Source organism: Rouxiella sp. Mn2063, assembly GCF_049319665.1.
Classification (GTDB): domain Bacteria; phylum Pseudomonadota; class Gammaproteobacteria; order Enterobacterales; family Enterobacteriaceae; genus JBMOUD01.
This window is the reverse complement of sequence record NZ_JBMOUD010000014.1, coordinates 57,672-115,342: the sequence shown is the minus strand read 5'-3', so window position 1 is coordinate 115,342 and position 57,671 is coordinate 57,672. Positions and strand designations below refer to the sequence as shown.

At 48.8% G+C, this 57,671-nt stretch carries 51 protein-coding genes and 2 pseudogenes (2 of these 53 cut by a window edge); 6 read left to right on the top strand and 47 right to left on the bottom strand.

Features of this window, described 5'->3' with window-relative positions; all coding sequences use genetic code 11:
- A protein-coding gene (locus ACL9RG_RS18240; RefSeq protein ID WP_422794052.1) for an amidohydrolase family protein crosses the window boundary here: on the bottom strand, positions 1–688 show its 5' portion. Its footprint begins 662 nt before the window's first position; the window shows 688 of its 1,350 coding nt (coding positions 1–688); its start codon is at positions 686–688; its stop codon lies off the left edge, out of view.
- Between the two features lie 175 nt (positions 689–863).
- On the opposite strand from ACL9RG_RS18240, the gene ACL9RG_RS18235 reads away from it, so the two are divergent.
- The 4 genes from ACL9RG_RS18235 (at position 864) to ACL9RG_RS18220 (ending at position 2,882) form a co-directional block, all read left to right on the top strand.
- On the top strand, positions 864–1,061 hold the full coding sequence (locus ACL9RG_RS18235; protein ID WP_422794051.1) for a helix-turn-helix domain-containing protein: 198 nt from the start codon (positions 864–866) through the stop codon (positions 1,059–1,061).
- A gap of 85 nt (positions 1,062–1,146) precedes the next feature.
- Complete coding sequence (locus ACL9RG_RS18230; RefSeq protein ID WP_422794050.1) at positions 1,147–1,728, top strand: TetR/AcrR family transcriptional regulator; 582 nt, start codon at positions 1,147–1,149, stop codon at positions 1,726–1,728.
- Between the two features lie 198 nt (positions 1,729–1,926).
- A complete protein-coding gene (locus ACL9RG_RS18225) occupies positions 1,927–2,520 on the top strand; it encodes a malonic semialdehyde reductase (protein WP_422794049.1) in 594 nt (197 codons plus the stop codon).
- A gap of 224 nt (positions 2,521–2,744) precedes the next feature.
- Positions 2,745–2,882, top strand: coding sequence for a hypothetical protein (locus tag ACL9RG_RS18220; RefSeq protein WP_422794048.1), 138 nt, complete (start codon positions 2,745–2,747; stop codon positions 2,880–2,882).
- A gap of 139 nt (positions 2,883–3,021) precedes the next feature.
- Here the strand turns inward: ACL9RG_RS18220 and ACL9RG_RS18215 are convergent, their stop codons facing one another.
- Complete coding sequence (locus tag ACL9RG_RS18215) at positions 3,022–3,732, bottom strand: hypothetical protein (RefSeq protein WP_422794047.1); 711 nt, start codon at positions 3,730–3,732, stop codon at positions 3,022–3,024.
- A gap of 753 nt (positions 3,733–4,485) precedes the next feature.
- Between ACL9RG_RS18215 and ACL9RG_RS18210 the strand changes: the two genes are divergently transcribed.
- Positions 4,486–4,779, top strand: coding sequence for a hypothetical protein (locus tag ACL9RG_RS18210; protein WP_422794046.1), 294 nt, complete (start codon positions 4,486–4,488; stop codon positions 4,777–4,779).
- A 17-nt stretch (positions 4,780–4,796) separates the two neighbouring features.
- Here ACL9RG_RS18210 and ACL9RG_RS18205 read toward each other — a convergent pair whose 3' ends face one another.
- The gene (locus tag ACL9RG_RS18205; RefSeq protein ID WP_422794045.1) at positions 4,797–5,960 is read right to left on the bottom strand and encodes a colicin-like pore-forming protein; all 1,164 of its coding nucleotides are present in this window, start codon (positions 5,958–5,960) and stop codon (positions 4,797–4,799) included.
- A gap of 277 nt (positions 5,961–6,237) precedes the next feature.
- Entirely contained in the window at positions 6,238–6,687 is a 450-nt protein-coding gene (aac(6'), locus tag ACL9RG_RS18200) for an aminoglycoside 6'-N-acetyltransferase (protein WP_422794044.1), read from the bottom strand.
- Between the two features lie 222 nt (positions 6,688–6,909).
- Between aac(6') and ACL9RG_RS18195 the strand changes: the two genes are divergently transcribed.
- Complete coding sequence (locus ACL9RG_RS18195) at positions 6,910–8,130, top strand: ISL3 family transposase (RefSeq protein WP_422794043.1); 1,221 nt, start codon at positions 6,910–6,912, stop codon at positions 8,128–8,130.
- A gap of 591 nt (positions 8,131–8,721) precedes the next feature.
- On the opposite strand, the pseudogene ACL9RG_RS18190 reads toward ACL9RG_RS18195, so the two are convergent.
- From ACL9RG_RS18190 to frsA, 43 genes and pseudogenes are all read right to left on the bottom strand, one after another.
- A pseudogene (locus ACL9RG_RS18190) lies at positions 8,722–8,838 on the bottom strand (RHS repeat-associated core domain-containing protein); the annotation flags it as partial.
- 194 nt (positions 8,839–9,032) lie between these two features.
- Complete coding sequence (locus tag ACL9RG_RS18185) at positions 9,033–9,296, bottom strand: hypothetical protein (protein WP_422794042.1); 264 nt, start codon at positions 9,294–9,296, stop codon at positions 9,033–9,035.
- Positions 9,297–10,241: 945 nt separating this feature from the next.
- Positions 10,242–10,334: pseudogene (locus tag ACL9RG_RS18180) on the bottom strand (RHS repeat protein); the annotation flags it as partial.
- Between the two features lie 279 nt (positions 10,335–10,613).
- On the bottom strand, positions 10,614–10,988 hold the full coding sequence (locus ACL9RG_RS18175) for a hypothetical protein (protein WP_422794041.1): 375 nt from the start codon (positions 10,986–10,988) through the stop codon (positions 10,614–10,616).
- Positions 10,988–15,424 (bottom strand): RHS repeat-associated core domain-containing protein, encoded by a 4,437-nt coding sequence (locus ACL9RG_RS18170; RefSeq protein WP_422794040.1) that lies wholly within the window; start codon positions 15,422–15,424, stop codon positions 10,988–10,990. The genes ACL9RG_RS18175 and ACL9RG_RS18170 overlap by 1 nt, the downstream gene beginning before the upstream one ends.
- Positions 15,425–15,427: 3 nt before the next feature.
- Entirely contained in the window at positions 15,428–15,868 is a 441-nt protein-coding gene (locus tag ACL9RG_RS18165) for a DcrB-related protein (RefSeq protein WP_422794039.1), read from the bottom strand.
- A gap of 146 nt (positions 15,869–16,014) precedes the next feature.
- Positions 16,015–16,746: a hypothetical protein gene (locus ACL9RG_RS18160; RefSeq protein WP_422794038.1), complete on the bottom strand. Its 732-nt coding sequence runs from the start codon at positions 16,744–16,746 to the stop codon at positions 16,015–16,017.
- A 65-nt stretch (positions 16,747–16,811) separates the two neighbouring features.
- Entirely contained in the window at positions 16,812–17,903 is a 1,092-nt protein-coding gene (gene tri1, locus ACL9RG_RS18155) for an ADP-ribosylarginine hydrolase Tri1 (protein WP_422794037.1), read from the bottom strand.
- A 31-nt stretch (positions 17,904–17,934) separates the two neighbouring features.
- Positions 17,935–18,471 carry a hypothetical protein gene (locus ACL9RG_RS18150; protein WP_422794036.1) on the bottom strand — a complete coding sequence of 179 codons (537 nt, stop codon included), beginning with the start codon at positions 18,469–18,471 and terminating at the stop codon, positions 17,935–17,937.
- Positions 18,472–18,481: 10 nt separating this feature from the next.
- Positions 18,482–19,306 (bottom strand): hypothetical protein, encoded by an 825-nt coding sequence (locus tag ACL9RG_RS18145; RefSeq protein ID WP_422794035.1) that lies wholly within the window; start codon positions 19,304–19,306, stop codon positions 18,482–18,484.
- A gap of 134 nt (positions 19,307–19,440) precedes the next feature.
- Entirely contained in the window at positions 19,441–20,244 is an 804-nt protein-coding gene (locus ACL9RG_RS18140; protein ID WP_422794034.1) for a hypothetical protein, read from the bottom strand.
- A 5-nt stretch (positions 20,245–20,249) separates the two neighbouring features.
- Complete coding sequence (locus ACL9RG_RS18135; protein WP_422794033.1) at positions 20,250–20,819, bottom strand: hypothetical protein; 570 nt, start codon at positions 20,817–20,819, stop codon at positions 20,250–20,252.
- A gap of 11 nt (positions 20,820–20,830) precedes the next feature.
- Positions 20,831–21,604: a hypothetical protein gene (locus ACL9RG_RS18130; protein WP_422794032.1), complete on the bottom strand. Its 774-nt coding sequence runs from the start codon at positions 21,602–21,604 to the stop codon at positions 20,831–20,833.
- A gap of 91 nt (positions 21,605–21,695) precedes the next feature.
- On the bottom strand, positions 21,696–22,049 hold the full coding sequence (locus tag ACL9RG_RS18125) for a hypothetical protein (RefSeq protein WP_422794031.1): 354 nt from the start codon (positions 22,047–22,049) through the stop codon (positions 21,696–21,698).
- A 67-nt stretch (positions 22,050–22,116) separates the two neighbouring features.
- On the bottom strand, positions 22,117–24,042 hold the full coding sequence (locus ACL9RG_RS18120; protein ID WP_422794030.1) for a type VI secretion system Vgr family protein: 1,926 nt from the start codon (positions 24,040–24,042) through the stop codon (positions 22,117–22,119).
- A gap of 160 nt (positions 24,043–24,202) precedes the next feature.
- The gene (locus tag ACL9RG_RS18115; RefSeq protein ID WP_422794029.1) at positions 24,203–25,594 is read right to left on the bottom strand and encodes a serine/threonine protein kinase; all 1,392 of its coding nucleotides are present in this window, start codon (positions 25,592–25,594) and stop codon (positions 24,203–24,205) included.
- 26 nt (positions 25,595–25,620) lie between these two features.
- Positions 25,621–28,233, bottom strand: a complete 2,613-nt coding sequence (gene tssH, locus ACL9RG_RS18110; RefSeq protein WP_422794028.1) for a type VI secretion system ATPase TssH — start codon at positions 28,231–28,233, stop codon at positions 25,621–25,623.
- A 69-nt stretch (positions 28,234–28,302) separates the two neighbouring features.
- A complete protein-coding gene (gene tssG / locus ACL9RG_RS18105) occupies positions 28,303–29,388 on the bottom strand; it encodes a type VI secretion system baseplate subunit TssG (RefSeq protein ID WP_422794027.1) in 1,086 nt (361 codons plus the stop codon).
- Entirely contained in the window at positions 29,385–31,256 is a 1,872-nt protein-coding gene (gene tssF / locus ACL9RG_RS18100) for a type VI secretion system baseplate subunit TssF (protein WP_422794026.1), read from the bottom strand. Before tssF ends, tssG begins: the two co-directional genes overlap by 4 nt.
- A 2-nt stretch (positions 31,257–31,258) precedes the next feature.
- A complete protein-coding gene (tssE, locus tag ACL9RG_RS18095; RefSeq protein ID WP_422794025.1) occupies positions 31,259–31,825 on the bottom strand; it encodes a type VI secretion system baseplate subunit TssE in 567 nt (188 codons plus the stop codon).
- Positions 31,818–32,633 (bottom strand): type VI secretion system accessory protein TagJ, encoded by an 816-nt coding sequence (locus ACL9RG_RS18090; RefSeq protein WP_422794074.1) that lies wholly within the window; start codon positions 32,631–32,633, stop codon positions 31,818–31,820. Before ACL9RG_RS18090 ends, tssE begins: the two co-directional genes overlap by 8 nt.
- A 43-nt stretch (positions 32,634–32,676) precedes the next feature.
- Positions 32,677–33,717, bottom strand: a complete 1,041-nt coding sequence (locus ACL9RG_RS18085) for a hypothetical protein (protein ID WP_422794024.1) — start codon at positions 33,715–33,717, stop codon at positions 32,677–32,679.
- A 21-nt stretch (positions 33,718–33,738) separates the two neighbouring features.
- A complete protein-coding gene (locus ACL9RG_RS18080) occupies positions 33,739–34,533 on the bottom strand; it encodes a PP2C family protein-serine/threonine phosphatase (protein WP_422794023.1) in 795 nt (264 codons plus the stop codon).
- Positions 34,530–36,476, bottom strand: coding sequence for a type VI secretion system-associated FHA domain protein TagH (tagH, locus tag ACL9RG_RS18075; protein ID WP_422794022.1), 1,947 nt, complete (start codon positions 36,474–36,476; stop codon positions 34,530–34,532). Before tagH ends, ACL9RG_RS18080 begins: the two co-directional genes overlap by 4 nt.
- A gap of 179 nt (positions 36,477–36,655) precedes the next feature.
- A complete protein-coding gene (locus ACL9RG_RS18070; RefSeq protein ID WP_422794021.1) occupies positions 36,656–37,051 on the bottom strand; it encodes a lysozyme inhibitor LprI family protein in 396 nt (131 codons plus the stop codon).
- Positions 37,052–37,076: 25 nt separating this feature from the next.
- Positions 37,077–37,871 (bottom strand): lysozyme inhibitor LprI family protein, encoded by a 795-nt coding sequence (locus ACL9RG_RS18065; RefSeq protein ID WP_422794020.1) that lies wholly within the window; start codon positions 37,869–37,871, stop codon positions 37,077–37,079.
- A 64-nt stretch (positions 37,872–37,935) separates the two neighbouring features.
- Positions 37,936–38,352: a lysozyme inhibitor LprI family protein gene (locus ACL9RG_RS18060; protein ID WP_422794019.1), complete on the bottom strand. Its 417-nt coding sequence runs from the start codon at positions 38,350–38,352 to the stop codon at positions 37,936–37,938.
- A gap of 59 nt (positions 38,353–38,411) precedes the next feature.
- Positions 38,412–38,969, bottom strand: a complete 558-nt coding sequence (locus ACL9RG_RS18055) for a hypothetical protein (protein ID WP_422794018.1) — start codon at positions 38,967–38,969, stop codon at positions 38,412–38,414.
- Between the two features lie 61 nt (positions 38,970–39,030).
- A complete protein-coding gene (locus tag ACL9RG_RS18050) occupies positions 39,031–39,513 on the bottom strand; it encodes an Hcp family type VI secretion system effector (RefSeq protein WP_422794017.1) in 483 nt (160 codons plus the stop codon).
- Between the two features lie 1,265 nt (positions 39,514–40,778).
- A complete protein-coding gene (locus tag ACL9RG_RS18045; RefSeq protein ID WP_422794016.1) occupies positions 40,779–41,444 on the bottom strand; it encodes a hypothetical protein in 666 nt (221 codons plus the stop codon).
- A gap of 106 nt (positions 41,445–41,550) precedes the next feature.
- Positions 41,551–43,050, bottom strand: coding sequence for a type VI secretion system contractile sheath large subunit (gene tssC / locus ACL9RG_RS18040; RefSeq protein ID WP_422794015.1), 1,500 nt, complete (start codon positions 43,048–43,050; stop codon positions 41,551–41,553).
- A 3-nt stretch (positions 43,051–43,053) separates the two neighbouring features.
- Positions 43,054–43,578, bottom strand: a complete 525-nt coding sequence (gene tssB, locus ACL9RG_RS18035) for a type VI secretion system contractile sheath small subunit (RefSeq protein WP_422794014.1) — start codon at positions 43,576–43,578, stop codon at positions 43,054–43,056.
- Positions 43,579–43,653: 75 nt separating this feature from the next.
- On the bottom strand, positions 43,654–44,670 hold the full coding sequence (tssA, locus tag ACL9RG_RS18030; protein ID WP_422794013.1) for a type VI secretion system protein TssA: 1,017 nt from the start codon (positions 44,668–44,670) through the stop codon (positions 43,654–43,656).
- Positions 44,671–44,730: 60 nt separating this feature from the next.
- Positions 44,731–45,441, bottom strand: coding sequence for a type VI secretion system-associated protein TagF (gene tagF / locus ACL9RG_RS18025; protein WP_422794073.1), 711 nt, complete (start codon positions 45,439–45,441; stop codon positions 44,731–44,733).
- A gap of 31 nt (positions 45,442–45,472) precedes the next feature.
- Entirely contained in the window at positions 45,473–49,099 is a 3,627-nt protein-coding gene (gene tssM / locus ACL9RG_RS18020; protein WP_422794012.1) for a type VI secretion system membrane subunit TssM, read from the bottom strand.
- Between the two features lie 3 nt (positions 49,100–49,102).
- Positions 49,103–50,341, bottom strand: a complete 1,239-nt coding sequence (locus ACL9RG_RS18015) for a DotU family type VI secretion system protein (protein ID WP_422794011.1) — start codon at positions 50,339–50,341, stop codon at positions 49,103–49,105.
- Between the two features lie 17 nt (positions 50,342–50,358).
- Entirely contained in the window at positions 50,359–51,702 is a 1,344-nt protein-coding gene (gene tssK, locus ACL9RG_RS18010) for a type VI secretion system baseplate subunit TssK (RefSeq protein ID WP_422794010.1), read from the bottom strand.
- A 38-nt stretch (positions 51,703–51,740) separates the two neighbouring features.
- A complete protein-coding gene (gene tssJ / locus ACL9RG_RS18005) occupies positions 51,741–52,247 on the bottom strand; it encodes a type VI secretion system lipoprotein TssJ (RefSeq protein WP_422794009.1) in 507 nt (168 codons plus the stop codon).
- Positions 52,248–52,271: 24 nt separating this feature from the next.
- Positions 52,272–52,769, bottom strand: a complete 498-nt coding sequence (locus tag ACL9RG_RS18000) for an SH3 domain-containing protein (RefSeq protein WP_422794072.1) — start codon at positions 52,767–52,769, stop codon at positions 52,272–52,274.
- An 812-nt stretch (positions 52,770–53,581) separates the two neighbouring features.
- Positions 53,582–54,835: a glutamate-5-semialdehyde dehydrogenase gene (proA, locus tag ACL9RG_RS17995; RefSeq protein WP_422794008.1), complete on the bottom strand. Its 1,254-nt coding sequence runs from the start codon at positions 54,833–54,835 to the stop codon at positions 53,582–53,584.
- Positions 54,836–54,845: 10 nt separating this feature from the next.
- Complete coding sequence (gene proB / locus ACL9RG_RS17990) at positions 54,846–55,949, bottom strand: glutamate 5-kinase (RefSeq protein ID WP_422794007.1); 1,104 nt, start codon at positions 55,947–55,949, stop codon at positions 54,846–54,848.
- Between the two features lie 139 nt (positions 55,950–56,088).
- Positions 56,089–56,490: a sigma factor-binding protein Crl gene (gene crl, locus ACL9RG_RS17985; protein ID WP_422794006.1), complete on the bottom strand. Its 402-nt coding sequence runs from the start codon at positions 56,488–56,490 to the stop codon at positions 56,089–56,091.
- Positions 56,491–56,552: 62 nt separating this feature from the next.
- On the bottom strand, positions 56,553–57,671 hold the 3' portion of the coding sequence (frsA, locus tag ACL9RG_RS17980; RefSeq protein ID WP_422794071.1) for an esterase FrsA. It continues 129 nt past the right edge of the window; the window shows 1,119 of its 1,248 coding nt (coding positions 130–1,248); its start codon lies off the right edge, out of view — the gene reads right to left on this strand; the stop codon is at positions 56,553–56,555.

Genomic DNA, 57,671 nt, shown 5'->3' with positions numbered 1-57,671 from the left:
CCAGTAAACCCCGAGCGTGCAGATCGCGCAGTGGCGATACGCTGCCATCCCAGTTACCAAACTCACTAAGAATGGGACTGCCAGACTCCCGTGCAACAGCCCACTGTTCCGCCTCAGCAACATTGGCAAACAGACCAATATTGACCAAGGCGTCGGCAGGTCGCTTAAGGCGTTTAACTTCTCCAGGCCAGTGCTTAACTGACATACCAACTGGCTGCCCCACCATATGAATAGCGCGCAGGCCCGCCGTATCGAAAGCATTGAGCGCGGCGTCGGTATGCTCAGGTGTCAGGCTGTTATGGCCTGCATCCAGAATGCTGGTGATACCAGCGTCCAGACATGACAGGCTGGTCAGCAGCGTAGCAAGGTACATATCCTGAGGACGATAATGACGTCCGATGGCAAATGGGATCGCATCAAAATAGTCGTTGAGAGTTTCAACGTTTGGCATCAGTCCGCGTAATAGACCGAGCCACGCGTGCTGGTGAGGGTTCACAAATCCTGGCATCACAATATGGCCGCTGGCATCGATAACCAACGCCTCTTCAGCGCTCAGATTTGGGCCAACAGCGATAATATGTGAACCTTCGATCAAGACATCCGCGACGGCGAAATCACCGATAGTTTTATCCAGGGTAAGCACGGTTCCATTTTTGAAAAGCGTCCGCTTATGAGTGGTGTTATGCATTTTGCTATACATCCGTAACAACATGAATCTGACAGCGTGGTACGCCCAATAGGGTGTCCGGGCTACATAGCTTGGGTTGATGCCAACCCCGCGTGACGCAAAGGTTAAGCCTACCGCTCTGTTTACTGAAGTGACGTTATGTCATTACTCTGTTGACTCAAAAGCAGGGGGAATTATGAGCGTCGGCGGGCGTTTATTATCGGGTGTCGCTGTATTGGCAGCCATAGTGGAAAGCGGCGGCTTCACGCGTGCTGCCGTGGTATTAGGCATGTCAGATTCTGGCGTTAGACGCGCGGTATCTCGTCTGGAAACCCGAGAGCCGGTTGGAGATCTGGAGATTGGGGTGAAAGGAGTAGAGATAAAAGTGGTATAGAAGAGTTCGCCTGCTCACGCAATTGTTGACTGATCGGTAAAGTATTGTTTTAATCCGGCCTGGGAATTACGTAAAGGATAAAGCAATGAGTGGAAGGCCCAAAGAATACGATGACATGCGTGTGATTGAAGCCGCGATGGACGTCTTCTGGGACACTGGCTATGAGGCGAGCTCAACTCAGGTACTATGTGAACGAACGGGTCTTGGCCGTGGTAGCCTGTATTATGCTTTTGGCAACAAACAAAACCTTTATGAACAGGCTCTGCGTCGCTACCAAGAGCTGGGGCTAAAAGCGCAAATTGAAATTCTGGAAGGTTCAGGCTCTGCTAAAGAACGCTTAAGGGCGTTGCTGCAATGGGTTGTAAATGGCGGCCTTGATCCGAACGGCAACCGCCCCTGCATGGCTCTATTTTCAACGATGGAGCACGGAAAAAAACATCCCGCGATAGAAGAGATTAACCAAGCTTATTTCTCGAAACTGGAAGCCTCTGTATGCAGTACTATTGCTGCCGGACAGCAAAATGGCGAACTATCTAGCGATCGTCCGGCCATAGAGGTAGCGCGTGTGTTTCTGACAATTTACGGTGGTTTGAACATTTTCAGTCACGCGATGGAGGACAACGCTTTTCTTGCTGATGTGCTTGAAGGAACAATAGCCCGACTTTAATCCTGGCAATAAGACCGCTTACCTGCGGTCTTTTTTGGCCCCATTCTTTACCAATCAGTAAAGAATCATCATTAATAAAATGATGAGACATGTTCTATAAATTAAAAAGGAATGATGATGAAAAATTAAAAATATTAAGAAATAAAATAAATACAGTAATAAAAAATATCATTCTTAATGAAGAGTAAGGACAATCACATGCCTAAAAAAGCAATTTCAGCAGAAGCAATAGAGCAAATTTTTACTAAAGCAAGAACGTATCATTATTGGACGGACCGTTTTGTCTCTGACGAAAATCTTCATGAAATATATGAAATCATGAAGTGGGGTCCGACAGCTCTTAATTCAAATCCAGCGCGAATCCTTTTTATTAAGAGCGAAGAAGAGAAAGAAAAGCTGGCTTCTGCAATGTGGGGATCAAACCCTGCTCAGGTAAAACGTGCACCTGTCACAGCTATTCTGGCATATGATGAAAGTTGGATAGAATTTCTACCAAGGCTTTTTCAAACATACGATCCTCGCCCCCTTCTTGATGGAAATAAAAAATTAACCCAAGAAACGGTTTTCAGAAACAGTACATTGCAGGGGGCTTATATGATTTTTGCCATCCGCTCTCTGGGCCTTGATGCCTGCGGCATGTCAGGTTTTGATAATGAACAAGTGGATACACTTTTCTTTAAAGGAACGACATGGAAATCAAACTTTATTTGTACCCTCGGTTATGGTGATGACGATAAACTTTATCCAAGGGAACCACGTCTGGAATTTGGGGAAGTATGTAAAATTATCTAAGCTGATTACAACCTTTCTCGATTGTAAGTGAAATCTCTGGTTTACACTTGGCCATAACATCGCCGTTTTTGCGAGTTCTGTTGGCGTTTCTTTTTTTCTCTACGTAAAGGTCTAGCCGTTTGTTCTTTCGCGCAGTAAGGTTGGCCTGCCTGCAAAATCAGGCAACGGGATTAGCCTCCTGATAAAATCTTAGTGGCGACACATGACGCGCCAGCGTCTTTTTTTTGTGTCGCGCGTTCGGCTACACCTCAATGTTGGGCTGGGCGGGGGCATCGCAAGATGCGCCGGTGTCCGATAAGGCCGGTAAGGCTAACCCTGTTCAGTCCGCCACCTGGCGATTAGCCTCTCCGGTGGTGGTTTAAAACATCACTTATCGGAGGATGCCAACATGGCGACGTTCCCAACCTAAGCTCATGTTTTAAATACCGATTTCACCTCATCATCAGCAATACCATGAGCCTGTCGCTTCATCCATTTTGCAAAGCAAAAATATTGGAAATATTACCAAATTTCGTCATTGGGAAGCATCCGTTGCGCCGCACGGATATTCCGGGTAACAGGTAAATGTTGACCACTGTGACGTCCATTAATACGAGGAACCTCGGATCTGAGATCTGCAACGGGTATACGGCCTCCACCACGTACAGTTTGAGGGCCTATGGCGCGAAAACGTCCATCACTATAACTATAGTTCAAGCCTACACCATTATGGCGCTGGTAGTAGATCCACCACCGGCCATTTTCGTATTTCAGAAATGCAAAACCGCGGGGTCTTGCTGCATCGCCGTAATCGTCGAAGATCATCGAAGCGGCGAGCCCTAGCCCATGCCTATTGTCAGCACCGCGATATTCTTTCTGGAGGTAATTAGAACCGCCCTGTACGTGGTATACCCTATACTGATTAGCGTCAATTTGATCGACCAAGATTGAGCAACCGCTGAAATCAGGAGTAAATACAAAGCACCCTGATCCTGGGTTCGCGGGTATCACACAAGACCCACCCTGCGGTACCCAGAACCCCATCAGAGGATAAGACTTACCAACGGCGGCGACATCCAGCGTAACCACATTATTATTATCGACAGAGTGACTGTTGAGGTCAAAAGTCGTTAAACCATTACGCTGTCCTGGATAGCGGACAGCGGTCAAGAAGTATCGACGAACGATATCTTGAGTAGCGTTCCTAAACCGATTGTTGAATTCTGTAGACATTATATCGCCTTACCTTTTAGCTTAACTTGTTCATTAATTGTCTTTTATTTTCATCTTACATTTAAAATAACCATATTTATGTAAACATTACAGAGGGCGGATTCCTATTTCTTCTAGCAAGTGTTCTATAAACTGTTGGTCGTAAAACTGAAAATAGCTCAGCCAGGTCGCCAATTGAGTACGGCCTGGTTTCATGCATCCGACGCAGTTCTTTTTGTTGCTGATCGGGGGTCTGACGCTCAATGGAACGAAAACTTACGTTAAGCAATATTATCCTTCTCTTTTAATGTCTCAGATGCTCTTTTGTCACCTGTTCTGCCAGCGGCCTATGTCCGTAACAAAGCGGGAGGCTCGGGATTTCGCAACAAAACTTGCTGCACTTCGCCAGTCTAGTCAACTTTTACACCATCCACGATTTGCGTAACCTCAAAACCGAACAAACTTGCTTATATCCGCAGTGTTATATCTGTCAGAGAGTTTATTGACTTAGTCGCGTGTCCACTATTGCTGGGTAAGATCAGGTAGGGTCATGCTACCAAACACTTGGCATTGCATTTTTCCGTGCCACGTTGCACATCTTACGAAAAAATCTTAATGACACAATGTAAATTGTAATCTCGATATAATATGGTGAGATTAAGTAAAGTTGAGACAATTAATACACCATGATTATTATGTTGATATAAAGTTAAAGATTCTTACAAAACCATTATGATATAGTTTCTTTACTTATAGAAAACTAAGGAAGAAAAAATGAAAAAAAATTACTATATCAAGCACTTGTTATACAGCCTGGTTTTCTATGCAATCATCATCTTGCTTTTATTACTTAAAGAGCGTCCTGAAGATCAGGAGTTTTATCCCTATATTTTAATTTTTGGTTTTGCTTCCTCTGTTTCTTTCCCTTTTGCCGTAGCAATTATTGAGCACATTAATTCTAAAATGATCAAACCTACCCATTGGGGATGGTGGGTAGGTTTAGTTGCTCTCATTTTCGCAATTCCACTAAGCTTGCTATATTTTATAACAAAATTTAAACGCAGATAAAATTAATTATAACGACATCATTTAAATAAGGTGTCGTTTACCTTTCCAATTAAATCATCATCAATCAAAGCACCAATAACGGCCAGTAACAACCCAAAGCCTAGAATTCCAAGTGCGGAACCAGTGATTACTGCGAATGCCCATGCTACTAATTCAGTAGCCAAAGCCCCTGCAGCCATGGATTCTACTTTAACAAAGAATGGTTTATAGTCACCACTATTTACAGAGGAAATAAGTACTTGCACTAAACTAACCCCGTCCAAGCCATACCCTACGAGACTTAGTGCCTTGCTATACCTCACTAAATTTTGGGATAAATTTTGATAATCTAGCGCTGCTAATGCATTCACTATAGCTTGCCGATCTTGAACACCAAACTTCTTGTTAAGAACACTTTGATATTTGTTAAAAGCGGCTAATGCTTGATCAACATTACGTAATTTCTTGCCTTGTGCTGCATTTGCAAACTCTTTAGCTATTTTAGCTGCGTTATCGCTAAATTGAGCTGCTACTACTTTATAAAAGTCAGTTGTAAATTTCGTAGCTGCTAGAATTTTATCAATTTCTGTTTGAACAGATGTCATACTCGATTGAATTATTAAAAGATTTTGCCTGTCATTAGTTACCAACTGATTTACTTTTTCCTTATCTTCCCCCCTTATATTCACATACTGCTGTGCTTGGCTTGCATCAGCTTGGCTTCTCGGCCACCAAATACGACCATTATTGAGTATGATGTCTAATTCAATATATTCTGCTGCATTTTCTTCTGAAGCAATTTTAGCCTGCAGTTCTGCGACAATTGAATTTTGGTAATTCACTAAGGCTTGTGCTCTTTGCTCAGGCGTTGGATTTATTAAAGTGAAATATGCAGTTCCTGTTTGACTAGACTTTTCTTGTGCTGTGCTCAAAATACTATCGAGTTCAACCTGCCTCTGATTATTTTCATTCATCCCATAACCAAGTTCTTGAACATGAATCTGTGCAACATTTTTTGCAAAATCCTCAGGGCGAATCGTTTGCGAAATTGAATTTGGCGAATGGGCCAACCCCGTTCCAAAGCCACTAGTTATGCCGTCCCCCAGACTCGCATTAGTTACAGTTTTACCACTTGTAATCACAATAACTGGCTCTCCACGAGAGTTGAATGGTACGCCATCTCTGTAGTATGCAATGCTCATATATCGATCTCCTTAACATTAGAATAGATAAATAATTACTGTATATAAACGGGTCTTCCCCTGTTGTGGTGGTTAAGGCGTCAGCTTGGGAAACGGAGATTTTCCTACGATAAAGGTCGGTAGCCCTATACGAAAGACGCGCATCCACTAACTCAGAGGAGAATTTTAACGGCAGGCCAATTATTTGAGCACAGCGACACACAAAAAATCAGGGACGCTGGCTGAAAAGGGTATCTTATTTTTTGTACAATAAAACGCTAACTTCGGGTGAAGGCTCTTAACCGGCTATTCTTTTTCTGAAAAATACCACGCGTTCGGTTTCTTCAAAGCCTAAAGCCTGATGCATTTGATGAGATATATGATTATCTAATGGCGCATCGCTGGCCATCTCGGTGCAACCTTTTGTCACTCCCCAATCCTGTACGGCTGCAACCAGCCGTTTGGCAATGCCCCTACCTCTCTGTTCAGGAATAACAAAAATCCCTTCAAGATATGCCACCGGGCTGCTTTCACAACCGTTCACATAATCATGGCGAACAGTGGCATCGGCAAACGCAACTGTCCGATTCTGGTTATTTATTGCCACGAATGAAAAATATTTATCGGGACAGGATAAAATATTCTGGCCTTCTCGAATATGCTCTTCACAGCTATGGTCTGGCCATAGCTGACTTCGAAGCCCAAGCCACGCGTTCAAAGAGGTTTCATCCATTAGTTTAATTTGCAAGGTATACCCCCATTGGTCATAACGAAGCTCGAATCAAAATTATGTCTGGAACTGCTTTTAAGTCTCAAAAAAGTAGCCTTATAAATATTTATATTTTAGGCTGTTACTTTATTAATCTGTTTTTCCTCCCGATAGGGTTCAACAAAACTGTTGACATAGGATATTTTCCGGCCTCAGCAAAGGGCATTCCAGTGGAGGTCTCGATTTTCTGCGGAGCCTGCCATGGACGAAAAATCCCTTTACGCCCACATCCTTAATCTTACCGCACCGTGGCAGGTTAAATCCCTTTCCCTTGATGATAAGGCCGGTTCTGTTACCGTCATCGTCGGCGTCGCTGAAAACGCATCATTATCCTGCCCGACCTGTGGTAAATCCCGCCCTGTCCACGATCACCGGCACCGTAAATGGCGCCACCTTGATACCTGCCAGTTCATGACATTAGTCGAAGCTGATGTTCCCCGCATTATGTGCCCTGAGCATGGATGCCAGACCCTCCCTGTTCCGTGGGCGGGATCTGGAAGCCGGTATACACTCCTGTTCGAATCGTTCGTTCTCTCATGGCTGAAAATCAGCACTGTTGACGCCGTCAGGAAACAACTTAAGCTCAGCTGGAATGCGGTTGATGGTATTATGACCCGGGCAGTTAAGCGAGGACTGGCCAGGATAAAAAAGCCATTATCCTCCCGTCATATGAATGTGGATGAGGTTGCTTTTAAAAAAGGACATCGCTATGTAACGGTGATCTCCGATCGCGATGGACGTGCGCTGGCCTTAACTGATGATCGAGGTACAGAAAGCCTTGCCAGTTATCTTCGCACACTCACTGACAGCCAGTTATTGACCATCAAAACACTTTCGATGGACATGAACGCAGGCTATATAAGGGCAGCGCGTATCCACTTACCCAGTGCGGTTGAGAAAATCGCCTTCGACCGCTTCCATGTGGCAAGGCAACTGGGTGAAGTAGTGGATAAAACCCGTCAGAATGAACATCCGCACCTCCCTGTTGAAAGTCGCCGTCAGGCAAAGGGAACCCGCTTCTTGTGGCAGTACAGCGATAAGTGGATGACCGAATCCAGGCAGGAAAAGCTGGCATGGCTGCGTGCGCAGATGAAGCTGACGAGTCAGTGCTGGGCTCTGAAAGAGCTGGCAAAGGATATCTGGAACAGGCCATGGAGCGAGGCAAGACGGAATGACTGGCAGAGATGGCTGGCGCTGGCGGCTAACAGTGATGTCCCCATGATGAAGAATGCGGCTAAAACGATAGGGAAAAGACTATACGGTATTCTGAACGCCATGCGTCACGGTGTATCAAACGGTAATGCGGAGGCACTGAACAGTAAAATCAGGTTGCTGAGAATAAAGTCCAGGGGATACCGGAACAGGGAGCGCTTCAAAATGGGTGTGATGTTCCATTACGGGAAGCTGAATGTGGATTTTTGATCAATCCCCATCCCCCCAGAGAGTTATAGAGTATTTTTTGTCGTTAATGTTGTATTCGCTCGGTATTTGCCTGTGCTGGTAATGTCGTAGCATACGCTCGTTAATTTCCGCTCTTTTTTCGTCTCTCCACATATTGCTGCACCCCTGATCGCTAGGAGTGAGGCAATGTGGATTTTTATAGGGTTGAGACTCACCTTTCTCCCAAGATAATGTTGGTTTTTGTTTAGACTCTGATAGCAATGGATGATCTTTCTTATTACTCCCATAAAACATGTCTGTTGAAGCCGATACTGCAACACTATGAAGTAATAAGATAAATACGGGGCATGCATATTTTTTTAAGCACAGCATAAGCGTTATTCCTTTCATCATAAATACATATGACACTTAAATAGAAACCCAAGTTCCTAATTCGGTAAAACAATAAAAAAGTGAACAATGTAAAGCTGTCGATTGAGCCACCATGATCGGGGAAGACCCATATAAACACAGTATTTTATGTATATCTATCTATCTTCCCCTTGTCAATAAATGATAATAATTATCATTACAATTCTATAGTGAGCAAAATTTCTTTCTACATAAGATTGGTAACCCCCCCAACAATCCTATCGGGTCTGGCTGGGTAAAGAGCCCGCAATCCGGGTCGTAGTAACGGAACAGAGTAGAGTGCAGGCCGGTTTCGCGGTCGAGGTATTGGCCCTGCAATCAGGATTATCGTTGCAGTTTGCCCCCAGGCGCTGCTTTTTCCTTCTGCATCGGTCAGACGTACTGACTACTGATTCTGCTGATAGAGCGAACTGGCTGGTGCCGTTTCCAGCCGGACTGGACTTAGTGGATATTGATAGGTCACAGATAATAAAATAGCCGGAAGGATCAGGGAAATTACATCCGGTTTTATTTTATCTTTCTTTAATAAGCTTATTTTTAAACTTTGTAATAAGATCAGTCCATTCTTTATAACTAACATTATTAATATAATAATCCCCAAGCCATTTAGGATGACAACGAGATATTAAACTCTCTAATGCAGACACTCTAATAGGATTGTGTTTTTCTAATGTTAATATATTAATCATTAACCCTTTAATTTCTTTTGCTTCATCAACATAAGCAGATGTAATTAATACACTACATATTTTATCGCTAATATTTTCTAGATTCATAACGACTCTGTCGCTCCAGAATATCTACCACCAGCAGTGACTATTTGCCACTCCCCACCAATTTTATCCGCCTACCATTATAGTTTCGGGAAACACTCCCTTCATAACTTGCCGAATTATTTGGTAGTAAAACTCAGTTTGCACGCATTTCGGTTGAGGTAGCCCCTGAACTTCCACTTGTAACATATACTTGAGAGTCGCTATCAGGAGTATGTTCAGTAATAGTGAACACATCTGCGGGTTCTCGTTGCCATCGATACATACAAGCGGAGCGTAGCTACCTTTCCTGCAATAGGCGAAACCTTTCCCAGACAAAGCTAGTCGTAACGCGATGGCCCTACGGCTGTCCGTTGAGGGTCTGGCTGCGGTTTTGCTAATAAAAAGGACTTGCTGGCAAAGTTCTCGTGGCGGGTGACAAAATAGCTGGGAGGATAGAGACTGTTTACACAGAATGTGTTATCAGCCTCGCAAAAATCACAAAGATGCAAACCATTCCTTTTGGTATTCATCTTGCTCCTGTGGATCCGAAACAATATTTTCATCATCAAAATCAAAAATATCGACTAAATCCTCTTTACGCGCCTGTTGGCCTAAAACTGTTTCATAAGCAGTTAAACCCATTGCCATTTGTCTAGTCATTCTTGATGGGAGTACATTTTTCTTGGCTCCCTTACAATAATAAATTATCGATTTATTACTGTTTCTTAAAGACTTAAAACATTCGAAAAAATCATCTCCTACGGATTCAATTTTATCACCATTTTTTAATTTTATTTTCAGAACACATGGTTTCCCAGTAATTACTTTCAACTCTGCCGTTTGTACTTCAAAACCATCAAAATATTTTATATTTTTTATAAGATTAGTCATTTCAGCACTTTGAAATATTTTAAAAATAAAACCCATATCGATATCGATATCGATAAAAGAAAGGACATCTTCAGAATCTGGGGAGTAGTAACGGAAAAGAGTAAAGTGCAGGCCAGTTTCTCGGTCGGGATATTGGCCTTGCATACGCAGGTTCTGCGCAAATCCTGGGCCTTGCAGTTAGCTATGCCTAATACCGCTATACCTGTCGTTTACTAATATTTAGCATGTTACGTAAGAACATTACGCCTTTGGCTAGATGTAGCACACTCATACAGAACAACGGTTTCAATACCTTATCCAGCAAGGCCTGGTCGAAAGTAGAGCACTATACCGCACAGCTATTTAGCTGGTACAATTTCTCGGCAGGCTGGATTGGAACGATATTGTTAAGTAATGGATAAAATAATAGCTGGAAGAAATTTAAAAATGACTTCCAGTTTATTTTAGTCACTCACCAGATGTATCGCACCCCATATACCCCTCAAGAACCCTCTTTATCCTCATCAAAAAAAGAGGTTTATCCTCTATTTCATAGTCAAAAATAAAATTCACTTCGGAAATGACAGCATCAATAACATCGCTTTTACCATTTATGATAAATTCTATGGATTGAATCACTTTATCTTTATTGGTTGATGTATATTCTAAAAACCAAGGCTTAAAGATAACACCTGAAATATATCGCAGATCATTTTCATTATTGACATTTTTATTTTTTATTAGCAAATAATCTTCATCGCTAACAACTCCTTCATCAACAGAAGAAAGAAAACCTACTAATATAGAGATTTCTTTTTGAGTTTCAATATCAAATTTATTCATTACCGCCCCCATACAGGATATGCAGTGATTGGTTGCCCACCCGGAGTTAAGATCACTGTGGCTGTTCTTGAAGTACCATATGCTAACTCAGTCTTGTTGTATCCTTCACCGATTTTATACGGATACGGAACTGTAACTTTAGTTTGAGTGCCTCCTGATATTCGATGAATTAGCTGTGCTCTCTGTATCGCATTCAACTGATCTCTATGGCTATCAAATCGAGTTGCTGCGGTCGGCGTGCGTTGCTGAATACCTGTAGAAGGATTAGTCCCATTAGTCGCACGTCCTAACTGTGATTCTAAAGATGTTTGAGCCCCATGCCTCTCAAGGAAGTGAGACCTTGAACTCATATTTTCAATTTCTTGTAATCGCCTGTGTGCATTAGCTTCTGCAAGCTCATGGATTCTCGCCTGTCGTTCTGCTTTAGATAAATTAGCTTGGCACCGACTCAACCCCAACGGATCCACCCACCCCAGTGCATTCGGCGCATACTGGTAAAGATTGATCCCCCCCAACAACCCTATCGGGTCTGGCTGGGTAAAGCGTCCACAATCCGGGTCGTAGTAACGGAACAAATTATAGTGCAGGCCGGTTTCGCGGTCGAGGTATTGGCCTTGCATACGCAGGTTCTGCGCAAATCCTGGGCCTTGCAGCGAGGATTCTCGCAGCAGTTTGCCCCAGGCGCTGTTTTGCCCTTCCCAGCGCAATTGCCCTTCTGCATCGGTCAGGCGTTCTGGCGTGCCGTTGGGCTGGTTGTGGAACCAGTAAATCTCCGGGTTTTCGCTGCCGTCGATACGCGCCAGCGGGTCGTAGCTGCCTTCATCGCTGTAAACATAGGTGAGCGGCACCTCATCCTGGATCTCCTGCAACAAGCGGAACCTTTCCCAGACAAAACGAGTGGTCACACGGCGGCCTTGCGGCTGTCCGTTAAGCGTCTGGCTGCGGGTTTTACTGATGCGGCGGCCCAAGGGGTCGTAGCGGAAGCTGACCTGCACCTGCGGTTTGTTACGCTCACGCGGGTGGCTGATGACGTCGGTCAGGCGATGCTCACCATCGTAGCGATAGTGCCAGCGCGTCTGGCCGTTATCCTTTTCGATGGTGCGGCCGTGAATATCGTAGCGCCAGCAGATACCGTTAAGTTGCGTGACTCGGTTGTGGCGCACCGCCAGGCTGTCAGTCTCTTCCAGCGGATTACCGGCCGCATCCCAACGCCACTGCTCTTGACCCGGTAAGGTGCCGTCCTGCGCCAGCAGACGCCCCGCGCTGTCGTATTGCCAGCGGTGCCAGTGAAACGGGTTGTCGTCGCGCTCTTCGCGGATCAGATTATTGGCGTAGTCATAATCCCAACGGCGTGACCAGCGGCGCGGTGCCGGGCGCTGGCTATTGCCGTTAAAGACATCGCGGCGGCGCAGGCGGCCAAGCCGGTCATACTCGCTGCGCAAAGTCAGTGTGCCCTGCGTGCGGCTGGTTTCACGGTGTAACGCGTCGCGGGTAAAATCGCTGATCGGCAGGCTGTCGAGGGCGATGCTTAGCAGATGCCCGCTGCCATAATAGAGCTGTTTTACCTGGCGTCCGTCTGGCAACTGTACCGAGGTGCGGTTACCCAGCGCGTCATAAGTCCACGCCAGCGCGCCCTGCTCCCCCTGTTCGCCAATAACCCGGCCCAGTGCATCATATTCAAACGTAATCTCTTGTTCCGCTTCACGGCTCCAGACGTCGTCACTGATTGCCGGATGCAGGGCGAGTCGGGCCAGTTGCCCGGCCGCAGTATAGTGGTAACGCGTTTGTCCTTCCGGCGTAGTCCGCGCAACCAACTGCCCGGATGCGCTATAGGCAAAGTGATGGGTGATCGCCTCAGCATGCCCGGCGGCAAAGGTGCGCGAGGTGGTACGTCCGCAGGCGTCATAGCTATAACGGGTAACCACGCCATCCAGCCCGACCTCTTCAAGCAACAACGAGTCTGCGCCATGGTGGAACTGATAGGCTTCGCCGTTTTCGTTATGCAAAGCGCTCAGCCGACCGCGGCTGTCCCAGGTGCGCCGCACTTCTTCGCCCTGCGCGTTACGCGTGACCAGCAGTCGCCCGGCGCTGTCGTAATCGAACTCGCTGCGTTTACCGTCGGCGGCCAGATGCGCGGCAGGCAGGCCGCGTGGGTTCCAACTCAGTGTCTCTTGCCAGCCTTCGGCCCGCTCAAGCTGAACCGGGCGACCGGCGGCATCATAGCGATAGCACGTCTCTTCACCGTCTGGCGCAATCTGCGCGCTCAGCCAGCCAAGTGGATGATAACGATAGCGGGTAGTACGCCCGGAGCAGTCGGTGGCGCGGATGACTTGTCCGGCGTCGTTGTACTCCTGACGGCGGCTGTTTTGCGCCGCATCCACTTCTTCGGTCACCAGACCAAACTCATCGCGATGATACAGCGTGCTCTGTCCCAGCGCGTCGACCACCCGCGCCAGACCATGTGACTGATCATAATAAAAATGCGTGGCGCTGCCGTCCGCCTCGGTAATCGAGGTCGGTAAAGCACGATGCGGCAGCCAGGTTGTCGCCCGCGTGTTGCCCTCGGCATCGCTCTCTTGTACCCGGTTCCCCATCTCGTCATAAACGAAGGTGACGGCGTGGCCCAACGGGTCGATACGGCGGGTCAGTTGTTCGTTCTCATCCCACTCAAATTGCCAGCGCTCGCCGCGTTCATCTACAAAACAGGTGATCAACGCCTGTTCATTCCAATAGTGTTGGCGCACCTGCCCGTCATATTGCGTGACGGTGGTGAGTCCGGCGGCCAGGTCATAGCGCATACGGCAGCCATCGCCGGTACTGGTGCGGTTCTCCACCACGCGCCAGTGATCCAACTGCTGCCAGCGGTATTCGCTTTCCAGCCCGCCCGGCAAGCGATGCCACACCATCAGGCCATCGTCGTTATAGCGGAACTCACGAGTAACTACGCCGCTTGCATCGGTTACGGCAGCCAACTGGCCACGATCATCGTAACCCCAGCGCATCAGCGGCCAATGCTGATCGCCATCAAAATGGCTGGCGCCGGTGACTCGCTGCGGGAAACGTTCATCGTCGTAGGTCAGCGTGACATCGATGGCTTGCGGCGCATCATGAATACGCACCAGTCGACCGTGTTCATTCCAGCCGGTTTCCAGCATGTTGCCGTATTCATCGCTAAGCGAGGCCAGACGCAGTAACGCTGGATTGGCACGGGTCGGTTTATAGAGCCGCCATACCGCGCCATCGTCATCAAAAATTGCTATATCGCCGTTGTCATTACAACGCACGATCAGCCCTTCGCTAATGCTGTAAAGCGCCTGATTAACCGGCGGCCGGGTAAAGCTCAACTCGCGCCCGCTATCGTCAAACCAAGTTACTTCATCTCCAATCAGCGTCAGGTAGCTGTCAAAAACGGTAGCCCAGCCCAGACCGAACAACCCTTCGCGACGGGTCAGACTGTTGTAGCTACGCTGCCAATACAGCGGAAAACGTCCCGGCAGAGTGAAATCAAGCTCGTTCTCATCGTTGAGGACTTTAACGCCGGTGGCGGCATGCACCGGATGCGATGTTGCGAATACTGCGTTAATCGACATATCGGCCAGCATGCCGGCCGCCGCACCGCCCACCGCACAAGGCATATTTTTTACCACCTGGCCCGGGCGACCGCGCAACAGCGCCAGGCCGATCATCGCCAGCGACAGACCGGCCTTTTTACCGCTTTTGACATCGCGCACCGCGACCGTCTCGCCACCGATGATCACATTCGGTGAGACGTTATCGGCGATTGTCGCCCCGCAGGTGGTTCTGTCTTTGGCGCGCACGGCAGGCTGGCCGTTGATAAACACGCTCTTTGAGCCTTCCGCCAGATACTGCGGCCCGGAATGTTTTTCACAGGCGACTTTGTCCTGCTCGGCAGGCGATGCGCCGTTCGCGGCCGAGGCGAGGGTAGGTTGCCACATCTCGCTGACAAACTGCTCGGCCATTGAGAGATACTTACCCGCATAATCGGCAAAACTGCTGGGGGATTGCGGTTCGGCAGGCGGCATATCATCAGGTGGCACGCTACCGGCGGCCCGCGCGGCCGGTAAGTTATTGGTCAGGACATTACTTGAGCCGGTGATAATTTTCCCGGCAGGGGACGGAGGGAAGATCAGATCACCAAGGCTATCGGCGGAGGCGCTGATCTCAGCGCTGAGCCCGCTCATATTCGCTAAAGCCCCGCCAATCATCCCGCTAACGACACAACTTGAGCCCATCGCCGTCACAGTCGCCGCTGCCGCACCGGCACCCAGCAAAGGAGCGGCAGCGGTGAGTGCAACACCGACGGCCGCACCGATCGCCGCATAAGCTAAGCCTTCCGCCACGATACTGGTGATATCAGCAAAAATGCTCGAGTGAATGATGTCATCGCCCTCGCGGGCAGCCTTGTTATCGCTCATGCCTTAGTCATTCCGATTGTCGTTTAGCGTCACACTCTGTTTAAGAGCATCCCAGCGTTGGCTGTCTTCGTCAGTGAAGGGGCGCAGCGCGGATAGCGTAAAAAGCATCAATGTCGCCTGGTTAGGCACCTGCACCGCCAGCTGCTTTTGCCACAGTTTTTGGCCGTTACGCTCCAGCCCCGTCTCGACTTCCAGCCCGGGTAACGTTTGCTGCGGCCCGACGCTGACGCGTAATACATCGCTTTGAGTGATCTCGCCCATTTGTGGGCGCAGCAATTCCCACTGGCGGTGAAACTCGGTGGCCAAATCACTGCCTTCAGGGATGGTGCCACGGCTGATCACCACAGAGAGTCCACTGTGATCATCGCGCAGAATATTCATCGAGGTGTCCTGCCAGGCAGCAGGAAACAGAGAGAAAGAACCTTCCTGTAGAGTATATTTCATGATTCGCTCGGCGTTTTTAATTAAGAAATTGATTGAAGTGTGCGTCAACGTGGGAGTGTAATAAGATTGACCTTAAATAAATTAGGCCAATCTATTTAAAACACTTTCACATATTGTTTTTTAACTCATAAAATTAAAGAACCACATTAACGAGTGAGTTTATGATCCCATCTACCTGGATAAGCACTCACAGCTTTCCCATTTTTATCAATGAATGTCAACGAGGTATAATCTAATTTAATTTTTTTATTTCCAGCTTCATCATTAAAAATAAAATAACTAAAATTACCTAATTCGTTTTTCATCACCTTGCCATAAAAAATAGTAGGGTTATTAGTTTTATTCTCAATAAGAATCAGACTGACATTGCTACAATCCGATGTGAAATCCCCACATTTATTAAAAACACTGGCGGTATAAGCATCGCTAAAGAAAGTATTTTTCTCACCAGGCTGAATGTATAAATCAGAAATTTTCTTTAACTCAATATCTTTAGGGAAATAATGATCACTATTGACAGGTGGAGAGAGTAAATGCCAATGAGCATAATCACCATTAACGCTAAATTCGGCCTTACCATGTTTCTCACCAAACCAGGAGTCAAAGTTAAGCAACGCAATACCTTGCCGGTTCAACACGCCATGGATATTTTCTGCATTATCATTGCTACAATCTATTCGATTGCCATTTTCATAAATAAGACAATAGCGCCCCTTTACCAGGCCTTTATCTTCCGTTAGCCAAATTTTCATTGAAATATCATTAGGTTTTTCGGGGTGGCTATTATTAGCCCATTCGCCAATAAATAGACTTTTAGCCTGAGAGAAAAAGGATACAAACAGAATCATCACGAAAGCAATACTTTTACTTTTAAACATTACAAACACACCAATTTAAAAAAATGATAAAAACGCCATCTATATAAAATATATAGATTATCTTTTTAATTATCGTCTGGCGCACGTAAAAACAGGGCTTCAGCAAGAGAAGCGATGTGTTTTTCCTGTACCAATTTATCCCGCCACGCCAGTGGAATATTAGCATAACCATATAATGCCCCGGCGATCTGTCCCGCCGTTGCCGCTACGCTATCAGCGTCATCCCCTAAATTCGCAGCAAGTAAAACCGCGTCCCTAAAATTATGGGTGTGCCATACAGCCCACATAGCTGCTTCAAGTGTATCGATAACGTAACCACTGGAGCGGATCTGATGCCGCTGTTTTTCTTTGTATTCCCCAGCATTAATAAGCAAAACTCTTAACGTTGTTGAAAATACGTGGGGAGAGAAACTGGCCTCTTTGCTATGACCATTCAACAAGAAATGCAGTATCAGTCCTAAAAACTGGCAACCATTGATAGATTCAGCTGCACCATGTGTCGCCATACTTTGGCTCTTTGATTCAGTCCAGTTCAGTGCCAGTGATTTTCGTCTAAAGATTGCAACGGCAGCATGCCGAATAATGGCCGCATTCCCTGCGGTTTCGGCATCGGTGTTACCAAACCATAACGCGCCATGTTTCAAATATTCATCTAAAGCAAAACGCGTGGTGATGCCAATGTCAAAACAGCGGCCATTAACGCTGTTATCACCATGTTGATACCAACGGACCAACTTATCTCTAAATGCCGTAACATCCATCCTACCCTTGTCCAGATAGGTTTCAGCCAGACACAGCGCCATCGAGGTATCATCGGTCCACTCGCCTGCTTTTAATTTAAAAGGGCCGCCGCCAACCATATCAGTGACCCGACCTGCATCACGAGGCAAAAACTCCAGGGTGGTACCTATCGCATCGCCAATAGCCAACCCCACTAATGCCCCTTTGGCTTTATCTAATGCCATCTCATCCGAGATAATTTGTGGTTGTGATTTGAGCCAGTCAGGTTTTGTATTATCGAGATTATCATCTGTTGCCATAAATACCGGCTCATATGCCATTCTATTTTGCAGATGGCAACTGACCTTAGGGGCAAGATGTTGGTAGCGTTTAGCATATAAGGACAGTGCAAATCCATCTTCTCTTAGATCAATCATGATGATCCCCCTTGTACAATAAGGCGTTTAGCTACGCATCCGATGTAATACTCACCCAGCTTAAACAATCCGGTGTTTTTACGGTGAAACCAAAGGCGATCTTTTGCCCATGGCTATCGACGGGTGTCGTATAACTGCTCGCTTCGTTTTCTGAGCGGCCACGCGGATAGTCGGTCAATACTACTGTGTGATATTGGCTCTTGATATCATTAAGCGTGATACAACGTCCTGAATAAGAGAAAAGTAGGAAAGGTGCCATTGAGCTGGCATTTTTACTAAGCCGTAGATCTATATCACTAATTTTGCTTGCGTCAGCCAATGAGTGCGTGTCCGCTTTATAGAATTTAATAAACTCGTTTTCTGATAAAAATCGGACAGGTAACGGAAATTTATCAACGTTATTAACGGTTGTATTTTTAATGGTATCGCTCATTTGATCAATGAATTGCCAAAGCGTAGGGGGGTTATTTTTAGCTTCAGCATCCCCCAGGCCTAAAAAAAATACCAGAACAGAGAGTAAAAAAGCATAATCGATTAGCGAATATTTTTTCATATCAATGAATCCCATATAAAAATCATTAATTAATCGATGACTTTCCTATTTCTGAGAACACGACCTTATTTCCTTTAAACACATTTAGCACCCAATACTCATATTTACTATCGCTGGCGGAATAATCAGGCGTTAATGTATACGCATAATCTCCATTATCAAACTCATACCCAGCAAAATCCATAGATGGCTTTTTATTGATCACCTTGCCTTTAAGGGTGATTTCTTTATTATTTTTTTTATTTAAAGAGTGATAGGTCACATTGTCGCAAGAGACTTCCCCCTCCTGACAGTTTTGATCAATGGATATCTTATACGTTTTCGTTAGGATAACTAACTCATCACTATCAGCATTTTTCGCCTTTGTGTTAGAGGCTACGGCAGTTTTTTTTCCGACTAGCACTTGCTGGCTTTTATCCAACTGGTACGTTTTAGGTGCATAAAACTCCCCATCTTGCGGCTCGGCAAGCAATGACCAAGAAAGTTTGCCATTATTAAGAGTCAACTCGGCCTTACCCTTCTTCCCCCCAAAGCTGGAGTCGAAAACTACCGTCGCTGACGCTCCATTAACCGTACCATGTAAGTTATCCACGCCCTGCTCCGGGCAATCAATACGTGACCCGCGCTGTGTGACATAACAGTAACTGCCGGTTAAATTCTGGCCTTGTTGTACCAGATTCAGTGACAGTGTTGACAGTGGCGTACCGTCCGGGCTATCGCTTTCAGCGCTCCACTGTCCAGAGAAGGGTTGCGCGGCCAGAACAGGGAAACTCAGCAGGCAAGAGACAAAAAATAAATTGGCGAGTTTGAGTATCATTCTTTTGACTCTATTGATGTGACGTAAAATCATCTGCTCGCGCAGCCGTCATTTTTAGATAACAACTGCCACCTACAATCATCAGCAAAGGCACGGCATGAGAGCATAGCGATAATAATAAAAATGATCTTTTTCATACTTATGTTCATCTAAAAATAATTAAAACCTTAAGGCGTTGTAGACCAAGAGCCTTTTTCAGCCATCGCCACTTTATCATTCACTAAAACAGTCAGAGTAGGATTGCCTACTGTCAGCTGATATTTTGTTTTGGTCTCTTTATTCTCAAATTCATAAGAGCTTGCTGGGCAAGCCGTTTTATCACATTTTTCGCGAATAACCTTCCCCATAAGGATCATGCTTGCCCCATCGCTTTTTCTTTTACCCTTATACACGGCTTTATTACAAATACTAAACCGGTCGGTACAGATCAGCGATACTCTGATTTGATATTGTGGCGTAGTAAAGTAGTTAACTTTATTAATCACATCAGTAAAAACCTGCTGATTTTCATCGGCAGAAAATGACATCCCCGTAAAGCGGGCAGCCCATTGTTTAATCTCAGGATGAATAGACTTCATCTGTTTATCATTAGTGGCATACATAATTTTATTAGCGTCAGGTGTCACCCATCCGGCATAAAGTCTGCCATCTTTTGTCATAACTAATGCCGAAGCATTCTCTAGCCGAAGATCTCGTAACCAACCTTCAACCAATAATCCACCGCCGGGGAGTCGCTTTGGATCTGCGAACCCTTCATAGTTGTCGAGAAAATCATTATATTTATTTCCCAATAACGATTTTAAATCAAGCGTGATATCTTTTTCATCAAAGATATTTACCACAGCATCTGGCGATGCATATTTCCCCAGCCATTGATATTCGTGAGCATTGGCTAATGAAGATAGGACTAAAAGGGATAAACATATCAGACGGAAACATTGACTGAACGGGGTAACTATTTTATTCATCATTTTTATTAATTATCGATATTAAAAACCATGGTAATACGACTGACTTTATCATTTTCAATCTGGAAAGAGAGTCGCTTGCCATTACTTTCATAATAGAGCCAGTGCTGGTTATCACTGTCATCAGTCATCGCGCGGCCATAACGCTTCGTGACGTCGCTTGGTGTATCACCGACTGAGATGCCGCGGGATGTGGCTATACCCGGTGCTTCAAGAGTGATCTGGGCAACTAGATAGCTATCAACGTCACGGTGCTGTGTTTCCCAAAATAGGTTAGCGGTGTAAATGTCATATCCCGCGTAGCTGTGCTGATAAAATTTATAACTGCTGTCGCCCACGGGGACATCGCCAACAAAAGCCTCACTACGTTGCATCCCCGCTCGTTTTTGTGCTTGTTCGTCCCACTTATCGCCCAACGAAAAATGCTGTTTATTCAGCACCACGGAAAAGTCGACTGCATCGATGGCCGATTGGGTATTGGCGGCAGTTGCCGCCGTAGCGGCGACTACGGGAAGAACGGGGAATGAGCCCAGAAGAAAGGAAACTAAAAATGCAGCTTGTTTTAGGGGGAATGCCATTTAACTTCGCCTTAATTATCTGACCAGACACCTTTTTCATCGACAACCATTTTATGGTTAATAATTACCGTTAGCGATGGCACAATAGTTTCTAACGTATAGGTGGCATTTTTATTTTTAAATTCGTAGGAATTAATCGAGCAGATTGGTTCACTACAGCGAGCGCGGAAGACTTTCCCATGCAATGTTAAGGTAGCTCCATCGGATTTTCTGGTTCCTTCATATAAAGCGTGATTACAAGGCTTATCAGTTGAATCACAATTCAATGTAACTTTGACATTAAAACTCTTGGTATCCAAATGGCGAACTTTTGGTTCATTATCAATAAAGCCAATAGGATAGCGCTTCTCATCAAAGGTGATATGTTCAAAACGCTTTGACCATGCCAATAGATCAGGGTTAACTCCCTTCATCTGCTGGTCATTGGTTCTATATTCAATCTTACTGTGTCCTGGAATGACCCAAGCCACATAGAGTTTACCATCAGGCTCAATGACCATCGCCGATGCATTTTCTAATCTTAAATCTTGTAACCAGCCTTCAATAAACAATCCACCGTTAGACTGTTTCTGCGGGTCGGCAAACACCTCAAAGTTATTGATAAATTCACTGTAACTAGCATCCAACAATGTTTTTAAATCAGATGTGATATTCTTGTCATTAAATACATTCACCGCCGAATCAAGTGTTGTATATTGATTCAGTTTTTTATAGTCGCTAGCCTTTACTATTGATGAAAAACTTAAAAACAATACAATAACCAAGCAGCAGGCTTTGCTAACCATATTAACCCTTCAATCTAATAATCACGTCATCTAAGATAAATGAAATATATCGATATTATTAAGACATGACTTTGACAATATTAAGGTGTTTTTATTCTTGCCCACCCACACCTGTGCCATTACTTTTTAATCTATCACGTTTTACCCAGCCGGATACTTGCTTACCCTCTTTAGTAAAATACATCACATAGTAATAGTTATTGTAATCAAGATAAGCATTCACATTATCGCCATGAATAATGAACACCTTTTTATCTTCGCAGGCCGCCGTCGGTGCCGAATAGAAATAGGCTCGCCCTTCCCCTTTTACCTGATAGCCATTCTCTGCGCTGTCAAAACGTATGCTTTGTTGCTGAGCAAGGTTATCTAGTGCATCACAGTTAACTTGCGCAAAAACATTAAAAGACAGTAGTGACGTCATCCACAAGATGAATATTTTAGCCATAATAACTCAGAGTATTAGTATGAGGATGAGCGGCAACAGCCTTAGCTGTTGCCTGAGCGATGAGTTCCTATTGCTTTGGGGGGAATTGAGCTTCGACAGCCTGAGTAATACTTCCCTGATAACCTGCTCCCGGTGCTGCAGTCCCTGCTCCCGCCCCTTCGGCATTAAGATTCAGGTTCCCGCCGGAAGTCGTAATATACCCTTCCCCTGCCACAAACAGGTTAAAGCCTTTACCAACGATATTGATCTGACCACTGGCATTAAGCTCAATAACGCTTTCGCCACACTGCAGACGCAATTGATTACCCGCCCCTACAATATGATTATTTGCCGCGGCATCCGTTTTATCTTGCCCGATGACACGTACTTCCTTGCCCTTGACCGCGTGGGTACGATCGGTTTCCACCCGATACTGCTCATTACCTGCCGTGTAATGACTGTTATTACTGCCAATCGACTGGCTGGCATCGTTTTTCACGTTAACGTCCATATCACGCTGAGCCTGGATCCAGACGTGTTCTTCACCGGCGCGGTCTTCAAAGCGCAGGGCGTTGGCGCTGTCTGTAGAGCCATCTTTGGAGCGGCTGAGGAAGCCCATCTGCGTTGCGGCGGCTGGCAGCGCCCACGGCGGCATGCTGGCTTCGTTGTAGACGCGGCCGGTGATGATCGGACGGTCCGGGTCGCCGTTGATAAAGTCGATCACCACTTCATCGCCAACGCGTGGAACCTGCACGCCACCGAAGCCTTGACCGGCCCAGGCGCTGGAAACACGCACCCAGCAGGAGCTGGTGTCGTCGCCCTTGGCTAAACGGTCCCAGTGGAATTTTACTTTCACGCGGCCATATTTATCGGTCCAGATGCTCTCGCCCTTCGGCCCCACCACTTTTGCCGTTTGCGGGCCGTAGGTACGCGGCCACGGCGTAGTTTGCAGCGGGCGGAACGGAATGTTGGAGGGAATAACGGTGAAATCAACACGGTGTACCGTCTCACCATCGTTACCGCTGGAATAGCGGTTCTCTTCGAAGTAATACGTCGCTTCAGTCGTCAGGTATTCGCCGTTATCACTGAAGAACGGTGCGTTAGTCAATGCGAAAGTATTGCCCGGTGCCACGCCAATCGCGGTGGCGGTACCGTGGATCAACTGATGCTCGACCTGCCAGCGTTCCTGATGGATGCGGGCATAGAACTCACCGTGGCCATGTTCGACAAAACGGCCTGGCCAGTCATATACGTCGATGCTGCCCGGCACCGGAGAAGAGGGGTTCTGACGCGCCTGGAACATCCAGGCATTAGGTTTGCGGAAGTCGTAATCGTCGAGGCTATAAATCCCCGGCGTGACGTTATCTTCCAGCGCCCACTGGCCAATCCCTTCTTCGTCGGTGCTGCCGCCCGATGGCGTTTGGTGATAAGGGATCGTCTCATAACCGGCAAACGGCTGATGCTGAGTGGCGGCATCGGTCAATATGATGGTGTGGCTGTCAGGCTGGTGCTGGAAATGGTAGGTAATACCTTCGAGTTCCATCAAGCGGCTGATGAAATCAAAGCTGCTTTCCTGATACTGCACGCAGTAGTCCCACACCCGATAGCTACCGGTCAGCTTATCTTCGATATTGACTTGGTATTCACCGAGCAGGGTTTTAACGATTTGCGGCACCGTTTGGCCCTGGAAGATGCGCAGGTTTTTATCCCGCTTCATCGGCCACAAGTCTGATTCTACCGTCAGGGTATACACTGCGTAACGCGTCCCCGTCAGCTCCACGGCGCTGACTGCAACACGGGTCACTTTGCCGTTGATATAACGGTTGCTCATCAAGTTCTGCGTAGGGATGGTGACGGTTATCGGCTGCCCCAGCAGTTTACTACGGTCGATACGCGCATCGGTGCCAAGCAACGTGACCGTCAACGCAAAGGACTCGGACAGCGCTTCGCGACCTGACATGTTCCAGAAAAGCAATCCCTCTACAGGTAATTGCACAGTGATACGGTTAAGCATAGAGATATCCCGGATGGAGAGGTATATACCCGTCATACTTCAAGATGTAGAGGTGTTGGCTGCAGTGACTCGGCTCATCCTTGAGCCTCGCCCCGTTGGGGCCTCTGTTTGCCGCTTACCTGCATCTTGCAGTTTCTTGGGTAGAGTACCGTGCTGAAGATTAACTTTGAGGATTGATAAGCCAGGTGCCTGTTTTATCAACGGTCAGCGCTTGGCTGCGAGAGTGATCATGGCCCTGAATAGTGAATTCATATTGCCCAGACGGAAGTTGTAACAAGGCGAAGCCATTGGCTGAAGGTATCACCGCCTGAGATTTACCATTGACCGACAGTTGCTCGCCGTCACGCAGGCGGATATAAATCTGCGATAGCGACTGCGTGGCACCCGGCGCAGCATTGCTGTTGTTGGCCTGGCTATTCGTGCTGCTTGTGGCCTGTTTTACTGGCTTGTTCTCAGCGGTGTTACTTTCTGGCGCCTGATGGCTGCCACCGCTGAAGATAAGACCACCGGCAATCAGCCCCACCAGCACACCGCCTGCTACCAACGCAGGCAGCTTGTAACGTTTCCAGTTGCGACCCGCCGTTGGCGCATCGTCTTCGACCGGCATCAGCATCGTGCCCGGTTTTTTGCTGCTTAATACATCATCAATACCCGCAACCGGCATTTCAATCAGCGCAGCAAATTCATCGATAGTCTGCGGACGATCTTCCATTCTTAGCGCCAACGCGCGATCTACGGCTTGCAACAGCGGCAATGAATAACCGGCTGGTCGACGCTCCGCCAATGGCTGGTAGCTGTCCTCAATACTGCGCACCACGCTAACCGGCGGCGGTGTGCCGACGATCAGGGTATGCAGCACGGCACCGAGGGCATAAATGTCGGTCCATGGTCCCTGCTCGCTTTCGTTTTCATCGGTGTATTGCTCGATAGGCGCAAAGCCCGGACGCAGCATCGTTTCTGTTTCGTCCGAAACATTACCAATACTGCGGCGCGCAGAGCCAAAATCAAGCACCACGGGTAAGCCATCATCCTTAATCTGGATGTTATCGAGCGAGATATCGCGATGCAGGTAACCTTCGTTATGAATGGTTTTAATGGCCCCAAAGAGCATCGGCAAGGTACGACGGATCCAGGCTTCGTTGATCAGTTGCGGGTTTTTCTCACGCAGACGCGATAGCGTGGTGCCGCTATAAAATACAGTACCCATATAAGCGGTGTCGTTTTGCACCCAAAAACGCAGAACGTGCAGCAGGTTCGGGTGGTTAAAACGCGCTAATAGGCGAGCTTCCTGAATAAAACTGTTCAGTCCGGCGGTAAATGCCTTGCTAAAGCGTTCGCTACGCAGCACCAGACGCATATCCGGATTGCGCACCGCCAATGACGAGGGCATAAACTCTTTAATCGCAATAGTACGTTCTAGTTGATGGTCCCAGGCACGGTAAACAATGCCAAAACCACCATCACCAATCACTTCCTTAATCTCAAACTCGTTAAAACGGTACCCCGGCGGTAGTGCGTTCGGTACATTCCGGTTGTTATCGTGATCCGTCATATTGGAAAACTCTCTCGATGATGGCGTTATGCCACAAACTGACAGTGAAATTCACCCAGTTCAAAGGTTACGCGCAGGCGACGGTATTTCTCGTCACGTGCGCTGGCAGTGAGCAGTATTTGGCTCATCTGCGGCAATAAGGTATTCGTGAGGATGGCGTCAACCATGCGGCCACCCGACTCAACTTCAGTACAACGCTGGACAATTTGCTCAATCACGCTGTCGTCCACATCGGAAACAATGCCGTGATTATCAGCCAAGCGGCGTTGGATACGTTTAAGCTGCAAACGCACAATTTCTGCCAACATCGTATCGCTCAATGGGTAATAAGGCACCACCAACAAACGCCCCAATAGTGCAGGCGGGAACACCTGCAATAACGGCGGACGCAACGCCGTGGATAATGCCTCGGGTTCAGGCATTAAATCCGGGTCAGCACACATTGCGCTGATAAGTTCAGTACCGACGTTGGAGGTTAGAATAATGATGGTATTACGGAAATCAATATGTCGTCCTTCACCATCTTCCATCCAGCCTTTATCAAACACCTGGAAGAAGATTTCGTGTACATCTGGGTGCGCTTTTTCGATCTCGTCGAGCAGCACCACGCTATAAGGTCGACGACGCACCGCCTCGGTCAATACCCCGCCTTCACCGTAACCCACATAGCCCGGAGGGGCGCCTTTGAGGGTCGAAACGGTATGCGCTTCCTGGAATTCACTCATGTTGATGGTAATAACATTTTGCTCGCCACCATATAAGGACTCGGCGAGTGCCAGCGCGGTTTCGGTTTTACCGACGCCCGACGGACCACACAGCATAAATACGCCGACCGGTTTATTCGGGTCATCAAGACGTGCACGGGAAGTCTGTACGCGCTTAGCAATCAATTCTAGCCCGTGACGCTGACCAATCACCCGCTGGTTCAACGTATCGGCCAGATGAAGTACCGCATCGATTTCGTTTTTCACCATGCGGCCCAGTGGAATACCGGTCCAATCTGAGACCACCGCCGCGACAACATTGGCATCGACAGCGGCAAATAGCAGCGGCTCATCGCCTTGTACATCGGCTAAGGCTTGCTGACGCTCGCTAAGCTGCTCACGTAGCTCGGCTGAGGCCTCTTCGTCGGCCAGATGCAGTTGCGCACGCAATTCGATAATAGCGTCAACCAGCGTACGCTCTTGCTGCCAGCGTTCGGTCAACGCATCACGATCGGCTTCCAGTGTTTCACGCTCGGCGTTCAAACGCGCCACGCGGTCGCTATCGCCAATCGCCACACGAGCTTCACGTTCGGCGATATCGGTTTCCACTTCCAGCGCGGCAATACGATGCAGGCAATCTTCAAGCTGAGCAGGCGGTGCACTTTGGCTAACGGCGACGCGTGCACAGGCGGTATCGAGCAGTGCCACGGCTTTGTCCGGCAACTGACGAGCGGGAATATAGCGATGGGAAAGTTTCACCGCCGCGCTAACCGCTTCATCAAGCAACAGCACATGGTGATGCTGTTCCAACGGCGATACCGTACTGCGTAGCATCAATACCGCTTTCGCTTCGTCCGGCTCATGCACCTGAACGGTTTGGAAGCGGCGGGTCAACGCCGGGTCTTTCTCAATATATTTTTTGTATTCAGCCCACGTCGTCGCGCCAATGGTACGCAACTGGCCACGCGCTAACGCTGGTTTTAACAGGTTGGCAGCATCACCGGTACCCTGCTGACCACCCGCGCCAATCAGGGTATGAATTTCATCGATAAACAATACAATCGGCGTTGGGCTCGATTGCACTTCGTTAATCAGCGCCTGCAAACGCGCTTCAAATTCGCCTTTCATCCCGGCACCGGCTTGCAGCATGCCAATATCGAGCAGCCACAGCTGAACATTTTGCAACGGCTCTGGCACATCGCCGCTGGCAATACGCAGCGCCAATCCTTCCACTACCGCCGTTTTGCCAACACCGGCTTCACCGGTCAGTAATGGGTTGTTCTGGCGGCGGCGCATCAGGATATCCACCATCTGGCGGATCTCTTCATCACGGCCGACGACCGGGTCAATTTTGCCGTCACGCGCACGGGCAGTGAGATCCTGACCATATTGCGCCAGCGTACCTTGCTGCGTTGGCGGTGCTCCTGCCTCAGACGCCGCAGTCACGACCTGCTGAGTTTCTTTGCTGGCCGCAAAAACAGTGTCGAAGTTGTCAAACAGCGCGTCTGGATTGATGCGTTCAAACTGGCTGGAGATGCTCTTGAGCACGTTAGCCAGATTCCAGGTTTTTAATATGCCGATCAGCAGATGACCACCGCGAATGCGGCTGACGCCAAATTTCAGCGAGCCATAAACCCAGGCGCGTTCTACGGCGTTGTCGATATGTTCAGAGAGGTCAGAAACCGAGCTCGCCCCGCGCGGCAGACGGTCTAACGCCGCGACGATATCGCGAGTCAGTACCTGCTCATCGAGGGAGAAATGGCGGATAAGCTGTTGTAAATCGCCGTCCTGCTGTTGCATTAATTGATGCAGCCAGTGCACCAGCTCCACATAAGGGTTACCACGCAACTTACAAAATGCCGTCGCGCTTTCCAGCGAGGTAAAGAGCAGCGTATCCAGTTTGCCGAACAGTACGGCGCGGCTGATTTCAGACATAATCGGTTCCATTGATAATGAGCGTGATTGACACGACAAACAAAAATATCGATAACCCAGAGATAAAATTTATGCCGGGTTTTCCAGGCTAAAGCACAGATCTCCACGCGCTTGCGGCTGCGGCTGATGCCCCAGCCAGGTGCTATAACCGAGGCGGGTTTGCCCACCGAGCGCGGTACCCGCGACTGCCTCTTCACTGAGCAACAGGCGCACATCCCACTGAAATTCGATACCCAAATACTGACGCAGCCAGTCGCGTAACTCGGTCACCCAAGGGGAACCGGGTAAAAAGCGCTGATAGGTTTCGAGATCTAATGGCCCGAGTTCGAGGCGAAATTTGTGCTGTACGTCGCGTACCGCAACGCCCAGAAACGCCGATTGCCCCATACGCGGCAGGCGGCGGCCGGCCCCCAACTGTGCTTGTTCCCTTGTAGAAAGTGGCATCCACTGCGGCACGTTTTCAACCAAGGTGACGGGCACCTGGAAGTAATGACGTAAAATTTTCACCAGCCCTTCAGCATCTCGCCCATTGCGCGTGAGATGCCCGGCAAGGTTAAAACGCGCATGATCGTTAAGACTGCCCTTTTCAAGCTGCCCCGGCTGCCCCATACCGATAAGCGATGCCAGATACTGCTCAAAGCGCTTATTATCACCGCGATCTAGCGAGGCGGTCGGCTGGGCATCGGCCCAGGCGCGAAAGAACAGCAGCGTCAGGCGATGTTGAAAAATATCGGCGAAGGCACTCAGGCTATCGTCTTGGTGGTGATAAATGCGCTCGCGGGCATATTCAGTCATATGCACCGGCAGCGGACCATTCGGCCCAAACAGGCCAAAGCTGAAAATCGATACCTCATGCAACGAGGTGTTTTCTCGTACGCTGACGTTTGCCAGCGTCGAAGGCGCAAACGCCATAGAAGGATGCTGGCCGATACGCAACGGCTCAAAACGCGGTAGCGGAGCACGTCCCAGCGGGTAGCGCTCTCCCCCCTGGGCATCCAAACGACGCAACAACTGGAACAAGTCATAGCGCCAGGGCGCAGCCATTAAGGCATCCCAGAAATTCGCCGGTAAGCGCGTCAGGCGACGAATAGGCTCGACGTTTGGCTCAGCTTGATTGTCGCCGTGGTATTCGGCATTGTGCCCGGCGTCACTCATATCAGCGCCCTTTTACCCATGCGCGGCGCCCAATAGCCTATTTCACCGCGCTGTTGGCTCTTGAGCGTGAACTCGGTAAAACTGTTTAAGGCCACCAGACGAGCAAACATACGCTCGAGCACGCTACCGAGTAACCACGGGCTTGAGCCAGAGAATGCCTGTTCATCGACGGTCAGCGTGATACCCACGCCGCGGGCAAACACTATCGGCCCCGGTTCGGGTACCCGGCGATGAACCGGTTCCAGTACGCAGTGGCGGATACCTTCGATTTGTCGTGCCACCGGCGCATCGGCCAGTTGCGCATACAGACCCAGCAATTGACGTAATGCCGCCGCCCCTTCGCCCTCTTCGCTGTCCATCAGGCTTAAATAGTTCATCTGCAATTGACTGATCAACCGCCAGGTACTCAGTCCTTCGGCCAGCGCAGGTCGTGGCGGCGTTGGGCCGTTGCGCAGCGTAAGTGAACGCACAGGCAAAGAGTCCGCCAACACAAACTGCCCCAAATCCTGCTGTAACATCAGCGGCAAATCACGGCTGGTACACAGCACTTCTGCGGTGATATAGCGCAAATCATCGCGCCACGGGGTGTGATGTTCATCCACCAGCGAGGCAAACACTTCAGAGCCTACATAGCCGGTACGCGTACCGTAGCGTAGCGCGTGTTCTGAGAGTGCACGCTGTTCGCGGCGCAGCGAGAAATACGCGCCATAGTTGCCATCATCACGGCTCCAGGTACTCCAGAATGGGCGAAATACCTGGTCATCACGCTGGCCGTCAACGCTGGCATACAGCTTGTTGACAGCAAAAATTTCGTAATCCAGCGGGCGAATATTATCCACCACCAGATGATATTCATGCTGGCTATCGCTGATTTTTTGCCGCTCGGCTATTTTCGGAAACAGGTTAATCACCGGCGTGCAGTGCAGCGCAAGATGGCTTTTATCAACGACGCGCTCAAGCTGGGTGTCGGTCTTGTCCAGTAAAACAATAATGTCGAAGGCTTTTGCCTCGCCGCTTGGTGCCAGTAAAGGCCGTAAACCGCTGACGCTAATAAACTGAAAACGCGCCGGGAAAGCAAAATACTCTTGTAGCAAGCGATAGCCGTCGAAGTTACGTAAGTCATCTGGCAACAGCGCCTGATCGGCGGCGAATCCTTCCTGACGTAAAGCATCATCTTTGAGCACAATACGCTGCGGGTTAGCCCCCACGCTTTGGCAGAAGATCCCGACCTGATGTTCCATCAACAATTCGAGGAGTTTTAGCGCCTGAATATCCGGCCCGCTCAAGAACAAGTCCAGGCGATTGAAATCAAGATGCGCCAGATTCACCGGCCCGTCACAGGCCACGCGAATACGTAATGCACTGACTGCACCACGCTGGCTTAACCCCAACTGACTAAGCGGCGCATCGGCGGGCACGCCGCCGAGTTCTACCTGACTGATAGTCAGCGGCAGCAGGGTAACGTCGTGTGCGGTGGTGTAGCTGCACGTCACGCCGTTTTTTTTCAGCGCCTGACTGTCCATCATCGTGCCACGTGGCACCACAAAGCCGTTGCTCAAATCGCCTTTGCCATTATCTGGATGCAGTTCAGCAATGGCCATCGACGGCGTAGGTGCCAAATAGTTTGGGGCGATCATTTCCAATAAACGCTGCGAAAAACGCGGGAACTCAGCATCCATTTTCAGTTGTACGCGCGAGGTCAGAAAGGCAAAACCTTCCATCAAGCGTTCAACATAGGGGTCAGCGACTTCGATACCGCGCATGCCAAGACGCCCGGCCACTTTGGGGTAACGTTCGGCAAATTCCGCGCCCATTTCACGCAGATATGCCAGTTCACGGTTGTAATATTCGAGCAGTTTACTGTCCATGCTTACCCCGCGTCTTTAAGCTCAAAGTGGCCGTTTTCCAGATCCACATCAGTACGAAATAGAAATTCCAGCGGATAAGGTACGCACCACAAACGCCCTTTTATTTCTATCGACAACACGTTGTGTAAGTCGAGAGATTTAGTATCGGATACGCAGCGCACCTGTAATCCCTGTGGCAAAATACGCGGCTCGAAGTGCAAAATGGCCTCCGTCAGTTTGCGCTGGATATCTTGCCATTCAATATCTGACATGCGCTGACCGGCCAGTGGCGCGATACCAAAGTTAAGCACCGAGCGGCGTACCTGATCGACACCGCTTAAATCCTGCTGGGCTTCGTTATTGATGGTATTAAACAGCCATTGCAAATCACGTAATACATGGCGGCGTAACATGCTGTGTGAGATTAAATTGCTATTAGCCGGTTCCTGACGTTTTTCCGGCGCATCATCGGTCAGGCGGTCAAGCAACGACGGCTGCATTTTGTCACGCGCGCCGACTGACTCTTGCTTACTGCGCTGACGCCAGCCGCCACGCAGCAGATCATTCTCTTCTCCGCGCGGCTTATTCATGCCCAGCATCACCCGCACTGAAAGTCAGCGTTTCTAGCGTTAACAGCGGGAATTCCTCGCTATCGTTCAGCCACACTTTCTGACCGTGGCCCAGATATTGTGATTCATCGCCATCCAGCGCTTGCCACTCGGTCGCCCGTGCCAGCAAGAAGCGTTCTTCGCTAGGTTCAGTTAACGGATAACGAGCCGGGATTTGACACACTTGTTCCGTGCCATCGACCAGACGCACCGAAGTATGTCGCCATACTAAATCAGTGACGCTGGCCGGCGCCTGAAAACGCATCTCTTCGATAGCGCTAAAAGGTAGCCAGGCATAACGACCGTTGACGATGACCTCACAAACTGGCCCCAGGCGAGCATCGCCATCCATTAGCCAGCCGCTGTGATGCACGCTGCCGTCCTGGAGGGTGATTTCTGCGGGATTCACATCCGCTTGTGCCAGCGCCGCATGACGGCGTTGATGAGAGGCATCACCCTGTTCGCCAAGCGCGGAAACCATCGCCGCAACCCACGGCCATTGCGTATCTGGCATGTGCGGGCGAGCGCGTCCTGCCATAACGTCGATACGCTGCTGCTCACCGCTGATGGCCTGCTGCAATAACGTTACCGTTGGCTTGGCCTGTGGTTTGAGTGCTAGCCAGCTTTTCAGTTGGACGAGCGCCCGAGCCCAATTGCCAGACAAACAGAGCAGTTGTACAAAAGCGGCACGCAAATCGGCGTTAGCCGGCTGTGCTTTAATCTCGCTTTCCAAACGCGCCAGACTGTCGCTGAGCGAAGTGCCCGCTAATTGTTGATACAGGGTATTGATCGTCATTCCTGACTCCTTACGTCAATGTATTGAATTGCTTCAATTACTTCACTGTCCGGTAAGCACTTGCCGCCGGATTGCGCAGTTGTGGATATAAGGCATCGACCAATACAATATTCAGCTTGGTTCCCGGCTCCAGCAGTGCAGACCAGACTTTGCGCACATCATCCAGACGCGCATTGAGGCGCACTTCATCGCTGGCCAGTTCATGTGAGACTTCCACCGCCACGGTACCATCGGCTTTCCAGCCGTTGAGACTAGAAACGTAAGGCAGGATCATCCAGCTTTGGTCTGAATGCGCATCGCTCAGTACCATACGTTCGTTGTTAACCGTAGTAATCAGCAGGCTTTCGATATCGGCATTTTTGCTCAGACCGCTAATCGGGAAACCATCAACAAAGGTCATGGTGAGCTTTTTCTCAACGCCTTTGTTAAGTTGAATCACATCGCTACGACCATTCAACCAACCCACTTTTTCACATTTTCCAGCGCCTTGATCTGGGATAAACAGCGTTGGTGAGCTGGCACTGTCATTCCAGAAGGTACGCAGGTGGCAACCGCTTAGCAGTTTAAATTCCAGCCAAGGTGAGTGGTCAGCCGCAGGAGATAAGGTTTCAGGGCGAACAGCCGCAGGGGCAACAACGCTTGGAGTAGCATTTGTCGTCGCCGCGCTAGCCGTATCTGTGGTTGTGGTCGCCGTGGCAGTGCTGACTACCTCCGTGCTGACCGTCTCAGCGGCAACAATCGGCGCCCATTCGCCAGATTTTTTAGCGATACCCTGGTTAAGCGTCGTGCCGTCCGGCGCGGTAAATGTCCAATGCACGACATTTAACGTGCGGCACTGACTTTCTAGCAAAGACCCCAGACGCGGCATAAAGCTGTTCAGCAGGTGAACGTTTTTTTCGCCATTAGCGACGATGCGCAGTGGCAGATCGCCGCCACACCAACTTTTCGGCGTGTTGTCTTTAATATTGTCGATCCAGACATCCAGTTTTTGCGATGGCGATTGTACGATACGGTAGTTTTCCGCCTGAACACCGGCGGATATGACGAGCAGAGCCAAACCAGAAAGCCAAAGTTTCATAAAAATCCTTGTAAGCCGGTATCAATCACGAAGAGGGAAAAACTGCGCCGCGTCAGAAAGCGTATGCAGCAGTGTCGTATCCTGAGGCGAACCCACCCAGACGGCGACGGCGCTATAGTTATCCTGTTTACCCTGCGCGTTGTCTTCATTTTTCAAAATAATTTGATTCATTAAGGTCAGCCATTCCTGCGGGTTATTCACCATATGCAGCGACTGTTTCATCTGTTCTTCACTGACCCCATGCCAGAAGCCATCGGTACAGAGTAAGAACGCATCTCCATCCTCAATCGGCACCACATCGCTGTAGCTGGCTTCACGATCTTCATCGCCCATTCCCAGCGCAAAATAGAGTAAGTTGTTGTTCAACCCTTCTATCTGGTGACCCGCATCTTTCATCTGCTGCACCAGGCTGTGATCGGCCGTGACGTGGTAGAGCCAGCCTCGACGGAATAAATACAGACGGCTATCCCCCGCATGCGCCCAATAAGCTAGCTGGTAATCGCGGTCAATAAACAGGCTGACCAGCGTCGTCCCCATCCGATGGTATTCCTGCACCGCTTTTTGCTTGGTACGAATCGCCCGGTTGGCATCGTTAACATATTGGCGGATGTGCTGGGCATTCAGATGATTATCACCATCAAAGTTCGAAATGATGGCATCACGCGCCAGTTCTGCCGCCACGTCACCGCCGGGTAAACCGGCGATACCGTCGCACACGACGAAACAGGCAGAACGTTCGCCTATGGTTTCGCCGGTTTGATCCTGATTGCTCGCGCGGGCTCCCTGCGCGGAGAGTGAGGCGGTAGTGATATTCATTGTTCTTCCGATCCGCTTTGTGAGTCCTTGTACTGATTCACTTCCATGTCATAGGCGTGCAGGAAGGCTTCGCCAAAGAGTGTGTGGAAGTCATCCTCTATCTCACCAGCGGTATTGCCATAGCAGCGAACAAAGTGATCCCACAATGCGGCTTTACGGCTGGCTGGCAGCGACAGACGGGAAACCGCACCGTCACGCTTGGCCTCTTCTTCTAACTGTTCAGGGTTAAAGGACTGCAGCATTGAGGCAATAATGGCGCGAATACCGGATATCATTCCCAACTGGTGAGCCTGCAAATCGATTAGCGCATCACGTACTGATTTTTTCGGCGGCATAAAGCCCGGCATATGCGTACCAAACATCTGCATCAGCACGGTTTTTCCGGACGGCAGCAGCTTGAATGGGTTGTTGGCATCGTCCAGCACCATGGTCATATCCGCTTTTACGCCGCGCTTAAGAATCGAGCGCGAGGAAAGCAATGCCACCGTACCTTGAGAGAACATGCTAAGCATCTGCCCGAGCTGACGCATATTTTCCCGGTCAAACTGCGGCACTGGCTTCATATCACCAAGGCCCATGCCTTCAAGCAATGCTTCGAGCAATTCACCTTGCAGCACATCGCCGCTCGAGGGTTTGGATGGCGCATCTGCTTGCCCAGAACCGCTTTGTACCGGATCAATACGCAGACGCCCTTTCGGGACTTGTGCGGCATGACGCTGCACCGCCTGCGGCGTTGGCAAGGTGATCCCAGCGTAATCTTGGGCGTCACTGGCGGCCTGTGGCTGCTGAGATTCTTGTTGCTGGACGGCCTGCCGCTGCAACGATTGCTGCTCGGTGCGCACTTCGCTAGTGAAACGCTCATCAGCAATGTGATTATTTACCTGAGATTCATTGGTAAAAGCTTCACCCGCCAACTCTTCTCCAGCAAACTCTTCACCAACAAACAATGGCGAATCATTCAACGAAGTCTGTCCCAGCGTCGAGAGAATATCACTCGATTCCTGCGCTTTCGGCGGCGGCATAGGAATGGCGCGGTTTTGCTGCTCCCGCTCTGGCGCAGCCTTTGATGCAGGCGTTGAACTGTCAGGCTGGGTAAGTGGAACTGCGCCTCCCATCATTAATCCTAGCGGGTCGTCACCGCGGGTTTGGCTTTGACCGCCGGCACTCCCACCAAACAGAGCCAAAGGATCGAGCTCATCAGCTGAGTGTTTTTTGGTCTCGCGCGCACGTTCGCCAACCGGTGGAACTAAGCTACTTGGCGTGACGTCATTAAAGATACTGTCGCTTTTAAACAGCGCGTCTTCGCTAAACAGTTTGTCGGTATCAACTCTTTTCTGTTCAAACAGCGGCTCACTACTGGTAGTGAAATGAGCCAGTGGATCTTCTGGATTGCGTTCCGGCTCTTTCGGTGCGGTAAACGGATTAAAGTTCTGCACATCCTGCGGTTTCTGACGGCTACTCGAGATACTGTCGGAGATAGAAAACTCCTGCATCAGGCTATCCCAAATTTCGGTCGGTACCGCAGTAGGCCCGCTATCTTTAGCTGCATGGGCAGCCTGTCTGCTAGCAGACGATTTGCTAATCGGTTGAGACACGGCAGACAGGCGACTAGCCGGTTGGCTGCGTGGCGTCAAATCAGTGACTTCAATCAAATAGTCATCAATACCAAGGATATCGCCGTCTTGAAGCTCAACCTGGCGGCCACGCTCTAACGGAATATCATTGAGAACAACACGAGTGACATTGCCGCGATTGGTAATACGGCATTCGTCGTCAGCGGCAATATGCACAATGGCCTGTAACCGAGAAATGATTCTCTCATTGTCTGGCAACACCAAATTGTTATCGGTGCCGCGTCCAATGGTGCCGCCCGGCTGGTAAAAATCGCAGCTGCTTTGCGGTGGCTGATGGCCGGGTTTGGTCGAAATAATGGTGAATCGCATAGCTTAATCCTACCTGGGTATGATGAGCACTCAAACGTTGTGAGTCTCGGTGAAGGCTCGCAACGTTTGTAGTCTGTGGGTTATTAATACTAAAGAATATCTTACATGCAAATTCAGCGCAGAATGAGTAGAAAACTCAGCAATTAAATTCCTCAGCTCTATTCTTTGCTTGTGTCGGTTTATTCATAGGGCATCGCTTTTAACTGATTAATACGTTGTTTATTTAAATGGGCAACACAATGACTCACCAGCGCTTGGTTGGCACTGGTTTTCTCTTCGGCCAAAAAGGCCTCAAGTTTGCACTGCCCCTCCCGATATTTAAGCCAGCCACGCTGCGAATCAAGTAACGTTTCTTGATATTCACTGGCCAGTTTGGGAGAAGCAGCATAACGACTTGCAATACGTTTTTTCGCCGCTAAATATTGCTGGTTTAATGATACTTCAGCACGCTCTCTGTCTTGTAACGCACAGTTCAATACATCGACATCCGAAGCCGGATCAGAACAGACATCCGCGGCAAAAACGCTGGGTAGAAATAACAATGCAGCCAATGGGATGAGTATTATCTTTTTCATGTTCATTCCGTTTGTCGATATCACTTTATTGCTCATCCATCGCATGAGCCAAAGATTCCAGACGTTGCTGCATCTGAGTTCGCAGACAGGTTTTATCTTCACCGCAGCTATTACGCTCATGTAACCAGGCTCTTTGGGTTTTGAGTATTCGATGCTGCACAACGCTGTTACCGGCTGCCACCGCCTGCTTACGCCAGAAGTTAAAAGCGCGATCAACACTGACATCATAAGCAGCAAGCTCAGCATCATTACAAATCGCATTCTCCGTATCATTGTTCGCTTTAGCGCAGGAGAAAGACGGTTGTGGCAAAGTGTTCGTATCGGCTGGAATAAGGATCAAAATAGTACCATCACTCCAATTAAGTCGTATTTTATGTCTCGAGAGGGCAATCAATACATTATCCGCGTCACCCTCGCCCGAGAACGTTCCGTTCTGGCAGTTGATGTTGAATACCGTGACGCTATCATTTCCCGGCGAGCCAAGGTTATAGCTTTTGGCATCAGCACTCTCCGCCTCACCCACCGCTTTCTTCACCCAGCTATCTAACGTGAGCTCCTGCTGTTGAAAGCTCGGCGACTGGCAGTGGTTACTACCAGGAAGGTTTGAGAGTATCGACTGTGGTGTTATCGTCAGTTCACGCCCCACCAGCCGGTCATCGTTGTATTGATAATTCAACGTCCGTTGAGACTCGGTGTTGATAGAAGCCCCTACAACTTGCCATTTCCCCATTAAATCAGTTTGATCTTCGGCCAAAACTGAGACAGACCAAGATCCAATAAATAAAAATGCCACCACAGATTTTATATATTTTGAGGTCATTTTTTATTTCGCTCGGCATTAGGGTTATTACATTCGTATGTTTTTATTTAGCCATATATCAACATTAATCGTAGGGAATTTCTTTTAACTGTTTGGTTCTTTCTTCATCGAGGTTAGCAATACAATTGTTAGTGAAGACCTGATAAGGGTTACTATTTTTATCAGCAATATGTGCCACTAACTGGCATTGAGTATCACGATATTTTAACCAGCTGCGCTGTGAGTCTAAAAATACTGCCAGATACTGTTTTTTGATATCAGCATCCTGAGAGAACGCCGCATCGATACGCTTTTTAGCATCGGCATAAGCGCTGTTTAGCTGTTTTTCTGCCACGGTTCGGTTGTTCGCAGCGCAGGTGAATACTTCTGGATCGCTGGTCTTTTTGGAGCAATCTTCAGCGGCAAGTGCCATTGTGGTAAAAGATAATGCGCTAAAGGCTAATAGGCAGAATGAGGTATTAAGCAAAGATGTCTTATTCATATTAACGTTACCGATGTTTTTAATACCAAAATAGAGATTCAGCCTCTTTATGATTTTCTTTATTGATTGTTATAAAGCGATTTGAGTTCTTTGATAGTCGTTGCGCCCTGCGCACCTATTCTCTCAGTGAGGTTTTCATCTACAGCCAGTGCACTATTACTCACATTAAAAATGACAGATTCTGTCGCCGTTGCATTGGGTGATTGCACTTGATAAATGACCGCCAGTTTGAGAGCCGTGTTATTCGGTGCGGAAATAATCCCTACCGCTTTGGTGTCATTACATATCTCAGATTCCCAGTTACCATAGCCAATGGTTGGAATGAGAGTAGTGATATGTGGAGATTGTGTTGACCACGCAACAAAACACACGGAATCATCTCTCTGATTGAAACCTTGGCCCGCCAAGAAATAACCTATCGCTTTGCCGCTGCTTTCTAACGCGAAACTTTGTTTATCCGTAGGTGAACCATTATTGATATTTTGATTTTCAGCAGCCTGATAAATTGATTTTTCAAAAGGCTTTACGGTGACCAACGTTAGGTTGGCATCAGCGAACAAAACCGAAGGAACAAGTAGTAATAGGCTTGTGAGCGTTTTCTTTGGAATATTTATCATCGTTATCCAGCAAACCCTGACCGGCGTAGTAAAACCCCTCCCCAAAAGGGAGGGGTCGATATTATGCTTCTTTGTTTTCTTTGATGTTCCAGCCAGCGCTGCTTTCTGCGCCTTTACCGCCAGCAGAGGTCTGCTCCCAGTATTGCTGTTTCACTTTAGAAGCTTGGAAGGCATAAGTCACACCAACGGTATCGCCATTATCAGCACCGGTATACTGCAAGGAAGTGACAAGAACATCTTCCAGCGTGATACGTGCGTACTCAACTTGCTGACCACCCGCTTTGCAAACAGACAGCTCAACTTTGCTCAAGTGTTTACCGCTTGCACAGTGCTTAAGAATTGCTGTAGTGGATTTGTCGATCAGCGCATTCACATGCAGATCGTTAAAGTTAACTTTGCCGGCACCGCCGCCGCCACCAACGCCCATATTTCCCGGTTGGGATGCGCCCCAAGAGAAGGAAGTGATGTCAGTCCAGCCAGTGTGGTTAGAATCTTTAGATTCGCCGGTCACACCATCAACTTTCAGGAACATATCAATAGCCATAGTATCTACTCTTCGTTAATGAAAATTATTGCTTTAGAAAAAGCACTTATATGGCAAACAGGAAAGCATGGGGCCGAATAAAACCGTCCATATTTTACCTCTGCCTCGCACTAAATAAACAGGATGTTTATTTAGCTTTCTCAGCCTCCCGATATAAACCAGGTGGCTAAATTTAATTAGGGTTTGATCAAAAATGAGGCTATGTACAAAGTCATTTAAAAATCACTAGGATGATTTTCCAGAGCGATATCAATTAAGCAAGATGCTCTTTATTGCAAGCGCTCTGCTGATAGCTTTTTAAAATAACTAAATACTACTTCGCACAAAGTATCTGGTTTTAGTGCCTTATCATTGTAAAAACGCAATGATTGATAATCGTCGATAAACAATCAGTTTTATTTAGATATCGCAGCTACTGGCAACGGCGCGAGATACATTCCTCTAACAGCCAATGACAGCAGAAACGATGTCTTTTTCATTTATTGTTCTTTAATAAATACATATAAATACGAAACGTATCGGAGCGAATATGTTCTGCACCCCTTGAGCATGTTCATCGAACCACCGGCGTTTCTAACCATTAATGTGCTAGGTTACTATGACTTGTTGCGATAACGCTTTAAAGGAGGTAAGTTCAATTTATATAATTCATCATACTGCAAGATAAAATAATATGTATTTTATTTACATATATCAAATGATAGCCTCAGCGATATAAATCAGATTATTCAGAATATTCTCAACAAGACAGTATGTCTTTGAGAAGAAAACTAAAATTAAAATCTGGACAAACGTTTCAGAGACAAACTAGAATGCATTATCTGTAGATGATTTTGTAAACAATAGGAATTAAACATGAAAGCTAATATTTTATTTTCATTATCAATCTTATTATTGATAATAGGTATTTATTCATTAATAGACATTATTAGTTCGTTCAACAATGTAATATCATACGAAACATTTACTTGGCAATCATCAGGCGTGATCTTTGGCAAGACTATCTTCTTGCTAATAATAGTACTTGCCTGGATTATTACGCGGAAAATATATAAAAAAATCAAGCTTTAGACTTAATTTTATCCGCAACCGAATAAATAAACATGGACGTAGCAATTATACAAATCATAATTACTGCGTTCATCCATTTACTCATCACATCACCGCCCCAATCAGCAATAAAAAAATAATATGCCAGGCATGTGAAGAAACTAAGAAAAGATATAAAAATCAATGCATAAGCTAGGAAGTATTTAATTATTTTTTCAGGCACGTGGCACTCCATCTAAAAAATAATTAAATATTTCACTGTCTATCGAGCTATTTAGCCCTTGATATTTCATCGCTTCAATAAAAGGCTGAACACTGTCCTCAATAAAAAAGTATAGAAGATCCAAATCACCAGCACCTCTTAATTCATTATATATACTTTGATTTATTTTCTTTAATTCATAAGATGTATAAATTGATCTTGAAATTGATGCGCCAATACTTAAAACACCGGTCATACCCGCTGAAACCAAAAACCTAGGAATAACCCTAGCAGCAAACAATGAAACCAATTCATTCACAAAGAATGTTTTAAAAGCTATAGAGCCTAATTGCTTCCCAGCCATTTTTATAAATAACTTCTCAGACTGTTCTTGGGTCAAGCCAGAAAGATATTTCCGTATAATTATAGTAATAGTCTTTCTAACATCTTCTGATGTCACACCTCTTTTAATGAGTGTTAATAGCCTAATTCGGTCTGTCTCATTTCGCCAGCGGTTATCACTATCAAGAAAATCTCGAGTCAGAGCCCACAAATCCTCTGGAATATCCATAAAACCGCTAACGGCACCTTGAAAAAAAACTTCAGCGTTGCTTTTTTTACGATTTTCGAAGAACTTCAGCATTCCATCAGCGATTTGCTTTGGTGAACTCATCGGCATAGTTATCTCCTATAAACTGGCTTTAAACCACACGGCATTTTCCAAAACTCGCCGTGTGGTTGTATTTATTCTATTACCCTTATACTTCAAGTTGCAGTTGCAACCATTACGCTTCTTTCGACTTCAGCGATGGCAATTTAGAAACCAGACGCAGCGAAACGGTCAGGCCTTCCAACTGGTAGTGCGGACGCAGGAAGAACTTAGCCGTGTAGTAACCCGGGTTGTCTTCGATCTCTTCCACTTGTACTTCCGCAGCAGCCAGCGGCTTACGTGCTTTGGTCTCTTGTGAGGAGTTCGCCGGGTCACCGTCGACGTAGTTCATTACCCAGTCATTCAACCAACGTTCCATTTCGTCACGCTCGCGGAATGAACCAATCTTGTCACGCACGATGCACTTCAGGTAGTGCGCAAAGCGGCAGCAGGCGAACAGATATGGTAAACGAGAGGCCAAACGCGCATTAGCGGTGGCATCAGCATCGTGGTATTCCGCCGGTTTTTGCAGCGACTGTGCGCCGATAAATGCGGCGAAGTCAGAGTTTTTACGGTGGATCAGCGGCATAAAGCCGTTTTTCGCCAGCTCGGCTTCACGACGGTCGCTGATAGCGATTTCGGTCGGACACTTCATGTCCACGCCGCCGTCGTCACTTGGGAAGGTGTGACACGGCAAGTTTTCTACCGCACCGCCAGATTCCACACCGCGAATCGAGGTACACCAGCCGAATTCTTTGAATGAACGGTTGATGTTGGCCGCCATGGCATAAGCCGCGTTAGCCCAAGTGTAGTTGCCGTGATCTGCGCCTTCGGTCTCTTCTTCAAAATCGAAGCTGTCCACCGGGTTAGTACGAATGCCATAAGGCAGACGCGACAAGAAGCGCGGCATTACCAAACCGAGGTAACGTGCATCTTCAGATTCACGCAGCGAGCGCCATGCGGCGTATTCGGTGTTCTGGAAAATCTTGGTCAGATCGCGCGGGTTCGCCAGTTCCTGCCAAGATTCCATCTGCATGACGCTTGGCGCGGTACCGGTAATGAACGGACAGTGTGAAGCGGCGCCAATGCGCGCGATTTCGCCCAGCAGTTCAACATCCTGCGGACTGTGGTCGAAGTAGTAATCGCCAACCAGGCAGCCGAAGGGTTCGCCACCAAACTGGCCATACTCTTCTTCGTAGATTTTTTTGAAGATTGGGCTTTGGTCCCAGCCCACGCCTTTAAAGCGTTTCAGGGTGCGGCCCAGCTCTTGTTTGGAGATGCTCATAAAGCGAATTTTCAGCATCTCATCGGTTTCGGTGTTATTCACCAAATGATTCAAACCACGCCAGGCGCTTTCCAGTTTCTGGAACTCGTCATGGTGAATGATCTGGTTCACCTGTTGAGACAGTTTTTCGTCGATCCCGGCGATCAAATTCTGAATGGTGCGATAAGTATCAGAAGAGAGCGTAACGGTGTTTTCCAACGCTTGTTGCGCCAGAGTTTGTACCGCGCTTTCTACCGCAGATCGTGCCTGATCGGTTTTTGGGCGAAATTCTTTATTGAGCAGCGCGCTGAATTCGTCCTGGCTGAACGCCTGTTGGGACTGTTGTTCATGCTGCGAAGAAGGATTGCTCATCGATTACTCCTCGTGACCTTTAGCGCCATCGTCATTTTTCGGCAACTGGCTCAGACTCTTGAGCAGCGTAGGATCTTGCAGCACTTTGGCAATCAACTCTTCAGCGCCATTTTTGCCATCCATGTAGGTCAGCAGGTTAGACAGTTGAGTGCGCGCTTCTAGCAGCTTGTTAAGCGGCTCAACTTTACGTGCCACTGCATCCGGCAAGAAGTCTTCCATGCTGTCGAAAGTGAGGTCGACATTGAGTTTTCCTTCGCCAGTCAACGTATTGTCGACCTGGAACGCTACGCGTGGTTTCAGCGCTTTCATGCGTTCGTCAAAGTTATCAATGTCGATCTCAAGGAATTTACGCTCATCAACCGCAGGCAGGTTCTCGACGGGTTTACCGACCAGATCAGCCATGACCCCCATGACAAACGGCAGCTGGATTTTGCGTTCCGCGCCATAAATCTCTACGTCGTACTCAATCTGCACGCGGGGCGCTCGGTTACGGGCGATAAATTTTTGCCCACTGTTACTCATTGCCATGGTGTTCTCCATCGAATATGCGCGGTGAGGGTTTGACGGCGGGCATCATGCCGGCCGTTGTAACGGGCGGACGCGTCAATCGCGACGTCCCAAAATGTTTTCTAGTTGATTGACGCCGTCCGGTGCCAAATCACGAATAATGTCCATAAAGTTCATCTCAATCACCCGCTGTACACGTTCAATCATCAGCGGTGCCGGATGGCTTGGCTCGTACTGCACGAAGTACTGTTTAACTTTCTCGAGCATGAGCTGAGCATCTTCACGCGTGGTAGCCTGCACGCTGCGCCAGTCGGTTGGCTGACGTGCCGGTGCTGCAACATTCACCACCTCGTTTTCCATCGGTGCCTCCAACTGTTCACGCGTTGGGATGAACGACCCCAGATCGGTGGCCTGACAGGCCGAGGCCACCAAGGAAACCGTCTTCTGCAACTGCTCCATTTCCGGCGCCCCGCTTTCGCTCAGGTAGCCGACCAGCATCTCGCGAATAGTCTGCAAGCGAGGATGGATCTGCAAAATAGCGTCAATACCCGCTTGGCCACCGCGTGCCAGTTCATCAACCAGACGCGAACGGCCGCCCGGATAATCTGGGCATTCGGTTTTGCTGCCATCGAGTAATGCCTGCGCATCACGTAAAGAAATCTCATCAGCCCCGCTGCGTAATAAACTCGATTGACGCAGTGCGCTGGTCAACGAAGATTTGTCACTCAGCGCAGCCAACGCGTTAATACGATAAAACGGGTCGATTTCGCCATACTCTTCTTGCGGCGGATAGAGGCTATCCCAGTACAGTGACAGCGCTTGTTGAATCAGCAATAAACCATCGGCATAACCCGCTAAACCCCGGCGTTTGGTCCACGCGTGGGTCAGTGCCAGCATGACGCGTAGGTCTTTGGTGCGCGTTAGCAAAGCAGAGGCCAGTTTCTCAACTTTAGTCCAATCGGCAGGTTCTGCTGGAATAATCGTATCGCCGAACTGCTGTTCTACTTTTCCCTGACTGGCCTGTTCCATCGCCTGAAAATCGGCGTCGTATTCTAGATTCTCGCCGCAGGGTTGCTCAGGGCTAACCGGGGTGAGGAAATCATCAATATTCATGCGTACCTGCTATTTAAACGTCATGCTTTTTCAAACGTCTTACTTATTGAAACGTCTTACTTACTCAAACATGGGCGGATAAAGCCCATGTCGCCCCGGTCGAGCTCCACCAGCAGGAGCGAACAGCAGAGAGAAAAGTTGCCCGGTAAAATTGCCGCTATGCACATGGGTATAAAGCGGATAGCCATCGCTGCGATTGGTCCACCAGAAGCTGGTCTGACGCTGTGGGTCAAAACAGTCTGCTGCTTGTTGCCAACCCAACGTGCTGCTGCCCTCACCGTCATAACCAATGACATCAAGGATTTCTGAACGTGTTTCAATCGGAGCCAGCGGTGGCGCGGGGATAGCCAGCAAGGCTTGGTCTAGTTGCTCAGCAGAAAAGCCATTGCGCACGGCGTGTAACAATGTACGCCCCAGTTGTTCGTACCAATTTCCCGCTTGTGCCAGTTGACGCACCGACCACTGTCCAGGATTAAAGGCCAGCAAGGCACATACCGGATATTGTCGGCCCACGCTGTCACGTCCCGGCAGCAGACAGCCCATCTGAACCTGCTGGCTACCAAGCATTGGCGGTACTACAAAATTCCACACTGGCGCATTGCTAAACTGGCGGCCAGAGACGCCCCGCTCTTGCTCCTTTTGCCAATTCAGCAGGCCAACCTGAAACCAGTGCGACCACTGGCGCTGGATGACTTCAGGAAAGCGGCGTTGTAAAAAGTCGCCAACGCTGGGTAATTTTCCATACCAGCTAATCGCTGGCGTGCTCGTCACAGGAGTCGTTGTCATGCTTAGGTCCTTGCGGTTATGGGCATGAGAAGCCAGGAGACTGGAAAGGGTTACGGATACTGTTTGGCGTAAACTCTAGTGTCACTTGATGACCATCAACACTAAAGGTGGCCTGACGACTGAGACTGCCGCTACCCGGCGAAATACGCGCTTTGTCGAAGAAGCGGTTCAGTGCCCAGGCACCATTAGTGACCAAGGTTGACGTTGTACCGTTGGTCAGCCCCAGTTGCATGCGCACCTGGCTGGTACCGCCCGGCCCCGGCCAACTCACCATCTGTACCGCCTGCGGGCCGTGGCTATAGCGCAGCAGCTGCCCATCAACGTCCAACGTCAGATTCAGGATATTGTTATCCATCTGCACGGTACGCACTGTGACGCGGAAAGAAGGGGTCGTTGCACCGTTGGCAAAAAAGGCATCACGAATGTACTGCGCCTGCTGGAACGGACGCAGCAGCCCTTCACTACCCGGTAAAGTTTTGCCATCAATACCGGGCATAAAGCGCCAACTGGCCTGAGTGGTATCGATTTTATTCGCCAGGTTATCGCGGAAGAAGGTATCCATCAGCCCGGTACCTGGTGCAAACATGCGCGCCAAATCATCCGGGGTGACTTCGCTGCTGGCAGAACGTACCAGCGGATAACGACCGGCAATAGCCTGACGACAGAAACTGCCAACTTCGACGCTAATTCGTTTACGCACATTATCTAGATCCCGGCGCTGCGTATCGCTGCTGGCACCGACTGCCATGTTGCTAAACATGGTTTGTAGACCGCCCGGCAAGCGTCCGGCGCTCGCCTGCAATCGGCTGATAGCTTCGCCGCTTGGCGCTGGCATTCCGCTATTAGCAGCATCTTGCACGGCCGTCAGATAACGATAAAGCTCATCGACCTGCTTAAGGAAATCATCAAAGACGATGGTTTTCCCACCTTTTTCCAGCGGCTGAGCCAACTCGATAATAGGTGCATAGTGGTCGGTCACCACTTGTTCTGGACTCTGTACTACCGCGGCCGCCGCGGTTGGACCATTATCTTTATTGCTAAACAACGCTTCTAAAGTTTGGGTCGAACTACTGCCGTTATCCTTAGGTTTAGCCTTGCTGGCATCATCCGGTGCTTCGCGAGATAACGTTAGCACCTGACTTAAATTCAGTACCAAGCGGCGCAGCGGTGAATTCGTGCCAGATAACAAGCGTGCCGTGTTAATACGCTGGGAGAGATCGGCGCTGTTATTCAGCTGGATATCGCTGAGGAAGCTATCCCATTGGCCGATAAAATCGCGCATGTAGAGCTGGCGCACGGCATTATCCGTTTGCTGCTTGTCTTCCTGCGCCGTATTCGCACCCAGCACCCAGGTATCATCGTCGTGCAGCGACGCGGTGACCTTATCTATTTGACCGTTAAAGTTTTTCCAGTAGCCGTCCGGGGTAAATAGCCCCGGCACGCCATCACCGATTGATTTGCCGCTTTTACGCGAGAACACCAGTTCACTCTGCGGGCCGCCAAGCGTGGCAAGCGAAACCGGTTTTACGTTTTCATCATTCTCCAGCAGGCGTTTGAGGCGACCGTAAACGCGTGCTGATAGCGGCTTTTGGTTGATCAGTGCCTGTTGGCGGGAAATCAACGCATCATCTTTGGCATACGGCGATGTCTGAATTTTGGACTCAAGCAACTGTGCTAAATGCCATTCTAACTGGCGTAACTGCGCTTTGGTGACGTTTTGCGGCAAGTTACGTTCCAGATTGAGCATCACCCAAGACTGTAAGAATTTGCCATCGTAATGCTTCGGCTGATACAGCATTTGATAGGCTTTTAGCGCTTCATAGCTGTATTCCACATCGCTGCCGTTGTCGTTGCGCAGCCAGTTGGTAATACGCATCGCCACTTCAGGCAATAGCATCTGTTCGAGCGCTTTTTGGTACAACGATTGCGAAGCGTCACTGACGTCATAGCCGCGGTATAGCCCCATACGGCGGGTGATCGGTGGATGATTAACGTCGAACTCTTCACTTTTTGGTAATTCCAGCAGGCTATTCAACAGCGGTAGCTGTGAGAAAAGATCGCGCTGGTTGTTGGCTTGTAAGGCTTTGCTCTGTTGTTCAACGCCCGGCACTTTGGCCTGCACATCTTGCAGATAGCTTTTGTTATTGCCATAGCTGGCAAACCACAACCCACCCAAAATCACCAGCAACGCTAACAGCACGGCATAACCAGACCAAATTACCGCCCGGTTACGCAGTTCCCACCAGCGGTTTTGTCCGGCAATTCCGGCTTCCTGGAAGACCACGTTTTGCAGCAAGTTTTTAATAAAGAAGCTTTGGCCTTTGCCACCTGGAATCGGTGCTTCTTTACTGACTGAATCCCAGCTATCGCTGTCACTGCCTTCTGGTAATGACAGGGCGCGGTTCAATTCGCCCATCACGCGGTCAAACGGCAAGCCTTCTTGCGTACCGCTGGCCAGGTAGATACCGCGCGGCGAGAATTCGGTTTCAAAATTAGAACGGGCAAACACCGTGCTCAGATAATCGGCCAGTAACGGACGCAGCGCCGCAAACTCCTGCGGGAAGAGATAACATTCGGCACGCGCTTTGGCATCGCTCTCTTGCAGCAAAGTATCGGCCAAGCCGGCATCAAGTCGCTGTTGCAGCAAAGCAAACTCTTGGGTGAAGCTGCCCATTAAGTCAAAATCGGCGTGTTTAGACTGTTCCCATGGGAAGGTAAAGCCCCAGATTTGATCGCGCTGAGCTTTGTCAAAACGAGCAAAGTAAGCGCGGAAACCTTTTAACAAGTCCGCTTTAGTGACCAACACATAAACCGGGAAACGAATACCCAGTTGCTCATGCAGTTCAGATAAACGTTGGCGCAGGTTTACCGCCTGCTGCTGCGAGGCTTCCGCCGATTGGGTGAGCAAGTCGGAGACGCTGACAGTAATGATCACGCCGTTAATTGGCTGACGACGACGGTACTTGCTTAGTAAGCCGACAAAACGCAGCCATTCACTGGCATCCTGCGCCTGCTGACTCTCTTGCGTGGTATAGCGCCCTGCCGTATCGAGTAACACGGCTTCATTGGTAAACCACCAGTCGCAGTTACGCGTACCACCGATACCACGTAGCGCAGTCTTGCCGAAGCGATCGGCCAACGGGAATTGCAAACCGGAATTGACCAGCGCGGTTGTTTTCCCCGAGCCTGGTGCACCGATAATCACGTACCACGGCAGCTGATAGAGATATTGTGAGCTAAAGCGCTGCGACCACTGGGCACCCGCCTGACCAGATTTACTAAAGTGGGCTTTTTTAAGGATCTGCGCCGCCTCGTCAAAGCGATCGGCGAGGATCTGATCCTCGTTATTCAGACGTTGATGATCGCCCGGCTTTTTCGGGTTTTCACCGGCGTTTTCTTTCAGGTTGTCCATCAGCTTACGATTAAGCCACGCGTTATAAATACGTGGGACAACGTGGCTGTGTATCCATACCAAATACAATAACCCGATACAGATGACGCGGTTTTGTGTCGATTCAAACGGACGGGTATCGACAATCGATAGCAGTGGGCCAATCATCCACACCACGGCGGAAAACGCCGTCACCCCGAGGAAACCCCAAAGTATGCGGTTGGTAATAATTGAAATGAGAAGAGTCAGCATTCCTTAATTTCCTTGCGGCAATCCGTTCAGCTCGGCTAGCGTGTTATCGGGTGACACCAGCAGAGTAATTTCCACACGGCGGTTACGGGCGCGGTTCTCAGGGGTGTTGTTCGGTGCAATTGGGTTCATCTCGCCACGGCCTTCAGCTTTTGCCCGTTGCGGTTGAGAAAGATGCTTTTGCAACATCGACTGTACCGAGCGGGCGCGATCGAGTGAGAGCTCATAGTTTGAGGCGAAACGCGCGCTGCGAATCGGCACATTGTCGCTATAACCCACGACCAGAATCTTGCCGCTGACATTGTTCATTGCTTGAGCAATGCGGCTGATCACCGGATCATAACGGTCACGAACCACGGTAGAGGCTGAAGCAAACAGGCCATCACCTTTTAGTGTCACCACGCTGCGGTCAGCCTCATCGCGTACGGCAATCAAACCGGCCTGAATTTCTGGGCGCAGGAAAGTACGTAAGTTAAGCACCGCGGGCTGATTGACCGCCGGCTGCTGAATACTGGCTTCCGGTAGCGGTGTTTGATAAATCTTGGCCATCACCGCGTTGGTGTTATCCCCCAGATGCCAGTTAAGCGTGATGTAGAACAGGCAAGCGATAAAACCAGCCAATGCGACACAGGCCCACAGCGGCACCAACGGACGCCAGAGTTTGCGTAATACCGGCTGATCTTCTGGATGTGGCGACAGCGGCGGCGGGTAGCTGCCACGCACGCTGCGGATCATTTGCCACAGACGCTGTTTGATGGTGTCAATTTGTGTGCGCCCGTTATCCAGCACGCGATAACGTCCTTCAAAACCGAGTAACAGGCAGAAGTTGATCAACTCCAGCAAATTGATATGTTCACGCGGATTTTGCGATAAACGCGCCAGGAGTTGGAAGAATTTCTCCCCGCCCCAGGTTTCATTATGGAAGGTCACCAATAGACCACTGCCGGACCAGACGCCGCGACTGCCCCACGGGGTTAATGCAGCGGCCTCATCGAGCGCGGTACATAAACAATAACGAGCGCCGACAATCACTTCATAAGGCAGCCCCGCCTGTTGGCTGCGTACCTCAAAACGGCGTATTTCGTCGATCAGGCGTTGACGTAGCCCTGCCTGATCGTCATGGGATACCGAATGACGAATTTGCGGTATGGCATTAAGCAGCGGGTTAGCCGCGGCTACCAGCGGATTGTTACTGCTGCTACCTGAAAAAATGGCATCGCTACCAGTGGATTGTCGTTCCTGCATATTCAGCGCTCGTTGAGTTATTCGGTCGGGCTACGGATGGCCCAAAACTCCATATCAAGACCTGGGAATTCGCCCGCAAGGTGCAGAGCAAATGCGCCAGACTTTTCCATTTCTTTCCACAGTTCGCTGCCCTTCTCCAACTCGAAATAGCTATAGCCGGAATGCCATGGGATTTGTGGCGGGGCGACTGACATGGCACGTAACACGATGCCCGGTAGTTGCAGCTGTACCAGATCGCGAATCTTGCTGACCGGAGCAATTTTCATCTGCGCCGGGAAGTGGGTTTTGAGTGCTTCGCCCGGAATGCTGGCTTTCACCGCCAGTACAAAGCCAAATTCGCGCACCATATTGCTCTCTGGAACCGTTGCCACATTCAGGCCATGAGAACGCTCGGTGAGCGGCAGTTGGATTGCATTTTCTTCCATCACCAATGACAGACCTTGGCGCAATAGCAAAAGCAGCTTGCCAAAACATCCGGCCAAATTATCGTGATCGTAAACAGGCAATGAACCGTCCGGCGTGCGTGCTGCCGTCCAGGTACTCAATTGTGTGGCGAAGGTTATCCAGTCTCGCCACAGCGATTCGGGATGTAATAGCGGCAGGCTTTTCAGATGGGTAACATGCCCCAAATTCTGGTTAATCAGCGCCAGCAGCATGAACTCAACCATCTCGGAAGTATTAAAGCGGCCCGGCTGCTTTAAACGCTGGCCAATTTGCTGACTGCGTTGAGAAAGTAAACCCTGCATATCATTGAGCATGCCGTACAACGTCAGGTTATTAATGACGTTGAGCGTCGGCGGAATGTAAGCGGTATCGAGGCGCACTTGTTTATCGTTGCGTTTCTCAATAACCTGCGCGACGCCAATCGCCGTCCATTCGGCAGTCAGTTCGCTTTCCAGCATCAGTTTCAAACGCAGGCGGCCAAACTGCACGGCAGCCGCGCCAACAGAGATGGCGTTATCGTCATCAATTTCTTCTTCAAAACTGATATAACGCGCCAAAGAGTCAGCAGATTCGCTGAAAATAACTTCTTCTCGGCCGCCACGACGCGATGGCAAGGCCAGTACGACGCGTTCATGGGAAAGGTTATCGGGAATATCGAGTGGTGCAGGGCCGTGGCGAGCATCGCGGAAAGAGAACGGCGTACCATCCGGCAACAGGCCGCTGGCGTAGCTCAGTGCAACTCGACCTTGACGTAGCATCGCTTCATCAAACTCCAGGTCCAAAAAGCCCCAAAGATATGGCCGCTGCAGGTTTCCCCATTCACGAATATGGTGTTGCAGGTGGCTTTCCGCACGTTGGAAATGGTGCGGACGTAGGAACATCCCTTCGGTCCAGACGACCTTTTCTGCTTTGTTCATACTGATTTCCCATAAGGCGCAATGCGCCTGGATATCCCTTATTCGCTAACGGCACGAACGCCATTCACATCAAGAAAAATGTTAGCTTGCAATTCGTCCGACGACCATTTCCAGAATTTATACACGCTGTTTTGGCTTGGCACAGGAAGCGGCAAGGAAATGCGCCACTTTTTGCCATCCAAAGATTGATACTCCGCCATAATCCCAATATAACGAGCGCCTTCAACGCTCTGACCGCTCAAGGTTTTATTGAGCTGACCAGGCATCAGGAAGAACTCATCACTATTGAGCAGATTATTACCCAATACGGTTTGAGCACTATTTTGCAACGAGTAGAAATCGGCAGACATAAAATCAGCGTCCGACTTCAACAGCAGCACCCTGACTTTCAGCGGTGCGGAGTCGTTTATTTGCGGATGGGCCTTAAAGTTCAGGCTGTAATTGGAAGGAACGCTGCGTGAAGACGAAACACAACCACCGATTAGGGTTAAGGCGGCAAGGAAAAGCACTGCCATTCCCTGCCGTAATATATTGTTTTTTTTCATACGATGTCGCTCGTTAAGGCGGGATTAGTTAATAATCCAAGTGCCACTGTTAGCGTTTTTACAAGCTTTGCTACTGTGGTCGACCGACACACAGTCTGCTTTCTTTTTAGCACGCGGACGCGGTCTATCAGCACGAATCGTTTGGTCATAAAGCGCGCTTTTGACTACGGCACGAAGTGGTACGTAACCGATCAATTCGTCTTTATTGTCTTCAGTTGCCAGCGCCATCCAGAAATGTTCTACCTGCCCCAACACGACATAAGTTTGTCCGGTCTCAAGTTGACGAATAACCTTACCGCTGTAATCAGGAATGCTCATTACAGATGCACCATAAAGTGCACGGTAATCCTCGCCGATAGGCTCAAATTCTTTTGGTGGTTGAACAATATGACGGTGAGTCAGTGTCACACCGTTTACCTGGCTAGTTTCAATAGTATCGTCAGTAATCTGTGGCTTAGGCGGTGCCTTACAGCCAGATACCGCTAATACAAATAACAGGGATAAGACGATTCGCATATTCATCATGGTTTTCCGTTGCCAATATATTATTTATTATGCAGAAGGTAATAAGTAAGCCGGAATTAACATATTGATTGAATTTTCTTTTTTAAAAGAGTCCTCGAATCAAAACATTATGGCTTTAATTACCAAAAATATAGCTACCGCATGGGCTTTACAAGGTAGAGCCGCACTGTGACCGCTATTTTAGATGTGGTAAGACTAGTTTTACTTAAAATTTACGAAAGTTCAATACTACATAAACAGAGTTTAAACTGCCTAATTTTAGTTCTATTTCACATACAAAAAAGCCCGTCAGGCATGATGTACTGTGGGTTTGGCAGGTTAAGGTTAGCATGTTTTACATGGAGCACATGCCTCATCCAGAAGAATTATTATAGTAAGATAATTGTTAGTTTGTAATTATTTGTCATAAATTATCCTAATGGCTTGATTACAGATGCAAACCATTTCATTAAAACCCATTGAATATGGGAATATTCTTATTGCTGAAACGATTTTGTAAACTAAGTGCAAGAGCCTTTATCGGCATAGCCACATACAAAATATGGATAAAATATTACAGAATAATAAATAAGTTATTTTTATAAACGAATTATCTATCTGATCACTTAACTTTTTCTTATTATTTATTCGACTACCTAATTGTCTCAAATATTGAGCGGACTGGAGCTAAAAGGGGCATATCGTCAACTTAACGATCGTCTATTACCGCCAATAAAAAAGCGGGCCCGCTCAAATCTCTCTGAGCGAAACCCGCTTAAATGTGTTTGCTGACTGCCCTCTCCTTTAGGGTCGAAGGCATTCATCATCAACTATGCGCGAACCAAATCATCCCCGTAGCCAATCCACTTGTAAGTGGTTAGCGCTTCCAGCCCCATTGGGCCGCGGGCGTGGAGTTTTTGGGTGCTGACGGCAACTTCTGCGCCGAGGCCAAACTGCCCGCCGTCGGTGAAACGTGTACTGGCATTGACATAAACGGCAGAAGAATCGACTTCACGGACAAAGCGTTCAGCGCTGCTGATCGAACGCGTCAGGATCGCATCAGAGTGCTCGGTGCCGTATTGACGAATATGCGCCACGGCCGCATCGAGATCGGCAACGACAGTGATATTAAGGTCTAATGACAGCCATTCATCGCGGTAATCTTCTTCGGTCACAGCGACAACGCTTGCCGGGCCATTGCTTAACAGCGGCAAGGCATTTTCGCTAGCGTGTAAGGTCACACCGGCTTGATGCATACGTACGCTGAGAGCTGGCAAGAAGCTGTCGGCTATCGCTTGATGCACCAGCAGCGTTTCCAGGCTATTACAAGCGCTTGGACGCTGTACCTTCGCGCTTTCAATCACCGTTAAGGCTTTCTCGAAATCAACGCTTTCATCAACGAAGGTGTGGCATACGCCGATACCACCGGTGATCACCGGAATAGTGGATTGTTCACGGCATAATTTATGCAACGCCGCGCCACCGCGTGGGATTAGCATGTCGATGTATTGATGCAAACGCAGCATCTCGGCCACCAGCTCGCGATCCGGGCTTTGAATAGCCTGTACCGCCGCCGCCGGTAAACCGCCTTGTTCCAGCGCTTGCTGGATCACTTTGACGGTTGCCAGATTGGTGTGATGCGTTTCTTTCCCGCCGCGCAGGATAACCGCGTTACCCGTTTTCAAGCACAGGCTGGCAACGTCAATAGTCACATTCGGACGCGCTTCGTAGATCACGCCAATGACGCCGAGCGGAACACGACGACGTTCGAGTTTCAGACCGCTGTCGAGCTGTGAACCGTCAATCACCTGCCCGACCGGATCGCTTAAACGGCAGACATCGCGCACGTCGCTGGCAATCGCAGATAAACGCGCAGGCGTTAGCAACAAGCGATCTAACAACGCTTCGCTCATGCCGCTTTCACGGGCCGCAGCCATGTCCAGCTTGTTAGCATCGATAATGCTTTGGCTATTGGCCTCGAGCATGTCAGCCATTAATAATAGCGCTGCGTTTTTCTGCGCAGTACTTAAGGTAGAGAGCTGGTAGGACGCTTGTTTAGCGGCCTGACCCATTGCTTCTAACATAGTGAACTCCTTAACTAACGATCATGTCGTCGCGGTGAACGGCAACCGGGCCGTATTCATAACCGAGAATGTCATTTATCTGCTGTGAGTGATGGCCGGCAATCATGCGCATCGCATCGCTGTTGTAGCGGCTCACACCGTGCGCTAAATCGCGCCCGTTGAGATTACGAATGCGGATCACTTCACCGCGGGAGAAATCGCCCTTCACTTCACGGATGCCTTTTGGCAGCAGCGAACTCCCGCGTTCCAACATGGCGGACACTGCGCCGTCGTCAATAGTAATCTCACCTGCTGGCGGTGCGCCAAATATCCAGCGCTTACGGGTTTCTAGCGGGGTTTGCATCGCGTGGAAGCGCGTACCGACCGATGTGCCTTCAATAACATCGCCAATCACACCTGGGCGGCTACCCGCCGCAATAATGGTATCGATGCCCGCACGGCAGGCAACATCGGCAGCCTGCAATTTAGTCGCCATCCCACCCGTGCCCAAACCAGAAACGCTATCCCCGGCAATACCACGTAGCGCATCATCAATAGTGGTGATTTCACGGATCAGTTCAGCTTGCGGATTGGTACGCGGGTCGGCGGTGAACAGACCTGGCTGATCGGTCAGCAGCAGCAGTTTATCGGCACCGGCTAAAATTGCCGCCAATGCAGACAGGTTATCATTATCGCCTACTTTGATTTCAGCAGTAGCAACCGCATCGTTCTCATTAATCACCGGCACGATATGGTTATCTAGCAGAGCGTTCATGGTATCCCGAGCGTTAAGGAAACGCTCGCGGTCTTCGATATCAGCACGAGTGAGTAGCATCTGCCCAACGTGGATACCATAAATAGAAAACAGTTGTTCCCACAGTTGGATCAGACGGCTTTGCCCAACGGCAGCGAGTAATTGCTTGGAAGCAATGGTTGCGGGGAGTTCGGGGTAGCCCAAATGTTCGCGTCCGGCAGCAATCGCGCCAGAGGTAACAATCACAATGCGATGCCCTGCCGCGTGTTGCTGAGCGCATTGGCGCACCAACTCGACAATATGGGCGCGGTTTAGACGGCGCGAACCGCCGGTCAATACGCTAGTACCTAGTTTGACAACCAGGGTTTGGCTACCACTCATAATCTTTCTGCCGTTATGGAGTTAAAAAATGGAATGAAAAGGAAATTAATAAGCTTTTTAGCAGGAGAGAAGCGTTATGCCAACAGGCATAACGCGAAATAGCAAGATATAAGCGCCAGAGCGGACAAAAGCCGCGCGATCAGGCAGAAAGTTTGATCGGTTGTTTGCTTAAATCATCAGCAGGTTGTAATGCTAATGACAGCTCGTCAATGACACCATGCAAATTTTTGAAAAACGTTTCTAGCGTAATTTGTAGCTTATCTTGAACTTCAGAATCTTTAATGTTTTGTGCTTTCCAGTTCCCTTCTTTATCGAAAAGACCGAACTCATAAACATAAGTAAAACGTTCGGTTTCAGCTTGTAACTCCAACCACCATCCCCAAAACTCACGCTTTTCAGGCGAGGGTTTGACGTTTACACATACCGCTAAACAGTCAAAGAAGAAGCGATTATTTTCACACTTTCCTTCTCTGATATATGGCCCTAACGAACCGAAACGTTTCATTAGCCGGCTTTTAGGGTGACCACTTGGTAACGTCATTATATACCTCCTTATAGTAAGCCACATTTGTAGCAAACTAAGGGAAATTATCAAGCACTTAGTTAACGCATTTTTTTCGCTAGCCACTGACAAATTTCAGTTAATGCTCGCTCAAAGCCGCTATACAGCGGTTCTGTCGAGACAGAAAGTAATTTGCCATCAGATGAAGAATCGGCAATAAGTTTGGATTCTTCCGGTGGGCTAAACGGATCTTTGGGCCAAAAAGCAGACAGCATCGGCGTTCGCGTTCTTCGCCCCAATAGCCCCTGCATTTTCAGAGAATAGCGGTTCAGCTCGACCTTTAACGCTTCGTCGGAGGCATAAGACATGCCAATGCGACTGGCGAGAACATCCATATACATATCTGGCGCACGCTGTTGCCTTTGCGAATCAATGAACAGGTTATGTACCACCGGCGCAAGACAAGCGACTGCGCGAACACGTTGTGGTGCAAGATAACCAACGCGCACCGCTACATTGGCACCAAACCGAAAACCAAACAGGCTGACGCGGGTCGCATCAACCCAAGGGCAGCGTGCCAGTTGCTCTAGTACTTGCTGGTGCAAGAAGCTGGTGTCTTGATTAAGCGTCCAGCGGGAAGAGAAACCGATTGATGGCATATCCAGGGTCATCATCGCGATACCTAGCGGAGCCAGATAACCGTGAAATAAACGGTGATAATCGCTTTGCAACGTATCCAAACTGCCACAGATCAGCACCGTCGGGAACGGTGCCTTACCTTCACTAGGCAAGTGTAAGAAGCCGGTTAATTCTCCGCCTTCGGCAATTTTGAACGTCAACTCTTTAAGCTGATGCTCGGAATGCAGCGCGGATTGCTCATAGGCTTTGTTCGCCAAGACTTCAGCCTGCTCCCCCAGCGTATCGCCCTTTAAATGTGGGTAACCTGCCAGGCTGTAAAAATTAGCAGCGGTCAGCCAATATTCGCTGGCAAGTTTATCGTCAGTCGCTTCCTGCGCTTTCTTCTGCCAGGTCATCGCATGGTTTGACCACTCATACACCCAATTACCACCGCGATAACCAATCACGGTGTCCAGCAATCGCGGATCGCTACGCTCGGCGTCAGAGACCGCAATACGCGCCAACACCTGTTCAATTTCAATCAAATTCATCCCACGCCATAACCACATTAACCGGTTAATAGAGCGATACCAGCATGGACT

What these genes read in the sequence shown, in the direction of transcription:
- ACL9RG_RS18000 (WP_422794072.1), bottom strand. Translation starts at nt 52,769, where the DNA reads ATGAATATGCGAATCGTCTTATCCCTGTTATTTGTATTAGCGGTATCT.
- ACL9RG_RS18150 (WP_422794036.1), bottom strand. Translation starts at nt 18,471, where the DNA reads ATGGGATTCATTGATATGAAAAAATATTCGCTAATCGATTATGCTTTT.
- ACL9RG_RS18170 (WP_422794040.1), bottom strand. Translation starts at nt 15,424, where the DNA reads ATGAGCGATAACAAGGCTGCCCGCGAGGGCGATGACATCATTCACTCG.
- ACL9RG_RS18120 (WP_422794030.1), bottom strand. Translation starts at nt 24,042, where the DNA reads ATGCTTAACCGTATCACTGTGCAATTACCTGTAGAGGGATTGCTTTTC.
- ACL9RG_RS18205 (WP_422794045.1), bottom strand. Translation starts at nt 5,960, where the DNA reads ATGAGCATTGCATACTACAGAGATGGCGTACCATTCAACTCTCGTGGA.
- ACL9RG_RS18210 (WP_422794046.1), top strand. Translation starts at nt 4,486, where the DNA reads ATGAAAAAAAATTACTATATCAAGCACTTGTTATACAGCCTGGTTTTC.
- ACL9RG_RS18115 (WP_422794029.1), bottom strand. Translation starts at nt 25,594, where the DNA reads ATGACGGATCACGATAACAACCGGAATGTACCGAACGCACTACCGCCG.
- ACL9RG_RS18015 (WP_422794011.1), bottom strand. Translation starts at nt 50,341, where the DNA reads ATGCAGGAACGACAATCCACTGGTAGCGATGCCATTTTTTCAGGTAGC.
- ACL9RG_RS18070 (WP_422794021.1), bottom strand. Translation starts at nt 37,051, where the DNA reads ATGAAAAAGATAATACTCATCCCATTGGCTGCATTGTTATTTCTACCC.
- tssJ (WP_422794009.1), bottom strand. Translation starts at nt 52,247, where the DNA reads ATGAAAAAAAACAATATATTACGGCAGGGAATGGCAGTGCTTTTCCTT.
- crl (WP_422794006.1), bottom strand. Translation starts at nt 56,490, where the DNA reads ATGACGTTACCAAGTGGTCACCCTAAAAGCCGGCTAATGAAACGTTTC.
- tssA (WP_422794013.1), bottom strand. Translation starts at nt 44,670, where the DNA reads ATGAATATTGATGATTTCCTCACCCCGGTTAGCCCTGAGCAACCCTGC.
- tssH (WP_422794028.1), bottom strand. Translation starts at nt 28,233, where the DNA reads ATGTCTGAAATCAGCCGCGCCGTACTGTTCGGCAAACTGGATACGCTG.
- tagH (WP_422794022.1), bottom strand. Translation starts at nt 36,476, where the DNA reads ATGCGATTCACCATTATTTCGACCAAACCCGGCCATCAGCCACCGCAA.
- ACL9RG_RS18135 (WP_422794033.1), bottom strand. Translation starts at nt 20,819, where the DNA reads ATGGCATTCCCCCTAAAACAAGCTGCATTTTTAGTTTCCTTTCTTCTG.
- tssG (WP_422794027.1), bottom strand. Translation starts at nt 29,388, where the DNA reads ATGAGTGACGCCGGGCACAATGCCGAATACCACGGCGACAATCAAGCT.
- ACL9RG_RS18165 (WP_422794039.1), bottom strand. Translation starts at nt 15,868, where the DNA reads ATGAAATATACTCTACAGGAAGGTTCTTTCTCTCTGTTTCCTGCTGCC.
- ACL9RG_RS18160 (WP_422794038.1), bottom strand. Translation starts at nt 16,746, where the DNA reads ATGTTTAAAAGTAAAAGTATTGCTTTCGTGATGATTCTGTTTGTATCC.
- ACL9RG_RS18050 (WP_422794017.1), bottom strand. Translation starts at nt 39,513, where the DNA reads ATGGCTATTGATATGTTCCTGAAAGTTGATGGTGTGACCGGCGAATCT.
- ACL9RG_RS18225 (WP_422794049.1), top strand. Translation starts at nt 1,927, where the DNA reads ATGCCTAAAAAAGCAATTTCAGCAGAAGCAATAGAGCAAATTTTTACT.
- ACL9RG_RS18125 (WP_422794031.1), bottom strand. Translation starts at nt 22,049, where the DNA reads ATGGCTAAAATATTCATCTTGTGGATGACGTCACTACTGTCTTTTAAT.
- ACL9RG_RS18185 (WP_422794042.1), bottom strand. Translation starts at nt 9,296, where the DNA reads ATGAATCTAGAAAATATTAGCGATAAAATATGTAGTGTATTAATTACA.
- tssK (WP_422794010.1), bottom strand. Translation starts at nt 51,702, where the DNA reads ATGAACAAAGCAGAAAAGGTCGTCTGGACCGAAGGGATGTTCCTACGT.
- ACL9RG_RS18055 (WP_422794018.1), bottom strand. Translation starts at nt 38,969, where the DNA reads ATGATAAATATTCCAAAGAAAACGCTCACAAGCCTATTACTACTTGTT.
- ACL9RG_RS18060 (WP_422794019.1), bottom strand. Translation starts at nt 38,352, where the DNA reads ATGAATAAGACATCTTTGCTTAATACCTCATTCTGCCTATTAGCCTTT.
- ACL9RG_RS18230 (WP_422794050.1), top strand. Translation starts at nt 1,147, where the DNA reads ATGAGTGGAAGGCCCAAAGAATACGATGACATGCGTGTGATTGAAGCC.
- ACL9RG_RS18175 (WP_422794041.1), bottom strand. Translation starts at nt 10,988, where the DNA reads ATGAATAAATTTGATATTGAAACTCAAAAAGAAATCTCTATATTAGTA.
- tri1 (WP_422794037.1), bottom strand. Translation starts at nt 17,903, where the DNA reads ATGATTGATCTAAGAGAAGATGGATTTGCACTGTCCTTATATGCTAAA.
- ACL9RG_RS18215 (WP_422794047.1), bottom strand. Translation starts at nt 3,732, where the DNA reads ATGTCTACAGAATTCAACAATCGGTTTAGGAACGCTACTCAAGATATC.
- ACL9RG_RS18235 (WP_422794051.1), top strand. Translation starts at nt 864, where the DNA reads ATGAGCGTCGGCGGGCGTTTATTATCGGGTGTCGCTGTATTGGCAGCC.
- ACL9RG_RS18045 (WP_422794016.1), bottom strand. Translation starts at nt 41,444, where the DNA reads ATGCCGATGAGTTCACCAAAGCAAATCGCTGATGGAATGCTGAAGTTC.
- ACL9RG_RS18085 (WP_422794024.1), bottom strand. Translation starts at nt 33,717, where the DNA reads ATGAAACTTTGGCTTTCTGGTTTGGCTCTGCTCGTCATATCCGCCGGT.
- ACL9RG_RS18145 (WP_422794035.1), bottom strand. Translation starts at nt 19,306, where the DNA reads ATGATTTTACGTCACATCAATAGAGTCAAAAGAATGATACTCAAACTC.
- ACL9RG_RS18140 (WP_422794034.1), bottom strand. Translation starts at nt 20,244, where the DNA reads ATGATGAATAAAATAGTTACCCCGTTCAGTCAATGTTTCCGTCTGATA.
- tssB (WP_422794014.1), bottom strand. Translation starts at nt 43,578, where the DNA reads ATGGCAATGAGTAACAGTGGGCAAAAATTTATCGCCCGTAACCGAGCG.
- proB (WP_422794007.1), bottom strand. Translation starts at nt 55,949, where the DNA reads ATGAGTGGTAGCCAAACCCTGGTTGTCAAACTAGGTACTAGCGTATTG.
- proA (WP_422794008.1), bottom strand. Translation starts at nt 54,835, where the DNA reads ATGTTAGAAGCAATGGGTCAGGCCGCTAAACAAGCGTCCTACCAGCTC.
- tssE (WP_422794025.1), bottom strand. Translation starts at nt 31,825, where the DNA reads ATGAATAAGCCGCGCGGAGAAGAGAATGATCTGCTGCGTGGCGGCTGG.
- tssM (WP_422794012.1), bottom strand. Translation starts at nt 49,099, where the DNA reads ATGCTGACTCTTCTCATTTCAATTATTACCAACCGCATACTTTGGGGT.
- ACL9RG_RS18080 (WP_422794023.1), bottom strand. Translation starts at nt 34,533, where the DNA reads ATGAATATCACTACCGCCTCACTCTCCGCGCAGGGAGCCCGCGCGAGC.
- tssF (WP_422794026.1), bottom strand. Translation starts at nt 31,256, where the DNA reads ATGGACAGTAAACTGCTCGAATATTACAACCGTGAACTGGCATATCTG.
- ACL9RG_RS18195 (WP_422794043.1), top strand. Translation starts at nt 6,910, where the DNA reads ATGGACGAAAAATCCCTTTACGCCCACATCCTTAATCTTACCGCACCG.
- tssC (WP_422794015.1), bottom strand. Translation starts at nt 43,050, where the DNA reads ATGAGCAATCCTTCTTCGCAGCATGAACAACAGTCCCAACAGGCGTTC.
- ACL9RG_RS18130 (WP_422794032.1), bottom strand. Translation starts at nt 21,604, where the DNA reads ATGGTTAGCAAAGCCTGCTGCTTGGTTATTGTATTGTTTTTAAGTTTT.
- ACL9RG_RS18065 (WP_422794020.1), bottom strand. Translation starts at nt 37,871, where the DNA reads ATGACCTCAAAATATATAAAATCTGTGGTGGCATTTTTATTTATTGGA.